Source organism: Janthinobacterium sp. BJB304, assembly GCF_002735765.1.
In the GTDB taxonomy this organism is placed as follows: Bacteria; Pseudomonadota; Gammaproteobacteria; order Burkholderiales; family Burkholderiaceae_D; genus Janthinobacterium.
On record NZ_PDZN01000030.1, the window covers coordinates 1 to 56,127 of the forward strand.

Consider the following 56,127-nt stretch of genomic DNA (forward strand, 5'->3'; position numbering starts at 1 on the left):
TCCCGCCCCGTCCACGCTGCATGCGCTAGAACAAATCCAACTGCCCCGCATTGCCCTTCCTTACCTTTGCACCCAGCGGCGGCACCACCAGCGGCCGGCGGAATTGCGTGCAATCGAGCTGCTTGAAGCGGCCGCCCTTGCCGTGCAGCCCCAGCCGGTGCACGGCCTTTTCAAAGCGCTGGCGGATGAGGTCAGCCCACACACCCTCGCCGCGCATGCGCGCGCCGAACGCGCTGTCGTAATCCTTGCCGCCACGCATTTCGCGCACCCGGTTCATCACGCGCTGGGCACGCTCCGGAAAGTGCGCTTCCAGCCATTGCTGGAACAAGGGGCTCACTTCCCACGGCAGGCGCAGCACCACGTAATGGGCGTGGATGGCGCCCGCGTCGCGCACGGCTTCGAGCAGCTGCTCGATTTCCGGCTCCGTCACGAACGGGATGATGGGCGCGATGCTCACGCCCACGGGAATACCCGCCTCCGTCAGGGTGCGGATGGTGCGCAGGCGCCGCGCCGGGGCGGCCGCGCGCGGCTCCAGGGTGCGCGCGATGGCCGGGTCCAGCGTCGTGACAGTGACGGCCACGGCAGCCAGGCGCCTGGCCGCCATGGGCGCCAGCATGTCGATATCGCGCTCGATCAGCGATGATTTCGTGATCAGCGCCACGGGGTGGTCGCATTCGTGCAGCACTTCCAGCACGCGCCGCGTCAGCTGCCGTTCGCGTTCGCACGGCTGATACGCATCGGTATTGACGCCCAGGGCGATCGGTTCGGGCACATACGACGGCTTGGCCAGTTCGCGCCGCAACAGTTCGGGGGCGTTCACCTTGGCGTAGATGCGGCTTTCGAAATCCAGGCCCGGCGACAGGCCCAGGTAGCTGTGCGTGGGGCGGGCAAAGCAATAAATACAGCCATGTTCACACCCCCGGTACGGGTTCAGAGACACGTTGAAGGGCAAATCGGGCGAAGCGTTGCGCGTGAGAATGGTGCGCGCCTGTTCGTCGCTGACCTGCGTCTTCCATCCCGGCGCCGCCGCCTCCCCAGCTGCCTCGTCCAGGCCGCCCACGCTCCAGCCGTCATCGAAACCGGCGCGCGCATGCGTCTCGTGACGCCCCTGCAAGTTCGAGACGGCCCCGCGCCCCTTTTGCGCTTTCAGCGATTGCGGCGGCAACATGGCTTGCCCGGCGAAGCTGTCATCGTGCTCTGGAATGATTGCTTTCATGAACGGCCCCATCAACTGTATATACGTACAGTATACTATGCCGCTGTGCGGCCAAGATCAAGGGCTACCGTGCTGTCGTTTCAAGCTTTTTCGCCATGCGGCATGACATAACTCAACTGCTGCGCGACAAACCCGTCAAATGCCGTGATCAAGGGAACGAAGCGGGAAGCGTCCTGCTCCAACTGCATCAGGGCATAGCACGTCGCTTCCAGCGTCGATAACTGGTCTGGCGCATGCGCCTTGCGGATCAGATAATGGGAAGCGGGTGTATCGCGCAGCGGCAGGCGCGGCAACTGTTGCAACAGGGGATTCAGATACAGCATCTTGCGGCTCTTGCGCCAGGTGGCGTCCAGCACCACCAGCCGCAATTGGCTCGCAAATCGGGGCGGATCGAGCAAGATGGACGGGTCGAGCGCTGGCGGCGGCGCGATGCCCAGCGAACGGTCGCCTGGCGTATCCGGGTACAGCAGCACATTGTGCTTGTCGGCCAACAATTGGGCAAGGGTGTCGGGGGCAAACTGTTCGCCCGTCAGCAGGCGGCTGTTGGGCAGGCTCAGATGCAGCAAGCGGGCGCTGCCCTTGGCGTTGTGGACTTCCAGCGGATGCTGGAGGATCAGCACGTCCACGGCGTGGGCGACGGGGGCAGTCCAGCGGCAAATGCAGCTGGACGCAGCGCGCAGGCAGACCGGGCAGCGTGCCCGTTTGGCGGGTTCAGCCTGGAAGGAGGATGCGGCGCCAGGGCTGGCGATCGCGCTGGAAATAGAGCGGGAGGTACGGCGGGTGGTCATGGCGGAGCGCGTTCGCGGCTGTCTTCAAGCCGCGATTGTAGCGCCCACGCCATGCCAAGGGAAAGCTGCGCTTAAAACACCTGCGCTTAAAACTCTTCCCAGTCGTCGGCACCGGATGCCACCGGCGTCTTCGGTGTGCGTGCGCGCACAGCGTCCGCTGGCGCCGCCTTGCCCGGCGCAGGCGCGGCCACGGAGGGTGCCGGCGTCCGCGGCGTGGCGTGCCGCATGGCAGGCCGCACCGCAGCTTTGATGGGCTCAGACGCCGTCACGGACGGAGCAGCACTGGCCGATGCATATTGCTGCGTGGCATCGAGCTTGAACACGCCCACCACGTCGGCCAGCTTGGCTGCCTGTTCCTGCATGGATTCGGCCGCCGCCGCCGCTTCTTCCACGAGGGCCGCGTTTTGCTGCGTTACCTGGTCCATCTGGCCGATGGCCCGGTTGACTTGTTCGATGCCGGTGCGCTGCTCATCGCTGGCGTCGGTGATCTGGTTCATGATCTGCGTCACGTGGCTGATGCTTTGCACGATCTCGTCCATGGTGCGGCCCGCCTTGTCCACCAGTTGCGAACCGGCCTCGACCTTTTGCACGGAATCGTCGATCAAGCCCTTGATTTCCTTGGCCGCCGCGCTGGAGCGCTGCGCCAGGTTGCGCACCTCGGAGGCCACGACGGCAAAACCACGGCCCTGCTCGCCGGCGCGGGCCGCTTCGACGGCCGCGTTCAGGGCCAGGATATTCGTCTGGAAGGCGATGGCGTCGATGACGCTGATGATGTCGACGATCTTGCGCGAGGAATCGTTGATCGAGCCCATGGTGCTGACCACTTCCGAGACCACCACGCCGCCCTTGCTGGCGATCTGCGAGGCGTCGATGGCCAGCTGGTTGGCGCTGCGCGCATTGTCGGCGTTGAGTTTCACGGTGGAGGTCAGCTCTTCCATGGACGATGCCGTCTCTTCCAGCGAACTGGCCTGCTCTTCCGTGCGCGACGACAGGTCCAGGTTGCCGGCCGCGATTTCGCTCGACGCCGTGCTGATCGATTCGGTGCCGGCGCGCACCTGGCCCACGATACTGACCAGTTTATCGTTCATGTTTTTCAGCGCGTGCATCAATTGCCCCGTCTCATCGCGGCTTTCCACGACGATATGGCTGGTCAGGTCGCCGGCGGAAACGGCTTGCGCCACCTCGACTGCACGCGTGATGGGACGCGTGATCGAGCGCGTGATCCAGTAGGCGCAGGCAATGCCCAGCAAGATGGCCACCACGCCCAGCGAGATCAGCAGCAGACGGCCGTTTTCGTAGCGCGAACGGATTTGCGCAGCCGTTTCATCGAGCAATTTGGCTTCCAGCAGTTCCAGCTTCTTCAACGATGCCAGGTAGATGTCGCGCTTGGCGGCCATGTCGCCTTCGTACAGGCGCTTGCCCAGTTCCAGGTCGCCCGCATTCTTGGCCTTGAACACATTCTTGCGTACTTCCGTGTAAGCCTTGCGCGTGCTCAGCACCTCCTGGTACAGCGATTGCTCTTCGGCATTCAGCTCGCTTTTGCCGATAGCGTTCTGAATTTCCGTGGCGCGTGCCGACGAGACGGCCATTTCCTGTTCAAACTGCTTCTGGTGTTCGGGATCGCCGACTTTCCAGGCGGCCGCCGTGCGCGCCGCGTTCACCTCGATGACCTTGGTCCATTCACCAATCAGGCGCTCGTTGCGCACCTTGACGTTGACCAGCGCATCGGTTTCCTTGCTGGCGCTTTGCATCTGCACGATGCCCACCACGGTCAGGGTCGTCAACAGGAGCAGGACGGCGGCAAAACCGCCACCGAGACGTACGCCGATTTTGAGGTTTTTCATTGCGTGATTCCTATCTGAAAAAAACAATGCACAGACGCCACGAAACCGACGTGCTGCTACGTATCAATATAGCAGGCATCTGCCGTGCGGCAATCACGGGCGGCGACGCAACGGCAGGCGCGTCACCAGAATGGCAGCACGCCGCAGCGCACCACTTTGGAGCAGATTGTGAGTGAATCAGGATGGTATTGCAAGAAATAACATGCAGAAAAGCAACAACCAGAAGACGGTATGCCGCCACGAACGGGCGGCAGGCAAGCAAGGTCAGTTTTGCTTCACATAGATCAATTTTGATGTATCGAAACCCAAGCCGCCGGCTTTCTCGATCAGGCGCCGCTGCAAGGCAGGATCCATGGTGGGCGTGCGCGACAGCAACCAGAAGTAGGACTTGTCGGGGCCGCTGATCATGGAATAGCTGTAATCATGCTGGTCCAAATCAAACACGATGTAGGAACCATAGAAGGGCCCGAAAAACGACACTTTCAGGTAGCCCACGTCTTTCTTGTCGACGAAATACGCCTTGCCTTCCGCTTCCTTCCACTTCGCGTCCGCATCCTGGTAGCCGCGGTTGAGCACTTTCAGGCCGCCATCCTGGCGCAGGCTGTAGTCGGCCGTCACGTGGCTCAGGCCCCGCTCGAACGAGTGGTCGAGGCGCGCGATCTCATACCATTTGCCCAGATAACGGGTCGTGTCGAAATTGCTGACAGGTACAATATTCTCGGGCCGGCCTACGCAGCCGGCCAGCACGAGCACACATAGCAATAATATTCTTTTCATGTTTTTCTCCATCGGGTTGAATCAGTCAGGGCAGCAGCGCGCGGTCCAGGATGCGGCGGATTGCGCCATTGGCTTGCATGCGCACGATGGCGGCATTGAATTGTTCGATAAAGTCATCGCGATAAGGGTAGGCGGCGGGCCGGCGCTCCGTAAAACCCAGGTGGCCCTGCTGGCTGGCCAGCTGCGCGGTTTCCTGTATCGCCTGCATCGGCGTGCCCGGCGCACCCTCGCGCCGGATGCGCTGCAATTCCCATTGCGCCGACAGGCGGTCGCTGACATAGCAATCGATACGCCCGCGCATCAGCTTGAGCAGATTCGTGCGCGTGCCCTTGGCCGTATCGAACACGATGCTGGCCGCTTGCAGGGCTGCCGTCTGTTGCGCATCGCCCAGCAAAAAACCCGCGTTCACGCCGATGTGCAGGCCGCCGTAATCGGCGGGCCATTGCCGCAGCGCGCGCTTCGCCAGCACGTCCTGGTTGCACAGCACCACCAGCTGCTCCATCAGCAACGGCACGGAATAGCGCACGTACGGTCGCTCGCTGCGCCACGAATACGGCGGATACAGGGCAAACGCCTCGCCAGTCTGCAGCATCAGCACGCCCCTTTTCCACGGCACGGGACGCAGTTGCACCGCATATTGCGGCATCGATTGCACGGCTTCGCGCACGATCTCCGTGTAGATGCCTTTCAGCTGGCCGTTGTCGACGTAGGAGTACGGCGGATAATCGTCGTCGCCATAGATCACCAGCGGCGTCGCCCCCTCCGCCCGCGCACTGGCAGCGAGGAACAGGCATAGCGCGGCAGGCAGGATGAACATTCTGGACATGCCGGAAGATTAGCATGGAAGCGCGCAAACCAATCATCCGTTCGCGCTGTTCGTGCCCAGCATTTCGTCGAGTTGCGCCAGGGTGCTTGAATCCTTCACGACGGCGCGCAGCCACAGGTGCAGCGGCAGCTCGCCCCAGCTGGCAGCCTTGTCGGCCAGGTAGGCGACGGGGCTGTGCGGCTCCGTGCGGCGGAAAAAATCGGCCACCTGACGCAGCTGGGCCAGCGCCTGCTGGCGCTGCACGATGGCGCTCCCGCCTGCGCCTGCGTCAGCGCCCTGGCCAGCGGCCCTCGGCGCGCCGGCAAAGCCCGCATCCGGTGACAGCGGCGCGATGAAATGAATGGCGTTTTCCAGCGCTTCGCGCGCGGCGCGAAAACTCGGACCGTCGACGCCGAAACGCGCGTCGACGCTGCGCTCGAACGCCAGCAGCGACTGCATGCAGTACTGGGCATCGGCCAGCAGGCCGTCGGAAAAGGCGCGCGAGTTCCTTTGCCGCGCCGCCTCCATCTGCGCCAGGGTCACGCCTTCGTCGTGGCGCGCATCGCCCCAGCCCTGCTCCGCTGCGCCCGGCACCAGGCTGGCGGCCGCACGCTGGCGCGCCGCATCGAAATCCTGCAGCGAAAACAGGCCGTCGGCGCCTTCCGTCAGCGGAATCTCGCGCAGCAGCTGCGGCGTGCGCGAGAGCAGCCAGAAGACATTGCCGATGCGCTGTTCCTGGTCGCCCTCTTCCGCCGGCGGATACAGGCCATCCCAATAGCGCTCGCACAGGCCGGCCAGCAGCGCGTAGCCGTCGCCCAAGCCACGGAAGTGGCGCGTCTTCGCGTGCGCTTCGGCCAGCCACACGGCCACGCGCAAATCCTTGCTGTGCGTGGCGATCAGCTGTTCGCAGCGCGTAGCCACGAAAGGCCAGTCGGCTTCCTTCAGCGCCGTCACCCACTCGCCCTGGTCCAGGCTCGGGTCGTCGTGCTGGCGCGCGCGCGCGATGGCGTCGAGCTCCTGGCTGAAGGTGATGTCTTCGCCGCAGGGACTGACGGCGCTGACGGGGTGCAGCAACTGCTCCAGATTGAACATGGTGCCCTCCGCGGGGTGACGTTACTTGCTGACGTTATTTGATGGTGTATTTGAACTGCCCCTGCTTATTTGCAGTGACGCGTATCGATGCGACCGGCTCGCCTGCCGCCATGCGCGCCAGCACCGCTTCGGCGATCGCCGGCAGCAGGCTGCCGTTCAGAATTTGATCGACATTGCGCGCGCCCGAATCGACCTCGGTGCAGCGCGCCAGCACGGCGTCGACCAGGCCCGCGTCATGGCTGAACTGCGCCTGGTGGTTGCGCGCGATGCGCGCGCCTATCCTCGCCAGCTTCAGGGCGATGATTTCGGCCAGCACCGCGTCGTTCAGGGGATAAAACGGCAGCACTTTCAGGCGCCCCAGCAGGGCCGGCTTGAAGTGCGCCACCAGTTGCGGGCGCACCAGTTCTTCCAGCGCGGCCGGCGTGGGCAAGTCTTGCGCGACCCGGTTCAGGCAGGCGGCCATCATGGCGCCGGAACCCAGGTTCGACGTGGCGATGATGATGGTGTTGCGAAAATCGACTTCGCGCCCTTCCGCATCATCGAGCACGCCCTTGTCGAACACCTGGAAGAACAATTCAAGCACGTCGGGGTGGGCTTTTTCCGCCTCGTCGAGCAGCACCACGCTGTAGGGCTGGCGCCGCACGGCTTCCGTCAGCACGCCGCCTTCGCCATAGCCGACATAGCCGGGCGGCGAGCCTTTCAGGCCGGCCACGCTGTGCGCTTCCTGGTACTCGCTCATGTTGATGGTAATGAGCTTGCGCTCGCCGCCGTACAGCAGATCGGCCAGCGCCAGCGCCGTTTCCGTCTTGCCCGTGCCCGACGGCCCCGTGAACAGGAACACGGCTTGCGGCTTGTTCGGGTCGTCCAGGCTGGCGCGCGCCGTGCGCACGCGCTGCGCCACCGCGTCGATGACGTGGTCCTGTCCCAGCACCCGTTCGCGCAGCGCGCCCTCCAGGGTCAGCACCGTGCGGATCTCGTCCTTGAGCATTTTTCCCAGCGGGATGCCGGTCCAGCCGGCGACGATGCCGGCCACCACCTGCGCATCGACTTCCAGCGGCGACAGCGGCGCTTCTCCCTGCAGGGCCGCCAGCTCTTCCTTCAGCGCCAGCAGGCGCGCCGCGCCGATCTCGCCCGGCCGCTCGCCGCGCAGCTGCGCGCGCAAGTCGCCAATCTGCGCCACCAGCGTTTTTTCGCGCTCCCAGCGCTGCGCCAGCGCCGCGATCTGCGCCTGTCCTTCGTCATGCTCGCGCCGCAGCTGCGCCAGGCGCGCGGCGCCGGCCTTGTCGGGCGCTTCGCCATCGGCCGCCTCGCGGCTCAGGGCGGCGATTTCCGCACCGATGCGTTCCTGCCGCCGGTTCGCGTTTTCCAGCTGCGCCGGCGTGGCGCGCTGGCCCAGCGCCACCTTGGCACACGCCGTATCGAGCACGCTGATGGCCTTGTCGGGCAGCTGGCGCCCGCTGATGTAGCGGTGCGACAGGCGCACCGCCTCGACGATGGCGGCGTCGCGCACGCGGATGCCGAAGTGGCGCTCCATCAGCGGCGCCATGGCGCGCAGCATGGCGCAGGCGATGTCTTCGCTCGGCTCTTCCACCTTCACCACCTGGAAGCGCCGCGCCAGCGCCGCATCCTTTTCAAAGTACTTTTTGTACTCGCTCCAGGTGGTGGCGGCGATGGTGCGCAGGGCGCCGCGCGCCAGCGCCGGTTTCAGCAGATTGGCCGCGTCGTTCTGTCCCGCCTGGCCGCCGGCGCCGATCATGGTATGCGCCTCGTCGATGAAGAGGATGATCGGATGCGGGCTTTTCGCCACCTCGTCGATGACATTTTTCAGCCGGCTTTCGAACTCGCCCTTCACGCTGGCGCCGGCCTGCAGCAAGCCCATGTCGAGCGCGTGGATGTGCGCACCCTGCAGCACCTCGGGCACGTCGCCGGCAGCAATGCGCAGTGCCAGGCCTTCCACCACGGCCGTCTTGCCCACGCCCGCCTCGCCCGTGAGTATCGGATTGTTCTGGCGCCGGCGCAGCAGGATGTCGACGGCCTGGCGTATCTCGGCCTCGCGGCCGATCACGGGATCGAGCTTGCCGTCGCGCGCCAGCTGCGTCAGGTCGGTGGTGAACTGGTCCAGCGCCGGGGTTTTGCTGGCCAGGGCGGCAACAGGATCTTCGGACAGATCGGCAAGCTGCGGCACTGCCGCGCTTTCCTCTTCATCAGAACCTGCCGTCAGCTTGTCCGGATGGTGTTTCAACTGCTCCACGCTGAAGCGGGCGAACAGCTTCGAGCCGCGGTACGCGAGCTGCGACAGTTCCGGCTCCGTCAGCAGCGCCAGCAACAGATGGCGGCTGCGGATGGGCCCTGGCCGCGTCGTGTCCAGCGAAGCGATCAGCCAGGCGTGTTCGAACAGCAGCGGCAAGTGACGCGAAAACACGGGCGTGCGCGCGCTGCCCGTCCTGAAGCCGCCGATCTCGCGGCGCAAATCCGCCTCCAGCGCCGTCAGGCTGATTTCGCTGCGCCGCGCGATGGTGACGAAATCGCTGCGCTCCTGCTCCAGCAGCGCCAGGAACAGGTGCTCGACATCGACTTCGTACTGGCCCAGTCCCACGCAGATGGCGGCGGCGCGGGTGGCGGCCGTGCGCGCCGTGTCATTGAGTTTGGCGATCAGGGTTTTCAAATGATTGCTCATGCGGCGGCTCCCTTGCGGTTGATCGAATAGCGCAGCGACGACGGCTGCAGCACGGCGTCGAAATTGACCGCCTCGCCGCCGGCCATCACGGCCAGGGTGCCGCTGATGACGAAGCCGACGCGGTTGATGCTGCCCGCTTCGCGCTCCAGGCGGGCGCGCACATTGCGCAGGCGCGGTTCATGGCGTTCGATGGCCGCCTTCAGCGCGGCGCAGATGCGGGCGCGGTCATCGCTGCTGGACAGGCACATGCCGGCGAAATCGATGAGGCCATAGTTGACGATGGAGGCCGCGCATTCCGGATAGGCGTCGAGCGCGCCGGGCGGCAGGGCCACGCGCGTGTTGAGCAGTTCCTCCAGGTCGCGCGCCACCGCATCCTTCAATTGTTCCAGCGACAGGCGCACCGCCACGCCGCCCGCCGCACCGCCGCCGTCATCCATCAGGCGGTCAAACAGGCCAGGTACATAGCTGTCCATGCGCTCTCCTGAAAAATCGGCGCGGCGCGCGGCGAAGGTGGCCGCCGCGCGCCGCGCACCATGGATCAAGCCACGCGGTTCGCGGCCAGGTCCCAGCCGCCCGAGGTATTGCCGCCGGCGCCGCCCGTCACTTTTTGCTGCGTGTATTTCCACTTCACTTTCGAGAATTTGAAGCCGACGTGTTCACCGAGGATGTCGCCTTCTTCCACGTTCGGCGTCACGGCGCCGATCAATACGTTCTCGATTTCGATCTCAAAATACTTGACGCGCTCCCCCTGGCCGTCGGCGCGCATGAATTCGAAGCGCGCCTTGGGGATGGTCTTGCCGGCCGAGCAGGTCTGCAGCAGCACCGGCGAGGCCAGGTCGGCCAGCTTGGAGATGACGATGTCCTTGTGTTCGCAGCGTTCGGCCGTGTGGCCGCCGCCCGTCGAGGCGGTGGCGGACTTCGGCTGCTCGACGCTCCAGCTGACCGATTTGCATTCGATCCAGTCCTTGTGCTTGTCATCGGTGGACTCGCCCTTGATGCCGTCTATCTGCAGATATACATCGATTGCCATGGTGTGCTCCTCTGGTTGAAAGATGGGTGACTCAGGAATTGGTCGACTTCGGCAACTCCGCGACCAGTCGGAGCGAAACGGATAATTCATCGAGCTGGAAGTGCGGCCGCAGGAACGACACGGCGCGGTACACGCCGGGCCGGCCCGGTACTTCATGTACCTGCACGGACGCCTCGCGCAGCGGGAACTGTGCCTTCTGTTCCTGGCTGGCGTTATCGTCGAGCAGCACGTACTGCATCAGCCAGCGGTTCAGAAAATCTTCCACGCTGGAGGCGGCGGCAAAGCTGCCGATCTTGTCGCGCATCATGGCCTTCATGTAGTGCGCGATGCGCGAGACGGCGAAGATGTACTGCAGCTGCGACGACAGCACCGCGTTGGCGTTGGCCGCGTCGCTGTTGTACTTGCGGCTTTTCTGCGCCGACTGCGCGCCGAAAAACGCCGCATACGCCGTGTTCTTGCAATGCACCAGCGAGATGAAGCCCAGGTCCGACAACTCCTTTTCGCGCCGGTCGGTGATCGCCACTTCGGCCGGGCATTTCAGGGCCACGTCTCCCTCGTCCGTCTTGAAGGTGTGGGTCGGCAGGTCGTCCACCAGGCCGCCGCCCTCCACGCCGCGGATGGCGGCGCACCAGCCGTAGTCGGCAAAGGCGCGCGTCAGCTTGCTGCCAAACGCATACGCGGCGTTACACCACAGGTATTTGTGATGATCGCTGCCGTCGACTTCCTCGACAAAGTTAAAACCGTCGACCGTGGTGCCGTCGACGGGATTGAACGGCAGCCGGCCCAGGAAGCGGGGCAAGGTCAGACCGACGTAGCGCGCGTCCTCGGATTCGCGGAAGGCTTTCCATTTCGCGTACTCGACGGTATCGAACACCTTGGCCAGGTCGCGCGGCTTGCCCAGGTCACCGTAGCTTTCCAGGCCAAACAGTTCCGGCGCAGCCGAGGCGATGAAGGGCGCGTGCGCGGCGGCGGCGACGTGCGACATCTGCTCGACGAAATACATGTCTTCCGGCTGGCGCGAGATGGCGAAGTCGCCCAGCAGCGCGGCAAATGGCGCACCGCCGAAGGTGCCGAATTCCTCTTCATACACCTTCTTGAACATGCTGCTCTGGTCGAACTCCAGCGCGGCCTGGAAATCCTTCACCAGTTCGCGCTTGGTGGCGTTGAACATGCGGATCTGCAGGCGCGTGCCCGTGTCGGAATTGCCGACCAGGTAGCGCAGCCCCGTCCAGCTTTGTTCGAGCTGCTGGAACGGCGCCGCGTGCATGATTTCGCTGAGCTGGGCCGAAATCAGGCGGTCGATCTCCGCCACGCGCGCGTCCAAGGTGGCCGACAGGCTGCTCGACATCAGCACCGTGCCGTCGAGCACCTGGGCCACCAGTTCCGAGATCAGGTCACGCGCGCGCGCATGTTCGGCACCGGACTTGGCGACGCGGCTTTGCTCGACGATCTGGTCGAGCAAGTCGGTCGCGGCCGGCGCGCCGGGCGTGGATACTGCTAGGGCCTCTGCCTGGGTACTCATCTCAATCCTCCTGCGCTGGGAACTGCGGTTTCAGGGTAGCCAGGCTGTCCGTGTTGTTCAGCACTTCCGTCAGCAAGTCTTCCAGCTTGTCGTTGCCGGCCAGCTTGTTGCGCAGGTCGGCCAGCTTGGTGCGCGCCTCGAGCAGCTTGCGCAAGGGATCGACCTGGCGCACCACCGATTCCGGGCGGAAGTCGTCCATCGAGCGGAAGTGCAGATCGACGGCGAACGTGCCGCCCGCCTCGCTGATACGGTTCGGCACGGCGAAACGGGCCACCGGCTCCACGCCGGACAGCACTTCGTCGAAATTGGCGCTATCGATGGAAACGAACTTGCGCTCCTTCAGGCGTTTTTTCTCGCTGTCAGGGTTGCCGCCAAAGTCGCCCAGCACGCCGACCACGAAGGGCAGCTCCTTGTTTTCAATCGCGTCGCCGATCTCGACGTCATAGGTCATTTGCACGCGCGGCGCGCGTACCTGCTTCAGGCGTTTTTGCACGCTGTCGGACTTGGGCATGTCGCTTCCTTTGCAAGGAGATGGTGGGGATGCTCGCTTATTTCAGGCCGCTGAATGGGTCGGCCGCGCTGCCTTGCTGCGCCGCGCCCTTCGCCGCCGGCGTACCGGAACCGGCCGCGCGCTTGCCGGCCGCCGGCGGGCGCCTGGCCGGCGGCACCAGGACGTCTTCGCCTATGCTTGCGCGCAGCAGCTTGGCCAGGTCCTGCGCTTCCGAACGCAACGAACCATTCAGATTGTTTTGCCGCGACAGATCGGCCAGCGCCTTGCCGGAAAGGCGCAAGCCGCTGACGGCGACGATGCTGTTGGCCACCTTGTCGTCCGGGTCGCGCTCCAGCGCTTCAAGCGCATGGCCGATGGCGTCGCCGTACTGGCCGCGGTCGAACTTCATCTGCGCCATTTGCAGCCACGGCGCCTTGTCGGCGGGATAGCTCGCGCCGCCGCGTTGAAGCAGGGTCATGGCACGCTCGTACTGGCCGGCGCGCGCCGCCGCATCGGCGTCGCTCATCACTTGCGCCAGGGTCGGTGCGGCAGGTTTTGGGGACGCCGACTGGTCCGGCGTGGCGCAGGCGGCCAGCAGCAAGGCGCTGGCAAGGCAGACAATACGGAGCGATATCGTGGCTGGCTTCATGGGGGGAGTACTCCTTCACGTGGAGGACGCTACCGCTGGGAAAGATGGGCGGCGTGAAGACTATTATTGATCGGCAATTTTTTACCAAATTGAGATTAATCAGCAAAGAAGGAGTTCCACGCTACAGCCGCGCAGGACGACATGAATCCTGATCTGGCGCAGTAATTGTCTTGATCGCAGACCGATCTTGCGCCAACGCAAGCAGGTCGTCCGTGCATGCGTTTAAATGACTGCAACACTTTTGTTTCCACATTTCATCTTGCAAAGGTCGCCCATGCCACCTGACGCCCTGGTCCGCCCGGCCCGCGCCACCGCGCTACCGCTGCTGGCATTGCTGCAAGCGTTGCTGCTGACCGGCTGCGCGGGCGGCGCCATCAGCACCCTGGCCAACGCGGCGCTGCAAATGGCCGGCGTGGCCAAGCCGCCGCCGGAACTGCCCGACGCGCAGCAGCCGCCGCGCAACGTCAGCATCCGCCTGCACGCGGCGCAGCACCTGAACACCGATGCCGACGGCCGGCCGCTGGCGCTGGTGGCGCGCATCTACAAGCTGCGCCAGAGCGCCGCCTTCGAGCAGGCGCCTTACGACAGCTTCCTCGACGCGCAGCGCGAAAAAGCGGCGCTGGGCGCCGACCTGATGGAAGTCAAAGAGGTGCTGCTGGTGCCGGGCCAGCGCTACGAAGTGCAGGAAAAAGTCAGCAAGGAAGCGTATTTCATCGGCGTCGTGGCCCTGTTCCGCGCGCCTGCGACACAGCGCTGGCGCGCCACCTTTGCCGCCGCCGATGCGGAACGCGGCGGCATCACCGTCGGCCTGCATGCGTGCGCGCTCAGCATCAGCGGCACGTCCACGCTGTCGGCCCCGCGCTGCCAGTAGCACCAACGGACACGCCACACATTCAAGGAGAAACGAGATGGGCATGGCAGCGAAAGTCTTGTGGGGAGAAGGCCTGTTCCTGCGGCCGCAGCATTTCCAGCGCCAGGATCAGTATCACGAAGCGCGCCTGCATCACACGGCCAGCGCGCTGCATCCCTACCTGTGGGGCGTGGCGCACATGGAGTGGGACCTGGCGGCGCTGAAGACGGGCACCCTGCGCCTGCAGGCCCTGTCGGCCATCTTCCGCGACGGCGAAGTGTTCGAGGCGCTGGGCGACGGCGCGCCGGGCAGCGACACCCTGCCCCCGCCGGTAGATCTGGAAGCGCTGCCGCCGGCGGTGCAGGAAGTGACGTATTACGCGGCCCTGCCCATCCTCAACCGCGAAGGCATGAATTACACGGCGCAGGCGCCAAAGGCGGGTACGCCGGCGGCCACGCGCTTTGCGCATGCCATGCGCGCCACGCCCGACCTGTTTACGGAATCCGCCGTGGCCGACGTGGCCTATCTGAAAAAGACCGTGCGCCTGATTCCCGACAGCGAGGCGCGCGGCTCCTACGACTGCCTGCCGTTGATCGCCCTGCGTCGCACGGTATCGGGCGGCTTCGAACCCCTGCCCTCGTTCATGGCGCCCAGCCTGGCGATCGCCGGCGCGCCGCGCCTGCAGGGCGTGCTGGAACACCTGCTCGACGCCTTGCAGGCGAAAGTGAGCGCGCTGCACGGCCACCACCGCGAACCGAGCCGCAACGTGATCGAATTCCGCTCGGGCGACGTGTCCTCGTTCTGGCTGCTGCACACGGTCAGCACGGCCGCCGCCGCGCTGATGCACTATGTGCGCCACCCGGCCCTGCATCCGGAGCGCCTGTACGAGGCGCTGCTGGGCCTGGCGGGCGGCCTGCTCAGCTACTCCAAGCACTACACCCTGGCCAGCCTGCCCGCCTACGACCACGCGCAGCCGGGCGCCTGCTTCGATGCCATCGACGCCATCATCCGCGAACTGCTCGACACCGTCATCTCGTCGAAGTATTTTTCCATCGCCCTGCTGGAAGACAAGCCCTCGTACTACCTGGGCAAGCTCGATTCGGGCAAGATCGACCAGCACACCACCCTGTACCTGGCGATACGCGCCGCCATGCCCGCCATCGAGCTGGTGGACGTGGTGCCCGTGCGCGTCAAGGTGGGCGCGCCCGACGACGTGGAAAAATGCGTGCTCACGGCCATGCCCGGCCTGAAACTGTCGCATGCGCCGCAAGTGCCGGCGGCCATTCCCGTGCGGCCCGACACCTATTATTTTGCGATTGAAAACCGCGGCGCGCTGTACGAACAGATGCTCAAGGCGCAGTCGATTTCCGTCTACGTGCCGGCCGGCATACGCGACCTGCAGCTGGAACTGATCGCGGTGACGGCATGAGCCAGCTCATCGAACGGCGCGCGGCGCCCTCCCTGCTGGGACCACGCGGCGCCGCCCCGGCAGGCGGCAGCCGGCATGCGGGCAGCGCCCTGCTGGACCTGATGCACGAAGGCTTTTACATGCTGTTCATGCTGAAGCACGGTTCGGCGCCCGGCGACGAGCAAAGCTTCATGGACCGCATCACGGCCTTCCTCGACGACTTCGAACGCGAAGCGAAAAAGATCCGCGCCGATGGCGACGATATCGAGGCGGCCAAGTATGCGTTCTGCGCGGCCGTCGATGAAATCATCCTCGCCTCGCCGTTCGCCCTGCGCAAGCAGTGGGAGCGGCGCCCGCTGCAGCTGCTGATCTTCGGCGACCAGCTGGCCGGCGAACACTTCTTCGACCGCCTCGACGCCTTGCGCGGCAAGGGCGCCATGCGCGTGCAGGCGCTGCAGGTGTTCCACATGTGCTTATTGCTGGGATTCCAGGGCAAGTATGCGATCGACGGCGGCGAAAAACTCAGCTACCTGACGGCGCGCCTGGGCGACGAAATCGCCCACATCAAGGGCAAGAGCCGCGGCTTCGCGCCGCGCGCGGAACGCCCCGACCAGGTGGTCAACAAACGCGGCAGCGACGTGCCGCTGTGGGCGCTGTCGAGCTTTTTCGCCCTGCTGGCCATCTGCGCCTACCTCGGTCTGAAAACGCATCTGACGCGCGGCACGCAAACGACCCTGGCCGCGTATGCGGACCTGGTCAAGCTGGCGCCGCGGCCCGCGCACCTGACCATTACCTTACCCTGATCATCGCGCATGTCCCATTACGCGTGCTTCATTGAGCAATGCGGAACTCGATGCGCCGGTTCCTCGCCCGGCCATCGGTCGTGGCGTTGCTGGCCACGGGACGGTCCGGCCCCTGGCCCGACACCAGCACGGTATCGGCCGCGACGCCCTTGCTGGCCAGGTAGGCGCGCACGGCTTCGGCCCGTGCCTGGCTCAGGGCCACGTTGCTGGCGCGCAGGCCCGTGTCGTCCGTATGGCCGATCACCTCCACCTTGCGGCCCCGCAGCCTGAGCATGGCGGCCGCCATCTCGTCGAGGATGGCCTGGCCGGCCGGCGTGATGGTGGCCTTGCCGCTGTCGAATTCAATGATGCGTTTATCGAGCGCCGCATCGAGCAAGCCCTGCTCGGCCTCGGCCGCCTTGACCCGCAAGCCATTGTTGACGGTGTAGGTGGGATTGAGGCTGGTGGCGATGTCGCTGGCGATCTGCTGGCGCTGCGCCTCGTTCGCCACCTCGCCGCGCACGCTGACGTTGTTGCCGGCAATGCTGATCTGCCCCCGCGAAATGAGCTTCAGGTTCGGCGCGATCAGCTTTTGCACGTAAGCGTTCCAGTTGGCCGGCACGGCCACGTTGCCGATGCTGATCTGGTCGACCACGCGCTCGGCGCCATACAGTTCGCGCAGGCGGGCCAGCACGGCCGCCTTGCCCGCCTCGTCGGCCAGGGTGCCCGTGACGAGGATCTGCCCCGGCATCGGCGTCTGCGGCGCTTGCGCCTGCGTCTGGGCGATGCAGGGAACGGCGGCGGCAAGCAGCAGGAAGAAAACGGTTGATTTCATCGCAATCCTTCAGGCAAAGGTATCCGTGAACATGGCGCAGGCCGAGCGCAGCGACAGCTGCTCCTGCTGCAGGCAGGCGGACAACCGGCGCAGCGCCGATGCGTGTCCCAGCTGCTCCTCGACCCAGTCGAGCTGGTCGAAGATGATCAGCCGTTCGCTGCCGGCCTGCGGATCGATCAGCGCGCGCAAGCCATGCGGGTCGGCGCCGCAAAAGCCGATCACCAGCATGGGCGCCTCGTCGAGGTGGGAAAAGAACAGCGCCAGTTCGAAATCGGCCTGGCGCAGGAAAGGCGCAATCAGATGCAGCCAGAAGCTGGCCACCAGCTCGCGCAGCTGCGCATCTTGCGGCAGCGGCAGCACCAGGCTTTTTTCCAGGCGCGGCAAGCCGCTCCGCCGCACCGGCTGCAGCAGCAGGCCCAGGCCCAGCAGCAATTCGCGCACCGTCACCGGGAACGCGGGCGAAGCGAGCATCGTTTGCAGGCCATGCACGGTCTGCGCCTGCAGAAAGGCGGCCAGCCGCGCCGCGTGCTCAGGCGCGGCCGGTTCAATTTCCACCACGTTGCCGGCCAGCGCCAGCAAGGCCGGACCCGGCTCCGGGCTGGCCACGATACCCTGCGACAGCTGCTCCACGCGCTGCCACAGCGGCGCCAGCGCCAGCGGGCTGCAGCCGACAAAGGCTTCGGCGGCGTCGATTTCCAGCGCGCCCATGGCCATGAAGGGGAAGCGCCGCTGCGACTGGTCGTTGCTCGCTTCGAGGCGCCCGGCGATGGCGCGCCGGCTGCGCGTGCCGACGAAGGCGAAGCGCAGCGGCGGCAAGGCGTCGTAATTGAGCTTCCAGCGCGGCTCCACCGTCAGCGCAGTCATGACCTGCGCCAGCCAGTCGTCGAGCAGCTGCACCAGCGCGTGATTGTCGCAAGCCTTGATGAAATCGCCGCGCGCGGGGATCTTGCCGAAGTAACCGAGGCGCACCTGCTGTTGCGCGCGCATCATGGCGACACTCCCGCAGTCGCGGCGATGACCGGCACAGGAGCAGGCGCACCCACGATGGTCTCGGGCAGCTGCATGCCGCGAAAGCCCTGCTCCTGCACCGCCGCAGTCCCGCCCGCACCCGTCGCCGTCGTTTCCGCGCTGCTGGTGATTTTCAGGTCGACCGCCACGGCCACCTCGCCGCGCGCCCAGCGCAGTTCGAACACGCCGCCGTCCTTGCGCTTTTTGCTCGCCGCATCGATCATGCGCTTCAAGCCGAACTGCCCCGGCTCGTTGAACAGTTCCACCGTGCGTCCGTCGAAGGTGACGGCCGTGATGCGCGCCCCCTGCATGCCCGCCGCGCCCTGCGGCCCCGGATGGACCATGTTCGTCCACTGCGCCGGCGTGTTGCGGTAGCGCAGCTGCTGGCCGTCGATCTCCACCGTGTATTCCAGCGTGCCCGGTGCGGGCGACGGCTGGATCTGGAACACGGTTTGCGCCGCCGTCGACGTGGCCGCCACGCCGCCCGCGCCCAGCGGCGCGATCCAGCCGGGGAAGCGCGCCACCACCTGCGGCGACAGGCTGATGCCCATGTCGGCCCAGGTACGCGGCGCCAGCACGTCGCCGCGCCGCACCACCAGGGGGCCCATCGACGTCGTGACGAATTTCGCCACCAGGCCTTCCGGGCCGAAGAACTGCCCGATCTCCAGATTGCTCGCCTCGATGCGCGCCGTGGGCGCGAACGGATACTTGTTGGCCAGCGATTTCTGGAACGGTTCATATACCTGCGCCGCCCAGGTCTTGTTGATATCGAGTTCGGCCGGTGCGACGATGACGGCAAAGGTCTGCATCAGCGGGCGCACGAGGATGGGACGTATCGCCTGCTTTTGCGCGTCGCTCATCCCCGTGAGCAGCTGCTCGTCGACCAGTTTCAGGGCGTCGGCCAGCTCGGAGCCGCTGCCCTCCAAGGTCTGCTGCATGAACTGGCGCGCGCCCGGTCCTGCGTCTCCCTGGTTCTTCAGCAGGTTCAAGCGGCTGCGCAGTTTCGACAGCGCTTCCAGGTAGGCGCGCATCAGCGAGGCATTGTTGTCCCTGGCCGCCACCAGCTTGCCCACGCCGGCAAATTCGCGTCCCACAGGGCCCATCGGTTTGTCCAGGCGCGCCGGATCGAGCTGCGCATTGACGCCGGGATTGGCCGTCAGCTGCGACGGCGCGCGACGCAGCACGGTGTCCTTGAACCACGCGATGATGCCCCGCTCGGCCTTGCGCAATTGGGCATTTTGCAGCGCCGGGTTGTCCCACGAGGTTTCCTCGTAAATCGTCGTCAGCAGTTTGGCGATTGGCGACGACTGCGGGTCGCCCAGGCGGTTCATCGCCTGCACGGCGCCGTCAAAACCCTTCAGGTCGGCGACGGCGACGCCCTGCACGAATTTTTGCCATTCGCGCGCGTAGTCGGCCTTGTACATGGCCACCAGGTTTTTCTCGATCTGCTCCGGGCTGCCTTCCAGGGTCAGGTCGTCGGTGGAAGCGCTTTTCAGCACCCAGTCGGCGCTTTGCAGTTCGCGGTTGGCGGCATCGCGAAACGCGCCTTCGACGAACTTTTCCCAGGCCTGGCGCGTAAAGGCGCCGGAGACGGCATAGCTGCCCGCCAGCAGGGCCTGATCCTGTTCGCCGACGATGCGCGCCACCGTCATGCCGGGAAAGCGCGTCGAGGCGCGCGCCTTGATGTCGGCATACACGCGCTCGCGCGCCGGCATGCCGCGCACCACGCGGCGCAGGTTTTCGCGCGCCTGGTCGACCAGCGCCAGCTTTTGCTCGATGCGCGGCCAGGACGGGTCGCCGATCTGCGCCAGGTAAAACGTCAGCAGCCGTTCGGCGCTGCGTATCATCTGCTCGCGCGGCATGGCGCCCCGGTTGCCCTCCAGCCAGTCGCGCCAGAAGCGCGTCATCTGGTCGTTCAGGTGGCTGCTTTCCGCATGCGTCTTGTCGGCCAGCATCAGATAGGTTTTCAGCGCGTTGTAAGCGTCTTCCACATTCGTCGCGCTGGCCGCCTGGTATTGCACGCTGCGCGGCGCGGCGGGCCCCGCAGCGGGCGATACGGCGCCCGGCGTCTGCGGCGTGCGCGCCGTGGGCTGCAGCTGGTCGGCGCTGGCGTTCATCTCGAACAGCAAGGCTTCCAGCGCGCCCGCCACGGGGGTCAGCATGAGCTGGCGCGCGCCGGCAAAGTATTCCTCGCGCAGCTTGCGCTCCAGTAAATCGCCCTGGTACAGGCCCAGGCGCAAGGACCACGGCCGTTGCGTGCGGTACGCGTCCAGCTGCTCGATGCGGTCCTGCAAGATCTCGAGCGCTTCCAGGCGCGATTGCAAGTCCAGGCGTTTCTCCTGCAGCTTCACGACTTTATTCAGATCGGCTTCGACGTTGGCCACCAGTTGGCGGTTGCCCAGGTAGGACCAGCTCCAGCCGCCCAGGCAGGCGCCCAGCGACACCGTGGCGGCGAAGAACACGGCATATTTGAAGCGCAGCCTGGCGCGGTTGGCATAGGTGGCCACGAGGTGCTTGTCGGCAAAAATCACCTTGCGGAACAACTCCAGCAGGAAATAGCCATGCTGGCGCGCGCCCGATGGCGCCGTGGCCGGGGCCGGCGCGAAGGCCAGGTCGAAGCGGCGCGCCACCTGCTGCGAGGAGGCACTGACGGGCTCGCCCTCCTGCAGCGCGCTGGTGAAGTAAAAACCGCGGAACACGGGCTGGAACTGGAACGGGTTTTCCTCGAACAGGGTGGCGATGAAGGCGCGCAGGGCCGGCTTGATGGCGGCAAATTCCAGCGGAAACGTAAACACGCCCGGAGCCATCGTCTTGCGTTGCCGGTGCGCCATGTTGGCCAGGCTCAGCTCCGTCAAGCCATCGTGCAATTCATCGAAACTCTGATCGAAAAAACTCAGCAGGTCGGCCGTGGGCAGCTTGCGCTGGTAGGGCATGGTGGCGCCCCAGACGCGCTCGCGCTCGCTGCGTTCGGCATCGGCAAAAAACTCCGTGAAGCCGGCGATCAGGTCCGCCTTGGTAAACACGATGTACAGGGGCGCGAACACTTCCAGGCGCTCGATGACGTCCTGCACGCGCTTGCGCAGGCTGCGCGCCAGTTGCATGCCCACGTCGGGGTCGCCCTTCAGTTCGGCGATGCTGACGGCGATGAGGATGCCGTTGATGGGTGCCTTGCGCCGGTATTTTTTCAGCAGGTCGAGAAAGCCGAACCACTCGCCCCGGTGCTCGTCGACGACGGAGTAGCGCCCTGCCGTATCGAGCACGATGCCGTCCGTGGTGAAAAACCAGTCGCAGTTGCGCGTGCCGCCCACGCCTTGCACGATCTTGCCGTCGGCGAAGGGAAACTGCAGGCCCGAATGCAGGATGGCGCTGCTCTTGCCGGCGGCCGGATTGCCGATGATCATGTACCACGGCAATTCGTACAGGGCGGCGGCGCCCGACTTGAGGCCCAGCTTGGATGTCTTGATGGTCTCGATGGCGGCCAGCATGCCCGTGCGCACGGCGTCGAGTTCGCCCTGCTGCGTGTTGCTGGCCGTCGAGGACGAGGCTGCCTGCGCAGCGGCGATCTCGGCCTCGTTGAGGATGGCCTGGCCCAGCGCCTGCGCATTGCGCCGCGCGCGGCGACGGCGCCACAGCCACAGGCCCAGCCACGTGACAAAAGCCAGCAGCAGCAAGGCCAGCGCCCAGATCAGCGCCACTTCCAGCACCTCGGCGCCCAGGTACAGGGACACGGCCAGCGCCACGAAGCCGAAGATGGTCAGATTGCGGCTGTCGGTGAGGAAATGCCAGAGTCGTCGCAGCATGATGAGCCCAGGGTGAGGTCGCAAAACAGGAGGAACGCCGCCGCGCAGCGAGGCGGATTCGGCCCATGCTGACAGCAATGCGGCGCGCCTTTGTTGACATACGACAAGTTCCAGGCGCCAGCGCGCGGCCCGCGCCGGTGTGCCATTGACGCTGCGCAAGTAAGCTTGCAACGGTGAAATTCAGGCCGGTACGCGGCGCTAGAATGGCTGGCGCGGCTTACTTGCCCGGCCCGCGCGGTTGCGGCAATTCCGTGTGGCCAAAATCCATCATGGTCCAGCGCCCGCCCCAGCGCAGGCCTACCGATTCGGCCGTCACGCCATACAAACGGTAGCCGCGCATGGCCCAGGCATTTTTTTCAGAAATGATGAGTTTTCCTTCATGCATGAATGCGCAATCGGCGGCCAGGCCGTACTGGTGATAGCTTTGAAACGCCCTGGCGTTCGTCACGTTCGGCCCGGCCGCCGCCAGCTGGTCCTGGCGCGCGGGACTGCGGTAGCCTTCCAGCAAGACCATGTCATAGCCATGCACCTCCTTCATGATCTTGAAGACCAGCAGCAGGCGCTGCGCGAAATCGTGGACGAGCAATTGCCAGTTGCGGCTGGCGCCGCCCAGCAGCGGGCGCAGCTGCGTGACTTCCGCCGTGGAAAACAGCAGCGGCGGCAAGGTCGGTGGCGGTACCAGCTGTTCGCCCTTCAGCAAGTCGCTGACCTGGTCATTGATGACGTGTTGCTGGTCGGCATAGCCGCGCAGGGCGATGCGGTCGCTGGACAGCCAGGCCAGCAGCGGGGGCACGATGACCAGCACGCTGCCTGCCAGGCTCAGCCAGCGATGCCGCCACAGCAGCCGCCATGCACGCGACATGCCCGAGCCCGTGTGCTGCTGCATGCGCTGCCACTGCGCGCCGCCTCCCCGCTGCAACCCTTGTGCGCGCCGCTGCATGCGCCAGCCCAGGTTGACGAGCGTGTGCAGCACGATGGCGCGGCCGCCGGGAAACAGCAGCAGCCAGCAAGCGAGACAGGCGAGCAGGAAATACATCAGGACCAGGGCGACAAACATGGGGCGCTCCGTGACGGGAATCGGCGGGGCCGGGCAATCCATTGCTCGGCGGTATCGTTAGATCGTAGGCGTCCGCGGCCCGCATGAGCGCGGTTTACATCAAGGTCAGTCGAATTTGATCCATTGCGGAGGTGATATTTTGTCTTTACTGAAAACCGGAGATGGCCAGGCGCGCGGTCCTGACCTGCTGAGCAAGGCCGGCGCGGCGGGCGCGCGCATCGAAGGCAAGGGCATCCTGTCACAGCTCGAGCACGGCGCCGCCGCGCCCGCAGCCATGCCGGCCCCGCGCTGGCGCCCCGGCTGGCGGTACGGCGCCGCCGGCGCACTGTGCCTGGCGGCGCTGATCATGGCCGTGCTTGCCTACGACACGGAGGTGCCGCCCCTGCCGCCGGCGCCCGCCACAGCCATGACCGAGATTCCGCCCGCGCCAGCAGCAACGGCGCTGCCGCACGCGGCACAGGCGGCCACCATCGTCAATACGGCGGCGCCGCCCTTGCCTGCTGCAGTCGCCGCCACAGCAAGCGCGCCGCCCAAGACGCCGCCGCCCGCGCGCCAGGCGGCCGCCCGCCCACAGGGAGCGAAACCGGCCGCCGCATCCAGCGACAGCGATGTCGCCTTGCTCACGGCGATGGTCGCGCATGCGCACCGGCAGGAAGGCACGACGCCGCCCGTGCGCGACGTGGTGCTGCGCAGGCAGGAGCAGGAGCAGGGACAGGGACAGGAACAGGGACAGGAACAGGAACAGGACACGGCGGAACTGTTGCGGCGCTGTCAGCAGCTGGGCCTGATCGAAGGAATGCTGTGCCGTTCGCGCATCTGCTCGGGCCGCTGGGACAGCGATCCCGCCTGCCATTGAACGCCTGGGCGCCGCATGAAACCTCAGGCGCGCTCGGACACTTCGATCAGGTTACGGTCCGGGTCGCGCAGATACACGGAGCGGATGGGCCAATTGGCGCCCGTGCGGGACACTGGTCCTTCCTCGATGGCAATGCCCAGCGCCGCCAGATGGGCGATGAACACGTCCAGCGGCACGGCGGCGATGAAGCACAGGTCCAGCGCGCCGGGCGTGGGCAGGTCCGCCTTGGGCAGGAATTCCTTGCCGGCTTCATGCAGATTGATCTTTTGCGCGCCAAACTTGAAGGCATGGCGGCCGGCGCCGAACGTTTCCAGCTGCATGCCCAGCACGCGCGTATAGAAATCGATGCAGGCCGGTTTGTCGCGGGTGGTCAATACCAGGTGATCGAGGTGGTCTATCATATAGTTTTCGGGTGAGCGGCCGCGTCCATGCGGCCTTGCAAGAAACCTTCCATCAGCGCCAGCAATGCCTGCGGCTGCTCCTGGTGCGGCGTATGCCCGCACTGCTCGACCATGGCGGGCATGGCGTTGAGGGCCTGCGCCACGATCGTGTCGACCTGGGCCGCGCTGCCATACTGGTCCTCGCTGCCCTGCACCACCAGCGCCGGGCATTCGACGGAAGGCAGCAGGTATTCGATGTTCCAGAACTGGAAACCGTAGCTGAGCCAGGTGTCCGACCAGGCCTTGAAGATGGTTTCCGTCTTGTCGCCATGGTATTTCGCCAGCGCCCGCAGCTTGCCCGCGCCAAACGCCGCGTCCGCCACGCGGATACCATCGAGCGTGATGCCTTCGACAAACACGTGCGCCGCCTCGGTAATGATGCCGCGCAAGCGCGGCGGCTGCTGCGCCGCATAGATCAGGGCGATGCTGCCGCCATCGGAGTGGCCGACGAGAAAATGATCCTGCCCCGGCAGCAGTGCCGCCAGCACTTGCGGCAGTTCGCACAGCGCGTAGTCGTGCAAATAATGGAGTTGGCGCCGCGCCGCCAGCGGCGACGACCGCCCATAGCCATGACGGTCATACAGCAAGCCGCGGCACCCCGTCGCCTGGCATAGCTGCGCGGGAAAATCTTTCCACATCGCACAGCAACCGAGTCCTTCATGCAGGAATACCAGGCAGGGCTTGACGGGGTCGCCTTCGATCAGTTCGTAATAGATATCGGTTTCGGCACTCAGGTTCAGTATCGGCATGGGCTAGGCTCGCAACGGGTTCCGTCTCGGCAGGTCGGCTGGGCCTATTGTGCCATTGTCCTGCGCCGCATGCGTGGCGGCCCCGTAAAAATAGCCTGGGGGAAAATATCTTGCCGCCTGCTTGCAAGGTGTTTGCGCCAGCACAATCGCACGCTGCTTTTCCGGCGGCCCAGCGCGCTTTCCGCCCCTGCGTATGCCTAGAATGAATTACTCCAACAGCATGGAGCAGGCGGCTACCTTATCAGCCAGGACGTGACACTGGCCGTCACGGCAGCACAGATAGGGCGTCTTGCCGCACGACGACAGGCGCGGCGTCCAAACTATCGATCAGGAGTACATCATGGAAATGAAAGTAGAACATCGCACCGGCAGCAACCTGGCACTGGATGAAACCGATACGCCGATGGAGCAGGAAGGCCAAAGCGCCCAAGGCGCGGCCGCACAGGACTTGAACCTGAGTCCCGCCGCCTTCACCACCTACTATACGTGGACGGCCAATGGCGTGCATCCTTCGGTCAACTTCGTCAATGCCAATGTGCACGCCAATTCGCGCGTATTTCTCAATATCAGCGAATATGGCGCGAATCCCCAGGACCGTTTCATCGGCGCCGCCCGCATGGCCGTGTATAACATCGCGCCATACAACGGCGGCTTCCGTGCCTGGGTAGAAATCTCCTGGGGCAGCCCGCTCAAGGTGCGCTTCGACGTGTTTGTCGATCCCTGATCCGGGCATCATTGCGCGTACCCCCGCCACCAGCGGGATGGCATCGCGCAGGCCGTTGATACACTGACGGCATGGCAAGCATGGATGAAAACCATGCGCACATGACAAAAGGGCCACGTGTTGCCACGTGGCCCTTTGCTGCTGCTTGTTCTGGCTCCCCGACCTGGACTCGAACCAGGGACCTGCGGATTAACAGTCCGTCGCTCTACCAACTGAGCTATCAGGGAAAGGAGGCCGAATTATATACGTCAAAATTTCCCATGTCCAGTCGTTACTACATGGTTGCTGCATAGCCAGCAAAACAGGCAGCCAGGGAGCATGCCTCGCCAGGCGGCAGGCCCCGTCTGCACGCCGCCAGGCAAGATAGTAGAATAGCCATGCCTTGCCGATACGCAAGGCGCACAACGGCATGCCGGCAGCGGGGCGTCAACCACGCCGCCGCGCGGACATGCGCTTGCAAGGTTCGCCTTGCCCCTGGCTGACTGCTCTTACCCGACATGACAGAATCAAGCGCAACCCTGGTAGACAAGGCCGGCAGCGGCGACAGCTCGGCAGAAATTGCCGAACATATGGCGGCCGCCATCGTGGCGCGCCAATTGCCGCCCGGTACGCGGCTGCGCGAAGAGGCGCTGTGCCGGCTGTATGGCGTCAGCCGCACCAAGATACGCGCCGCCCTGCTGATTCTCTCGAAAGACAAACTCATCCGCATGGTGCCCGACAAGGGCGCCTTCGTCAGCCAGCCCACCGAAGCGGAAGCGCGCGACATCTTTGCCGCGCGGCGCATCATCGAAGCGGCCCTGGCGCGCGAATTCGTCGCGCAGGCCAAACCTGCCGACTACAGGATGCTCGATCGGCACCTGAAAGCGGAACGCCTGGCGCTGGCGCAAGCGACGCCGCTGCGCTCGCAACTGCTGGGCGACTTCCACGTCTTGCTGGCCGATATCGCCGGCAACGCCGTTCTGCGCGACATCGTGCGCGAACTGGTGGGCCGCAGCTCGCTCATCACCATGCTGTACCAGTCGGGTCACGCGGCCGCCTGCTCGTGCGACGAACATGGCCGCTTTCTCGATGCGGCACGCAGCGGCGACGCCGATCTGGCGGCGCGCCTGATGGTCGAGCACCTGGCGCATGTGGAAGCGGCCTTGCGCTTCGACGGCAGCGCCGGCGACGCCAAAAAAGACCTGGTGGCCGCGCTGCTCATGTAAGCGGCGCCAAAAGCAAAAGGCCGCCCTGCTGATGCACGGGCGGCCTTGTCACTGCTTGCAGGCAAACTTGCTATTCGCCCAGGTAGATAAACTTGAACAGGAAGATGGCGGCGATGATGTAGGCCACTACCGATACCTGCTTGCCCTTGCCCGTCAACAGTTTCAATACCGCATAGGTGATGAAACCGAAGGCCACGCCGCTGGCCACCGAATACGTAAACGGCATCATCAGCGCCGTGATGGCGGCCGGGATGCTTTCCGTGCTGTCATCCCAGTCGATATACGTCAGTTCGCGCAGCATCAGGCAGGCCACGTACAGCAGCGCGGGCGCCGTCGCGTACGGCGGCACCGTGTGCGCCAGCGGGGCGAAGAACAGGCTGCCCAGGAACAGCAGCGCGACGGCGACGGCCGTCAAGCCCGTGCGGCCGCCCGCCTGCACGCCGGCAGCGCTTTCGACGAAGGCGGTGGTGCTCGACGTGCCCAGGCAGGCGCCGGCGGCGATCGCCGTGCTGTCGGCCAGCAAGGCCTTGTTCATGCGTTCCATCTTGCCGTCTTTCAACAAACCAGCACGGTTGGCCACGCCCATCAGGGTGCCCGTCGCATCGAACAGTTCAACCAGGAAAAATACCAGCACCACGTTGACGATGCCGATCGACAGCGCGCCCATGATGTCGAGCTTGAACAGGGTCGGTTCGATGGCGGGCGGCGCCGAGACGATGCCGTTGAACTGGTTGCCGCCAAAGAAGAAGCTGGCGACGGTGATGGTGAGGATGCCGATCAGGATGGCGCCCGGCACTTTCAGGCGGTCCAGCGCAACGATGATGAAGAAACCGAGGATGGCCAGGATGGGCGCCGCCTGGTGCAAGTCGCCCAGCGCGATGATGGTGGCGGGGTTCGATACCACCACGCCCGCGCTTTTCAGCGAAATGATGGCCAGGAACAGGCCGATACCGACCGTAATGGCCGTGCGCAGCGCGGGCGGGATGCTGTTGATGATCATCTCGCGTATCTTGAACAGGCTGACCAGAATGAACAGGCAGCCGGAAATGAAGACGGCGCCCAGCGCCACTTCCCAGCTCATGCCCATGCCCTTGACCACCGCATACGAAAAATACGCGTTCAAGCCCATGCCCGGCGCCAGCGCGATCGGGTAGTTCGCGTACAGGCCCATGATCAGGGTGCCGATGGCGGCCGCCAGGCAGGTGGCGACAAACACGGCGTCTTTCGGCATGCCCGCGTCGCCGAGGATGGTCGGATTGACGAAGATGATGTAGGCCATCGTCAGGAACGTGGTCAGGCCGGCCAGCAGCTCCGTGCGCACATTGGTCCCGTTGTCCTTCAGTTTGAAATAGCGTTCCAGGAACTGCATGATTAACCCCTTGTTTTGGTAAAACCGCGCGCCTGGTCTTGGACTATGCGCATCTTTTTTTCTTGCAACAACTACTTACTTGCTTACTTGCTTACTTGATTACTTGCCTGGCGCGCCGGCCGGCTTGAAGGCCCACCAGCGGCTGCCCGCGAAATTCCAGACCAGCCCGATGCCCGTCGCCAGCACCTGCGCCAGCCAGTAATACCAGCCCAGCTGGTGTACCAGCAGCCACATCAGGCCCGTATTGATGCACCAGCCGATGCCCAGCAGGGTGAAATACTTGGACGCCGCCTCGCCATGGCCCTTGTCGCTTTTAAACGTGAAAAAGTAATTCAGGAGGTAGTTGACGACGGAACCGAGGATGTAGCCGATGCCGGACGCGGCGGCGGCGCTGATGCCCGCCCATTCCACGCCACCCCACAGCACGCTGTATTGCACGGCCGTGCCGGAAGCGCCGACGGCGGCGAAACGCAAGAATTGGTGATGCAGGGAATGGGACATTGTCAATTTTCAAATGAACGATAGCAGGGTCGGGCCAGAATAAAAAATGGCTACGATTGCTCGTAACCATTTTTCAGCCTGCATTTTACTGCAAGTTGCGCCCAACGTTCATATTCGCCGCCGATACTCCACGGCTCCGATGCCTATTTCTTGACTTGACGGCGCCGGCGCAGCCACACAAACAGCGCGATCAGCAACAAGATGGCCGCGATGCCGCCCGGCAGCATGAACGGTTGCGCCCGCGCCAGCACGGGTTTTTCGCCGCCGCTGCGCGCCTGCGCCACGTAGGCAGGCGTCACCGACACCTCCGGGTTGCCGTACTGTTTCAGCACGTAATTGGCGATCGAAGCGATCTGCTCATCCGTCAAGGGCTGCACGTACGAGCGCTGGTCGAAGCGGGGCATGAAGGCTTCGTGCTCTTCCCCTTCGATCTTGCGCTCGACGCCAAACAGGATGGCCGAGACCAGGTTGGCCGGCGTATTGCCGCCCGTCGCCGTGTTGTTGAACAGGGCCGGATAACTTTGCCCCGTGCTGCCGGCGCCGCTGGCCGAATGGCAGCTGGCGCAATAGCCGGAAAACAGCACGGCGCCGCTATTCAAGGAATGGCGCTCGGTGGCGCCGGCCATGCCGCGCAATGCCGCTTCCTCGCTGGCGGCGCTGCCATGGCTGAAGGCAGCCTTGGTCTGCCCCGGTGCGCGCACAGGCGGCACCGTGCGCAGCCAGGCGACGATGGCGGCCACGTCGTCGTCGCGCAAAAATTGCAGGCTGTTCTGGATGGCTTCGGCCATGCCGCCCGCCGCCTGCCCCTTGCCTTCCACGTGGCCCGTCTTCAGGTAGGCCGTGAGCTCCGCATCCGTCCACGCGCCGATGCCGCTGACCTTGTCGGACGTGATGTTCGGCGCATGCCAGGAGCCGAGCGCGGCACCCGCCAGGGTCTGGCTGCCGATTTCCGCCATCAGCGCGTTGCGCGGCGTATGGCAGGCGCTGCAGTGCGCCAGCCCTTCGGCCAGGTAGGCGCCGCGGTTGATCTGCGCGCTCTTTGCCGGATCGGGCACGAAGCGTTTATTGTCGAGGAACAAGGTGTTCCAGCCCAGCATGGACAGGCGCACATTGAACGGGAATGGCAGGGCCGTCTGGCGCGCCGGCTCGTCGACGGGTTTGACTGCCTGCATGAAGTAGTAATACAGGTCGCCCACGTCCGCATCCGTCAGCTGCGCATAGCTGGTGTAGGGCATGGCCGGATACAGATGACTGCCATCGGCGCGCACGCCTGCGCGCAGGGCGCGTGCAAAGTCGGCCTCCGTGTAATGGCCGATTCCGCCTTTTTTCGATGGCGTGATATTCGTGGCATAAATCGTGCCCAGCGGCGAATCGATGGCGTAGCCGCCCGCATACGGCTTGCCGCCCGCTGCCGTATGGCAGGCCATGCAATCGGCCGCGATGGCCAGGTAGCGGCCCCGCTCCAGCCGTGCATCGGGCTTGGCGGCTGTGCTTGCGGCCGGCGCGGCCGGACGGTCCGGCGTCAGGGTGACGGGCGGCGCCGGCGGCACAGGTGGTAAAGCACGCGCGGCCAGCGGCAAGCCGGCCGCCAGGGTCAGGCCCAGCAAGAAACGGCGCATCATGCAGCCTCCCTTGCCAGGGTGCGGGCGATGTCGTCGGCCGCGCGCAAGCCGAGCGCGGCCATGCTGAGGGTCGTGTTGACGACGCTGGCCGACGGCATGGCGCCGCCGCCCGGCAGCCACAGGTTGGCGTGGTCGTGGGCGCGGCAATTGCCGTCGACAACCGAATCGGCGCGATTGCTGCCCATGATGACGCCGCCCATGATGTGGTTATTCGCGTTCAGGCTGTCGGTGATATGGAATTCCACGGCGCCGAACAGCTTGCCGATGTGTTCGAGCTGCGCATGCGCGGCCTTCGCGCCATTGCGCACGTAATCGCCCACGTCATAGTAGATGTCGGGACAGGCCAGGCCCAGCGGGTCGTTGCGCGTCTTGCTCAAGGTCAAACGGTTGTGCGCTTCGGGCAGCGGTTCCAGGCTGATCGACAGGTCGACGCCGAACGCGGCGCGGCGGCGGATCTCGTCGTCGAGATCCTTCCCCACCAGGCCCAGCTTCAACGACTGCTGCGTAGCAGGTCCCACCCTGGTGATATTGTTCAGGATCATCTTGTTGGCCGAATACTGCGCGCGGAAGGCGCCGTCGCGCGGGCCCACCAGACAGCTGCTCTGCGCGGGGCCACGGCCCGTCCAGATCGGTTCATTGGCCAGGAAGGTACAGTGGAAACCCGAGTGGTCCATCATGTTGCGGCCGACTTGATCCGAACTGTTGGCGATGCCGTTCGGATTGTTCTGGTTCGCCGCCAGAAGCAGCAAACGGGGCGTTTCGATGCCGTTGCAGGCGATGACGAAGGCCTTGCCCGTCGCCATGTGCGACTGTTTCTTGGCGTCATACCAGTGCACGGCGGTGACGCGATTGTTCTGGTCCGTGTCGATGCGGTAGACGACGGCCTCGGCCAGCACGCCCGCGCCTTTCAGCTCGGCCCGCTCGACGTGGTGGATGCCGTTGTACATGGCGCCGATGGGGCAGATCGGCTGGCAATTGTTATTGCCGCAGCACGTGGGACGGCCCTGCCACGGACGCGTCGAGCGCCCTTGCGGAATCGGCACGGAACGGTAGCCGTGCGGGTTGACCACTTCGGCGAAGCGCTTGTCGCCATAGCCCCAGGGCACCATGTCCATCGGGTACGGCGCGCTGCGCTCGCTGGGCGACTGCAAGGCGGGATCGTTGGGGCCGGCCACGCCCATTTCCTGCTCGGCGCGGCAATAGTAGGGTTCCAGTTCCTCATAGGAAATGGCCCAGTCGCGCCCGACGCCGTAATCGCTCTTCATGCGCATGTCCGACGGCAAATGGCGCCAGCACGACGCGGCCCAATGCCAGGTCGTGCCGCCCACCGTGCGCAGATAGCCCTGCTGGAAACTGCTGCCGCTGGGACCGGACAATTCCACATAGTTATTCTTCGGGAAATACAGGGGCGCGGGCGCATTGTCCGCCTGCGGATACAGGCCCTGGAAGTCGGAACCGACGCGGTTCTCGAACGGCATGTTGCGCCAGTTTTCCACGGCTTGTCCCCGCTCGATGCGCAGGCCCGCTTCCAGCATGATCACGGAATGGCCTTGCGCGGCCAGCTGGTCGGCCATCATGGCGCCGACGACACCCGTGCCGACGATGACGACATCGGCGACGACGTCGCCATTACTCTTGAATTGGGGGGATTTCATTTTGCTTGCTTGCCTTTCGGTTCGGGAGTGCCGGTGGTGGCCGGGGCCGGTACGGGTTTGGGCGCCACGGGCGCGGAGACGCGCACGGCCGGCGGCGCCTTCAGCCACCACAGAGGGCCGTAATTGCAATAGGTCGGCACGACCTGGCCATCGGCCACCGTGCGGTACATCAAGGCTTCCGCATACGCGACGACGATGGACTTCGTGCCCTGCTCAGGATGGCCGGCGACGGTGCCCGTGTACCAGGCGGCAACGATGGCCAGCGCCAGCTCACGCAAAGCCGCATCGGCGGCGCTGGCGGCGGCCAGCAGCGCCTTGGCTTCCTGGCCCGTGACGAGCAGCGCGCCCAGTTGCGGCAAGCGCTCGGCGAAGCCGGGCACGTTCGTGCGCATGGCTTGCTCGATGCGCGCCGCCGTCGCGGCGGACAGATCGCGGTGGCCCGTGATGGTTTGCGACAAGGTGTAGAACAGCATCGTGGCGGGCGCCAGGCCGGGCGCCGGAGCGCTGGCTGGCGCCGGCATGGCGGCCGAGAGCGGATTGCTCCAGAAACCGGCCTGCGCCAGCAAGGCGGCCAGGCCGATCAGGGCGTGGCGGCGGCTGATGCGGGGAAGGGATGAAACGGATGTTGCAGATGGTTCGCTGCCTGGATAGTTCATGAGACTCCCGCAAGACTTGTTGTTTTATTGACTTCGATGATTGCGCCACATTGCATTTGCGCATAAATGGAACCGGTTCCACATTATCCTACAGAAGTAAATTGTCTGCCAATGTAGTATTACTATTGAGAATTTGCCCTGCGCGATGCCGGCATGGATGCCGGCTGTCTGCCCAGCAAGAACATGTGCTGGCCAGGGTCGGGATGGCGGCATCGCACGAGGGTGGCGCCCGGCGATATCGATGGCCATACGAGCCTCGTGCCGGTCAGGCTGTACCACGATTTATGGGGCCGCCTGGGCATCGCCCCCACGCCGGCACAGCTGCAGGCGCTGCGCACGGGGCAATGGTCACGGCGCCGCGGCATTTTCCTCGCGCCACTTGCGCACCATCTCGCTGCTGATTTCGCGTTCGTAGCAAATGGGGGCATAACCGCCCTTCCTGCTCCATGCGCTGCGTCCTCCGCAAGCGCTGCCATTCTTGGCGGCATGGTAGGGACAGGGGCAGCGCCCGGGATAGGCGGCAATCGACTCGGCGATGATCTGCTGCTTGACCTTCGCTTCGGATAAGGGCTGGCGTCCCTGGCCGCCGGCAAGGGGCGCATAGACGATGCCGGCGGCCAGCATCAGCACCAGGGCGCAGATATTCTTCATGGGAAGGCTTGTGTTCCTCGAGAGGCGGCAAATATGCCCTGCAAGTATGACAGATGCTTTTCGACACATCTGCGTGCAATGTCACAATGCAAAAAGCCCAACCGGTGAAGGCTGGGCTTTTCGATACTGCTGATGTTCTGGCTCCCCGACCTGGACTCGAACCAGGGACCTGCGGATTAACAGTCCGTCGCTCTACCAACTGAGCTATCAGGGAAAAGAGGCCGCATTCTATAGCGCAAATTTTCAGTTGTCCAGATTTACGCGAAAAAATTTATGCGCGGCGCCTCTCAGCCCGGATTTTCCTGCGGATGATAGTCGAACACGAGTACGCGGCCCAGCCATGGCTTAAGCAGCTCGACAAAAGCCTGGTGCGCGGCATGGGTCAGATACGCATCGCGCGCGCCCGTATCGGCAAAACTCAAGCTGAAGCAATCGGTAAAGCCGTCATCGAGACCTTCCGGGCTGACGTTCGGCCCCCATTCGAATTGCAGCACGCCGGGGATGCGATGTTTAAGCTGGGAAAATTCATAGACCAGCTCGGCATGCTTGGCCGGTGTGATGTCCTCAAGAAAATCACAGAGGACGATATGGCGCAACGGGATAGAACAGGTCATGGTGTCAACTCTCCTATGGGGTTGCATTCAGGATAGCGCAAAACGGGAAAAGACACAGGCCGCAGCCCGCCATGGCGCCACTGCGGACGCGCCGCAGATATTTTTATATGCAACATGTTATTCGGATAATATCTTACATGGCCACCCCATACCTGCCAGCAACCATCCATAACAGCCCATGACAAAAAACAGCATAATGGCCGTGTTATTCATCGCCTTGATTCCATTTTATGCATGTAAAGCACAACCCGTTCCGCTTGCCATCGACGCGCTGCTGACTCCCGACATTGGCGGGATAAAGCAGTTTGTGGAAATCAAAACAGATGACTCCAACAAGCCTGCTCTTCTCTTTTTATCGGGCGGGCCGGGAAGTTCGATGATGAAGAATGCGGATGCGTTTACTACCATCCTGAAAAAGAGATTTACGCTTGTGCAATGGGACCAGCGCGATGCAGGAAAAACCCTGAAACTGAATCCTTCGCCAAGCCAGCCTTCCGTCGCACAGATGGAGCAGGACACGTACCAGGTCATCACGTTTCTACAAAAAGAGCTCAAGCAGGAAAAAATATACTTGCTGGGCAGTTCCTGGGGCAACGTCCTGGGCTTTTATATCGTCAAGCATCATCCGGAACTGCTGCATGCCTATTTCGCGTCCAATCCTGTCGTGAGCCAGCTGGAAAGCGAGAAAGAATTGCTGAAAACCTTGAAAGCCCATTTCAAGGACAATGCCGTCGCCAGCCAGGAACTGGACAGCGTCAGTTTCCCGTTTGCAAGTGACGAAAGCATGTTTTATTTAAGGAAATGGCTTTTTTACAAGGATGGCAAGGAATTTGCCACAAGCGAGGGCTTCAAGACGGGCTTTCTTCAATGGTCGAAAACCTGGTCGCCAGTCTGGAACGAGGTCATGAACATCGATCTGCCCAGGACCTTGAAGAGCGTTGACTGCCCCGTGTATTTCTTCGTCGGCAAAAACGATATCCAGACCTCGACCAGGATCACGCAAGCGTATTTTGAAACATTGAAGGCGCCAAAGAAGGGGCTGTTTTTCTTTGACCATTCCGGGCATCAAATTCACCAGGATGAACCGGTGCAGTTCCAGGAAGCCATCATCAAGACATTGGATGCGGCGCCGAAGTCCTGATACGACGCCCCGTCACGGGAAGCCACTCCCGGAAGCCGACAGGCTGGCCTGGCCGCCGGCAATGCTGGCGGCGGCCTTGCGGATCAGCGTCGCCACCGCATGGGCTTGCGAAATGTAAATGGCATGGCTGCCGGCGACTTCGACCACCTTCGAGCCCGCGCGTTCGGACATCTTGCGTTGCATCGCCGGCGCAATCATCTTGTCCTCAGTCGCGACCAGGTACCAGCTGGGCTTGCTCCTCCACGCTGGCGCGCTGACCACGCCGGTCAGCGCGGCCACTCCCCAGGGCACTTGCGATACCGCCATGAAGCGGGCCTTGTCCCTGGGCACATCGGCCGCGAAGGCGGCCGCAAACTTTTTCTGGTCGAGCAACAGGAAGCCATCGTGCGGCGGCAAGATCGGCGGCACCGGTGCGCCAGGCGGGGCATTCTTCAGCAAGGAATCGACGGACTCGCCTTGATCCGGCACAAACGCCGCGATGTAGAGCAATGCCTTGACCTTGGGATCGTTCCCCGCTTGCGTGACCACGGCACCGCCATACGAATGACCAACGAGGACCACGGGACCCGGCGACGCGGCGATGACCCGTCCGGTCGCGGCCACATCGTCCGCCAGCGATAGCGTTGGGTTTTGCACAATGGCAACGTGACAACCCTCGTCACGCAGCGCCCGGTAAACGGCTTCCCAACCCGACCCGTCGACAAAACCGCCATGCACGAGCACGATCGTTGCCGACCCAACACTTGTGACCTCATCCATTTCAGCCCCTCCAGGAAGTTGAAGGCGATGACAGGCCTGCCGGCGCCTTGTCGCCTCCAGCATAGCGCCGGGTGCCTGGCGGCTTATGCGCGGGATCAAGAGTCATGACACGGATGCCTCATGCAGGCTCTGAAACGCAAAAAGCCCAACCGGTGAAGGCTGGGCTTTTCGATACTGCTGATGTTCTGGCTCCCCGACCTGGACTCGAACCAGGGACCTGCGGATTAACAGTCCGTCGCTCTACCAACTGAGCTATCAGGGAAAAGAGGCCGTATTATATAGGGCAAGCAAGCACATGTCCAGATTCCCCCAGGGAAATTTCTATCCCGGACAGCAGTTGCCCGCCGACAGCGCAAAAACAAAAAAGGCCACGTTTTTCAACGTGGCCTTCCGAATTCTGGCTCCCCGACCTGGACTCGAACCAGGGACCTGCGGATTAACAGTCCGTCGCTCTACCAACTGAGCTATCAGGGAAAAGAGGCAATATTATATGTCGCTTGTTCCATATTTGCAAGACGGATACTGCATCTTCACAAACACGGCCATCGCCGACTTTCTACTGCCATCCGCGCCGCACTTGCATGCAGCGCCGAAGAAGCAAGATCTTAAAGCACTTTGGCGATCGCGTCAATAACGATGTCGATGTTGCGCGAATTCAATGCTGCCACGCAGATACGGCCCGTGTCGACGGCGTAGATCGATTGCTCGCGCAGGGAAGCCACTTGTTCCTTGCTCAGGCCCGAGTACGAGAACATGCCGATTTGCTGGCGCACGAATTCGAAGTCGTGGCCTGGCGCCTTGGCTTTCAGCTTTTCCACGAAGGCATTGCGCATTTCGCGGATGCGCACGCGCATGCCGGCCAGTTCCTCTTCCCACAGCTGGCGCAGTTCCGGCGTGGCCAGGACGGTGGCGACCACCTTGCCGCCGTGGACTGGCGGGTTCGAGTAGTTGGTGCGCACGACGCGCTTCAGTTGCGACAGCAGACGGGCCGCCTCATCGGCGCTGGCGGCGACGACGCTCAGGGCGCCCACGCGCTCGCCGTACAGCGAGAACGATTTCGAGAACGAGTTCGACACCAGCAGCGGGCCGCCCGCGTCGGCAAAGCGGCGCACCACGGCGCCGTCTTCGGCGATGCCGTTGGCGAAGCCCTGATAAGCCATGTCCAGGAACGGCACCAGGCCGCGCGACGTGACGACGGCGATGATCTGGTCCCACTGGGCCACGCTCAGGTCGGCGCCGGTCGGGTTGTGGCAGCAGGCGTGCAGCACGACGATGGAACCGGCCGGCATGGCGTTCAGGCTGGCCAGCATGCCGTCGAAGTTCACGCCATGGGTGACGGCATCGTAGTACGTGTAGTTATTCACAACGAAACCGGCGTTCTCGAACAGCGCGCGGTGGTTTTCCCAGCTCGGGTCGCTGATGTAGACCTGGGCACCCGGCGCGAAGCGCTGCAGGAAGTCGGCACCGATCTTCAGTGCGCCCGTGCCGCCGATGGCTTGCACGGTGATGGCGCGGCGCTCTTGAATTACGGCGCTATCGGCGCCAAATACGAGTTCTTGCACCGCCTTGTCGTAGGCAGCGAGGCCTTCGATCGGCAGATAGGTGCGTGGGGCGGCCTGTTCGATCAGGATGGCTTCCGCCTTGCGTACGCAAGCTAACAGAGGCACCTTGCCGTTGTCGTCATAATAGACGCCAACGCCCAGATTGATTTTGGCGGGATTCTGGTCCGCGTTAAATGCTTCGGTGATGCCCAGGATCGGGTCGCGTGGGGCCATCTCGATGGCGCTAAACAGACTGGCAGAAACAGTTGGGTTCGTCATGATAAGATTGGATTCGATTGGAAGCAGGTTCACAGCGGAGTTGTAGACAGCGCCCCGAAATACAACGCCAGGGCCGCCAGCAGAGCACTATTCTAACAAAGGTCTGATTCACATGCCCGAATTATCTACCGCCAGCGAGGCGGAAAGCGCAATTATCTCTTTCCCGGACTCCCCCTTCAAGCTGCACCAGCCCTTCCCTCCGGCCGGCGATCAGCCCACGGCAATCGACCAGCTGTCAGAGGGGATTGCCGACGGACTGGCCTTCCAGACCCTGCTGGGCGTGACCGGTTCGGGCAAGACCTACACCATGGCCAACGTCATCGCGCGCACGGGCCGGCCCGCCATCGTCTTCGCGCCGAACAAGACCTTGGCGGCGCAGCTGTACAGCGAGTTCCGCGACTTTTTCCCGCAGAACGCCGTCGAATACTTCGTCAGCTACTACGATTACTACCAGCCCGAAGCCTACGTGCCGCAGCGCGACCTGTTCATCGAAAAGGACTCGTCGATCAACGAGCATATCGAGCAGATGCGTTTGTCGTGCACCAAATCGCTGATGGAGCGGCGCGACGTCATCATCGTCGCCACCGTCTCGGCCATCTACGGTATCGGTAATCCGAACGAATACCACCAGATGATATTGACCCTGCGCGTCAAGGACAGGGTCGCCCAGCGCGACGTCATCGCGCGCCTGATCCAGATGCAGTACACGCGCAACGAGGTCGATTTCGGCCGCGGCACCTTCCGCGTGCGCGGCGATACCATCGACATCTTCCCCGCCGAGCATGCGGAGCTGGCCGTGCGCCTGGAAATGTTCGACGACGAGATCGAATCGATCCAGCTGTTCGACCCGCTGACGGGCCGCGTACGGCAAAAGATCCCCCGCTTCACCGTGTACCCGGGCTCGCACTACGTCACGCCCCGCTCCACCGTGCTGCGCGCCGTCGAGACCATCAAGGACGAGCTGCGCGAGCGCCTCGAGTTCTTCCGCAAGGAAAATAAACTGATCGAGGAGCAGCGGCTGGAACAGCGCACGCGCTTCGACCTGGAAATGATGGCGGAGATCGGTTTCACCAAGGGCATCGAGAACTACTCGCGCCATCTGAGTGGCGCGCTGCCCGGCGAACCGCCGCCGACCCTGGTCGACTACCTGCCGGCCGACGCATTGATGTTCCTCGACGAGTCGCACGTGCTGACGGGCCAGCTGAGCGCCATGTATAACGGCGACCGCTCGCGCAAGACCAACCTGGTCGACTATGGTTTCCGCCTGCCGTCCGCGCTCGACAACCGGCCCTTGAAATTCGAGGAATTCGAACAGAAGATGCGCCAGACCGTGTTCGTCTCGGCCACGCCGGCCGAATACGAAAAGACCCACTCGGACCAGGTGGTCGAACAGGTCGTGCGCCCGACCGGCCTGGTCGACCCGCAGATCATCGTGCGTCCGGCCAGCAGCCAGGTGGACGACCTGATGTCGGAAATCGTCGAGCGCATCAAGAAGGACGAGCGCGTGCTGGTGACCACCCTCACCAAGCGCATGTCCGAGCAATTGACGGAATACCTGGGCGACCATGGCATCAAGGTGCGCTACCTGCACAGCGATATCGAAACGGTGGAGCGCGTGGAAATCCTGCGCGACCTGCGTCTGGGCACCTTCGACGTGCTGGTGGGGATCAACCTGCTGCGCGAGGGCCTGGACTTGCCGGAAGTATCGCTGGTCGCCATCCTCGACGCGGACAAGGAAGGCTTTTTGCGCTCCGAACGCAGCCTGATCCAGACCATCGGCCGCGCCGCGCGTAACCTGAACGGCACGGCGATTTTGTACGGCGACCGCATCACGGACTCCATGCGCCGCGCCATCGACGAGACGGAACGCCGCCGCGCCAAGCAGATCGCCTTCAATACGGCCAACAACATCATCCCGATCGGTGTGAAGAAATCGATCCGCGAAATGATCGACGGCGTCTACAGCCCGCAGGAAGCGCGCGAGACCCTGCAGGTGGCGCAGGAAGCGGCGAAATTCGAAGCGATGAGCGAGAAACAGGTCAGCAAGGAAATCAAGCGCCTGGAAAAACTGATGGTCGACCACGCCAAGAACCTGGAGTTCGAAAAGGCGGCGCAAGTGCGCGACCAGCTGCACATCCTCAAGCAGCAGCTGTTCGGCGCGCCCGGCACCGACAATGTGGCGTCGATACTGGGCAAATAAGCCCCACGCGCTGGCATGGCGCAGGTCGGATTAGATGGCTGACAGGCCAGCGCAATCCGACATCAGCACTTAAACCAACGCCAGCAATATTGTCGGATTACGCGGCGTGCCGCCGCTAATCCGACCTACGCGGCTTCATGCTTTCGCATCCTCGATATACGCACGGATGATGCTGGCGAAATCCGCATCGGCCGTCAAGCCCAGCGACTCGGCCCGTGCCGTGTCCCAGGCGCCGGGCCAGCTCTTGACGATGCGCTCGACGGCCGGATCGGGCGCATAGCTGATGCGGGCAACGACGTCCGCGCCGGCGACTTGTTCCAGCGCGGCGATCATCTCGCCCACGCTCACGCTCAAACCCGGCAAGTTCACCGTGCGGCTGGCGCCAAAGGCCTCGCCCGCCAGTTCGTGGCCGGCGATCAGCGAGGCGATGGCGCCGCGCGGCGACAGCAGCCACAATCGCAAATCGGTGGACACAGGGCAGACGGCCGCCTCGCCATTCAACGGTTCGCGGATGATGCCGCTGGCGAAAGACGACGCCGCCTTATTCGGCTTACCGGGACGCACGCTGATGGTGGGCAGGCGCAGCACGCGGCCATCGACAAAGCCGCGGCGGCTGTAGTCATTGAGCAGCAATTCGCCGATGGCTTTTTGCGCGCCGTACGACGATTGCGGGTTCAGCGCGGTGGTGTCCTGCACCACGTCCGGCAGCTTGCCGCCGTAGACGGCCACGGAGCTGGTGAAGACCACTTTCGGCTTGTGCCCCAGTTCGCGGCAGATATCGAGCAGCAAACGCGAGGCATCGAGGTTGATGCGCATGCCCAGCTCGAAATCGGCTTCCGCCTGGCCGCTGACGATGGCGGCCAGGTGGAAGATCGACGCGGTCTGCGCATCGATGGTGGCGCGCATCAAGGCGCCGTCGGCGATGTCGCCCGTGACCACTTTGACGCGCGCATCGTGGAAGTCATGCGCGGCCACCACGTCGACCAAAACCAGCTCGCTGATCGCTTGCAGCTGGCCGTGGCTGTCCGTCAAGCGGCCTTGCGCCAGCAACTGGCGCGCCAGGCGCTGTCCCAGGAAACCGGCGCCGCCGGTAATCAGTACTTTCATCTTCATGCTCCTTGTTTGTTGTTGTATGCAGCGAGCCAGCCCAGGCCATCCTCGGTGCGCCCGCGCGGACGGTATTCGCAGCCGATCCAGCCCTCGTAGTCGAGCTCGTCGAGCAGCCTGAATAAATACGGGTAATTGACTTCGCCATCGTCCGGTTCATTGCGGGCCGGGACGCTGGCGATCTGCACGTGGCCGATGCCGTCGAAGTTGTTTTGGAACGTCATGGCGATATCGCCCTCGACGATCTGCGTGTGATAAAAATCCATCTGCACCTTGACGTTGGGCGCGCCCGACTCCAGGCGCAGCGCATGGCCCTGCGCCTGCGTGACGAGGAAATAGCCGGGCATGTCGCGCCCGTTGATCGGTTCGATCAGGAGCTCGATGCCATGCTCGCCCACGGCTTTCGCCGCGTACCGCAGGTTGGCCAGGTAGGTGGCGCGGTGCAGGGCGAGGTCGGCGCCCACGGGCAGCAGGCCCGCCATCATGTGCACGCGCGGCGTGCCCAGCGCCAGCGCATATGCGATGCCCTGTGCCACGCCAGCGCGAAATTCCGCTTCGCGGCCCGGCAGCGAGGCGATGCCCCGCTCACCGGCCGCCCAGTCGCCCGGCGGCAGGTTGAACAGCACGTTCTGCAGCTTGTTTTCGCGCAGCCAGCCGGCCACTTCCTGCGGCGCGTGATCGTAGGGGAACAAAAATTCGACGCCCGTGAAACCCGCTTGCGCGGCGGCGGCAAAGCGCTGCGGGAAAGGCACTTCATTGAACATCATGGTCAGGTTGGCGGCAAAACGGGGCATGCGTGTCTCCTTGAATTCTATAGTTCGAGTTTGAATGTCTGCTTCAGATCCGCGATCTGCGCCGCGTCGAGCGGACGCGTGGGCACGTCGCGCAGCAGCAAAAACAGCTTGGCCGTCTCTTCCAGTTCCTCGGCCGCATACACGGCCGCTTCCAGGCTCGTGCCCGACACGACGGGACCGTGATTGGCCAGCAGCACGGCCGAGTGCTTGCGCGCCATGGCGCCGATCGCGCCCGCCAGCGCCGGGTCGCCCGGACGGTGATACGGCACCAGCGGCAAGCGCCCCACCTTCATCACAAAGTATGGCGTGAGCGGCGGGATGCAGTCGTCATGGTTCAAGCCGCACATGCACGACACGGCGGCCGAATGCGTCGAGTGCAGGTGCACGATGGCGCCCGCGCTGCTCCGCTCTGCGTACATGGTGCGGTGCAGGAACGCCTCCTTGGACGGCGGCGCTCCGCTGATCAGCTTGCCATCCCAATCGAGCTTGGACAGCTGCGCGGGATCGAGCCGGCCCAGGCTGGCGTTCGTCGGCGTGAGCAGCCAGCCGTCGGACAGGCGCACGCTCAGGTTGCCGCTGCTGCCCGCCGTCAAGCCCCGTTCGAACAGCGACTTGCCGAAGTCGACGATCAGCTCGCGCTGGCGCGATTCCGTGGTGCTCATGCCAGCACCTGCCAGGCTTTGCTGAAGAAATCCACGGTGCCGAAATTGCCGGACTTGAGGGCCAGCGCCAACGGTGCCCTGCCTTCGTCGCCCGGCGCGGGCAAGGCTTGCGTCCACGGCACGCCGGGGTCGATCTCGGGGCCGATGCGCAAGCCCGCGACGCCCAGCGCCTTCACCACGGCGCCCGAGGTTTCGCCGCCGGCGACGATCAACTGGCCCACGCCGAGGCGCACCAGGCCCTGCGCGATGGCGGCCAGGGTTTCCTCGACCAGGGCGCCGGCACGCTCCACGCCCAGCTGCGCCTGCACGGCGCGCACGGCGTCCGGCGTGGCCGTGGCATAGATCAAAATGGGGCCTTGCGCCAGGTGCTGATTCGCCCAGGCCAGCGCCTGCTCCACCACGGCGTCCACCACCTCGCCGCCCGCGGCCAGTTGCAAAGGGTCGACGTGGAAGGACGGCGCCAGTTCGCGCAGGTGCGCCACCTGCTGCTGCGTGGCCACGGAACAGCTGCCCGAGATCACGGCGCGCAATCCGGACGCCGGCGGCAAGCGCCCTGCCTGTCCGGCATGCGATGGCGACAACTGGCCCCGCTGGCGGAAATTCTGCGGCAATCCCAGCGCGATGCCGGAGCCGCCCGTGATCAGTTTCAAGTCGGCGCAAGCGGCACCGATGGCTTCCAGGTCGCGGTTCGACACGGCATCGACGACGGCGAAATGGCAGCCCTGGCCGCGCAAGTCCGTGAAGCGCTGGGCGATGGCGGCCGCGCCCTTCTCCACCACACTGTAATCGGCCAGGCCCACCTTGGCCTGCACCTGCTGCTGCAGCACGCGCACCAGGTTCGAATCCGTCATCGGCGTCAGGGGATGATCGCGCATGCCAGATTCGGCCAGCGGCACGTCGCCGACGAACAGGTTACCCTTGTAGATGGTGCGGCCATTCGCGGGAAACGCGGGGCAGGCGATCGTGAAGTCCGTGTCCAGCGCCCGCATCAGTGCTTCCGCCACGGGGCCGATATTGCCGCGCGGCGTGGAGTCGAACGTGGAGCAGTACTTGAAGTAGAACTGGCGGCATCCGGCTTGCTGCAGCCAGGCCAGCGCGGCCAGCGATTCGGCCACCGCCTCTTCCGGCGCATTCGTGCGCGACTTGAGGGCGATGACGACGGCGTCGACGTCAGTCGGCGGCGGACCTTGCGGCACGCCGATCAGCTGCACCGTGCGCATGCCGGCCTTGACCAGCATGCCGGCCAGGTCGGTGCCGCCCGTGAAATCGTCGGCGATACATCCCAGTAATACAGTCATCATGATTCCTTTTTGATTCAGTTACGCTTTCGTCGGCAGATCGATACCGGGAAAAGTTTTAATCACGGCCGCATCGTCCTCGCCGCCAAAGCCAGCGGCCGACGCCTGCATGAACATCTGGTGCGCCGTGGCCGACAGGGGCAGTGGAAAGACGCTCTTTTTCGCGTAATCGAGCACGATGCCGAGGTCTTTCACGAAAATATTCACGCTTGATAACGGCGTATAGTCGCCCTTCAAAATGTGCGGCACCCGGTTCTGGAACATCCAGGAACTGCCGGCGCTGTTTGAAATGACTTCGTACAAGGCATCGGCGTCGCAGCCGGCGCGCAAGCCCAGCGCCATCGCTTCGGCGGCGGCGGCGATGTGCACGCCGGCCAGCAGCTGGTTGATCATCTTGACTTTCGAGCCCTGCCCCGGCTGCTCGCCCAGGCGGTACAGCTTTGCACAGATGGCGTCGAAAATACCGGCGCAAGCGTCGAACGCATCGGGCGCGCCGGCCGCCATCACCGACATCTCGCCGGCTTGCGCCTTGGCCGCGCCGCCGGAAATGGGCGCGTCGATGAAGCGCAGTCCCATGGCCGCCAGGCGCGCACCGAGCGCTTCGGCAAATTCGGGCGCCACGGTGGCGCAGGCGATGACGACGCTGCCCGGCGCCAGGGCGCTGGCCGCGCCGTGTTCGCCAAACAGCACGGCTTCCGTCTGCTGCGCATTGACGACGACGATCAGCAAGGCTTGCACCTGCGCCGCCAGCGCGGCCGGCGATTGCGCCGCATGGGCGCCCTTGTCGACCAGCGTTTGCACGGTTTCCGGGCGCACGTCGCAGGCATGCACGTCGAAGCCCGCGCGCAGCAACGATTGCGCAATGCCCATGCCCATGGCGCCCAGGCCGATCACGCCCACTTTTTTCATTTCCACGTTCATCTGCTACTCCAGTCTTATTTGTTCACCAGCTTGGCCGGCACGCGCATGATGATGAATGCGCCGATCACCAGGATGCCGGCCAGCAGGTAGATGGCGATGTCGGTCGATTGCGTCAGGTCCTTGATCGAACCGATCATGTACGGCGCCGCGAAGCCGGCCAGGTTGCCCACCGAATTGATGGCGGCGATGCCCGCGGCGGCCGAGACGCCGCCGAGGAAAGCCGTCGGCAGGCTCCAGAACATCGGCGAGGCGGCCAGGATGCCGCCGGCGGCGATCGTCAGGAAGAAGATGGCCCAGCCCGTGTTGTGGGCGCCGGCCAGCGCGCTGCAGACGATGGCGGCGGCGCCGACCACCAGCGGGATCGCCATGTGCCAGCGGCGTTCGCGGTATTTGTCCGAGCTGCGGCCCAGCAGGATCATCGACGCCACGGCCACGGAGTACGGAATCGCCGTGAACAGGCCGATATTGAGCACGCCCGTCACGCCGGCCGCCTTGATCAGACTGGGCAGCCAGAAGGTCAGCGAATACTGGCCCATCACGCAGCAGAAATAAATCAGGGCCATGACCCAGATGCGCGGGTCGGCGAACATGGCGCGGATCGACGGGTGCGATACCTTGCCCTGCGCTTCCGTGGCAATGCGCTGCTCGAGGATGACTTTTTCGTCTTCCGTCAGCCACTTCGCGGCGCGGATGCTGTTATCGAGGTACAGCAGCACGGCCACGCCCATCAGCGCGGCGGGTATCGCTTCGAGCACGAACATCCACTGCCAGCCCGCATAGCCGTGCCAGCCGGCGAAGGTTTCCATGATCCAGCCCGACAGGGGGCCGCCGATCAGGCCCGCCACGGGGATGGCGGCCATGAAGGTGCACACCATGCGCGCGCGGCGCTCGGACGGATACCAGTAGGTCAAATAGAGAATGATGCCGGGGAAGAAGCCCGCCTCGGCGATGCCGAGCAGGAAGCGCATCACGTAAAACTGGGTCGGCGTGGTGACGAACATGAAGGCGCCCGAGATGATGGCCCAGGTGATCATGATGCGGGCGATCCACACGCGCGCGCCGATCTTGTGCAGCATCACGTTGCTGGGCACTTCGAACAGGAAGTAGCCGAGGAAGAACACGCCGGCGCCCAGGCCGTACACGGTTTCGGAAAACTGCAGGTCGGCCAGCATTTGCAGCTTGGCGAAGCCCACGTTGACACGGTCGAGGTAAGCGACGATGTAGCACAGCATGAGGAAGGGGATGATGCGCCAGGTCACCTTGCGATAGACGGCGTCGTCGATGGTTTTCTGGCTGGCGGCGGCGCCGGCCGGCTGCCCGGGCAATGCTTGTGATACGTCCATGCTTGTCTCCTGATCGCTGGGGGATCGACCGTGCCGGGTTTTTATGGTCCACCGGAGGTGGCTGGCAACTTGTCTAAAATTTGTATGGATGTATATTATGTGTGTGTTTTGTGTGTGTCAAGCTGTATATTCCATATAATGGCAAGCAGGCAAGCCCGCATAAAAACCGCTAGCACAAGGATGCACCCGATGGACCGCACGTTCCGCTTTACCCTTCCCCCGCCGGAGCCCGCCGCGGGCAGTTTCACCACCGGCACGCTGGGTGCGCGGGTGGCGGCACGGCTGCGCCAGCAAATCCACAACGACGGCCTGGCCGGCGGCACGCGTCTGCCGTCCGAGCAAGCGATGGCAACGCACTTCGGCGTCAGCCGCACGGTGCTGCGCGAAGCCATCGCCCTGCTGCAGGCGGACGGCATCGTCGCCACGCGCAAGGGCAGCGGCACGTTCGTTTGCGCGCAGGATGGCGCGAAGACGGGCGAACGGGGCGACGAGCTGACGGAGCAGTCCGTGCAGTCGCTGCTGAATCTGATCGAGGTGCGCCAGGGACTGGAAGCGGAAATCGCCGCGCTGGCGGCCGTGCGGCGCACGCCGGGCCAGCTGGCCGACATCGAACACGCGCTGCGCCGCATCGAGGAAGCCGTGGCGGCCGGCGTCGACGGCGTGGAAGAAGACGTGCGCCTGCACCTGTGCATCGCCGAGGCGACGGGCAACCCCTACTGGCCGAAATTCGTCGCCATGTTCGCCGACCCGATCCGCTCGGCCGTGAAGGTCACGCGCGCGAATGAAGCGCGGCGCACGGACTTTTCCATCGAAGTGCGGCGCGAACATGAAAAGATCGTGCAGGCGATCGCCGACGGCGACCCGCAGCGGGCGCGCCAGGCGGCCATGGAGCACATGCAGCACGCGGCCGAGCGCGTGCGCCTGGCCGACCGCGAATTCTGGCGCGGCGACGGCGGCGCGCTGGCGCGCACGCTGGGGCGCGATCCCATCATGCAAAAATAAGGTCCGGGTCCTCGATTCTCCTGCGCCGCACTGCAGCGCTCATGCCCGCCGCCCCTGCTTTCCTATGCTCGCGCTCATCATCTCGAACAGAGTGCGAGACGCGGGCGGCATCGCGTGCTGATGCCGGCTGATCAAGCCCAGCGTGCGCTTGACGGCAGGATTGACGAGCGGCACGCCGACCACCGCGCCTTGCCGCTCCGGCAGAATCGACAGGCCCGGCACCGCCGCCACGCCCAGGCCCGACTCCACCAGCGCCAGGATGCCTGACACGTGGTTGATCTCGCACGAGATCCACGGATGCTTTTCCACGCCGGCCAGCGCCGCGTCGAGCACGCTGCGGTTGCCGCTCGACTTGGCCACCGAGATATAGCGTTCGTCGACTGTATCCTTCCAGCTCAGCTTCTTGCGCTTGGCCAGCCGGTGATCGGCACGCATGGCCAGCACATAGGTCTCGACGTAGATGGGCTGGAAATGGATCTCCGGATTTTCCGCGCCCGTAAAGCTGATGCCGAAGTCCGCCTCGCCGGACAGCACGAGGTTGAGCACGTCCTGCGCGCTTTCGTCATGCACGCGCACGCGGATTTTCGGAAACTGCGCGCTGAAGCGCTTGAGCACGTCCGGCAGGAAATGCCACACGGCCGAGGGCACGCAGGCGAACGTCACCGTCCCGGTGCGGTGCGCGGCCAGGTCGGCCACGCCCAGCACGGCATCTTCCAGGCCGTTGAGCGCATCGCGCACGTTCACCAGGAACACCTGCCCGACGTTGGTCAGCTGCACGCGCCGTGTGGTGCGCTCGAACAGCTTGACCCCCAGCGCATCCTCGAGTTTTTCGATGCGGCGGCTGAGCGCCGGCTGCGACAGGAACAGGTCGGCCGCGGCCTGGCGAAAGCTGTTGCGCTCCGCCACGGCCACGAAGGCCTGCAAATCATGAAGCTCGTAATTGATGCGCTGCATGCATTAATCCTCGGAAAAATTGCAATTATCAAATTATGCCATTTCAACGATGATGGGGGCTGAATGCTGAGCCTCGCCAAGAAGGCCTGAACTGAAAAAGGAGACATGATGCGACACCATTCCACGTTCGCGCTTTTACCGGCGGCCGGCGGCGCGACGCTGCCGGCGTCACGGAAACACACCTCAACAACCGCCACGGCACTGGCTTGACACCCGGCCTCATGAAAAAATTTTAACATCAGGAGAACCATCATGCCTCGGCATACTCTGCTGCAAACCTCGCGCCCGCTGCTCGCGGCGCTGGTGCTGCTGGCCGCCGGCGCGGCGCATGCCGCCGACATCCGCGTGGTCAGCTCGGGCGGCTTCGCCCAGGCCTACAAAAACCTGGCGCCCGCCTACGAGCGCGCCAGCGGCGACCAGTTGCTGTCCGAATGGGGTCCGTCGATGGGCACCACCAGGAATGCGATCCCGGCGCGCCTGGCGCGCGGCGAGCCGATCGACGTCGTCATCATGGTGGGCGACGCGCTCGACAAACTGATGCAGGAAGGCCGCCTGGTCCCCGGCAGCAAGGTGGTCCTGGCCAATTCGCCGATCGCCTGCGCCGTGCGCCACGGCGCGGCAAAGCCCGACATCAGCACCACCGAGGGCTTGCGCAGCGCTTTCCTGCAGGCGCACAAGGTGGCCTATTCGGACAGCGCCAGCGGCGAATACATCGAGAAGCAGCTGATGAAGACACTGCACATCGCGGAGCAGATGCAGGGCAAGGCCGCGAAAATTCCCGCCACCCCCGTCGGCGAAATCATCGCGCATGGCGAGGCCGATTTCGGCTGCCAGCAGCGCAGCGAGCTGCTGCCGGTCCAAGGCATCGACATTGTCGGCCTGCTGCCGCCGGAAGTGCAGTTGATGACGCAATTTTCGGCGGCGCTGGTCCCGGGCGGCAAAGAACCGGAAGCCGGCCGCGCCTTGCTGCGCTTCCTCGCCGCCCCGGCCAACGCCGGCGCGATCGAAGCGACCGGGCTGCAGCCGGCATCGGTACCAGCAACAGCAACGCACTAGTCGACGTCACTCATCTTTCCTCAATAGGTAAACCATGGCCATTCCATCGACCGCCGCACCCCTCGCCGAGCCGACAGCGCCGCGCGCACAGGCACGCCCTCCTTCGCGCATCGCCACCGTCATCCGGGTGACGAGCGGGAACTTCATCGAAATGTACGATTTTTTCCTGTTCGGCTTTTATGCGACGTATATTGCCAAGGCCTTCTTCCCCGCCACCAGCGAATACGCGGCCCTGATGATGACCTTCGCCACCTTCGGTGCGGGGTTTTTCATGCGGCCGCTGGGTGCCATCATCCTCGGCAGCTATATCGACCGCATCGGCCGGCGCAAGGGACTGGTGCTGACCCTGGCCATCATGGCTTCCGGCACGGCGCTGATCGCCTTCGTGCCCGGCTATGCCACCATCGGCTTGCTGGCGCCGTTCCTCGTGCTGATCGGGCGCTTGCTGCAAGGTTTCTCCGCCGGCGTGGAGCTGGGCGGCGTGTCGGTCTACCTGTCCGAGATGGCGACACCCGGCAACAAGGGCTATTACGTCAGCTGGCAATCGGCCAGCCAGCAGGTCGCCATCATCTTTTCCGCGGCGCTCGGCTACTATCTCAACGCAACCTTGAGCAAGGAATTCATCGCGGACTGGGGCTGGCGCATCCCGTTCTTCATCGGCTGCTCCATCATCCCGGTGGTGTTCTACATCCGCCGTTCGCTGCAGGAGACCGAGGCCTATCTGACGCGCAAATCGCATCCGACGTTCCGGCAAATGCTCAAAACCATCAGCCTCAACTGGCCGCTGGTCGTCAGCGGCGCGATGCTGATCGTGCTGACGACGGTGGCGTTCTATCTGATCACCGTCTACACGCCGACCTTCGGCAAGAGCGTGCTCAAACTGAGCACCGAGGACAGCCTGCTCGTCACCTTGTGCATCGGCCTGTCGAACTTCCTCTGGCTGCCCGTCATGGGCGCGCTGTCGGACCGCATCGGGCGCTGGCCCATCATGGCCGCGTGCGCGGCGCTGACGATGCTGACCGCGTATCCGTCCCTGTCCTGGCTGGTCGCCCATCCCAGTTTCAACCACATGCTGATGGTCGAGCTGTGGCTGTCCTTCCTGTACGGCAGCTACAACGGCGCCACCATCGTCGCGCTGACGGAAATCATCCCGGCCAGCGTGCGGACCACGGGCTTTTCGCTGGCCTACAGCCTGGCCACCGCGCTGTTCGGCGGCCTGACGCCGCTGGTGTCGACCCTGCTGATCGAAAGCACCGGCGACAAGGCGGCGCCAGGCTACTGGATGGCGGGCGCCGGCGCCATCAGCCTGCTGGCGACGTGGCTGATCTATCGCGGCATCGTCAAGGAGCGCCATCCAGTTCCGGCCTGAACCAGTACGGCCTGGCCAGACGGCGCATTACGGCCAGGCTGGCCGGCGCATGTGGAACAGGCTGTCCGGCCCGATCTCGAAATAATCGGCCGGGCCGCCGCCGCGCAATATCGGCGCGGCGGCGGCCGTGTCGTACACGCCGTCGACCAGCAGATGGCGCGCGATGTGCACGCCCACCACTTCCCCCAGCACCAGCCAGCTGCCGACACCGTCGCCATTGACGCCTTGCAGTTCGATGATCTGCGTACGCCGGCATTCGAAGGAGACGGGGCTTTCGGCCACGCGCGGCACGTGCACGATGCGCGAGGCGGCCGGCGTCAGGCCGGCCAGCGCGAATTCGTCGACTTCGGGCGGCGCAGGCGCGCAACTGGCGTTCATTGCCTCGGCCAGCGGACGGGTCGCCAGGTTCCACACGAATTCGCCCGTCTGTTCGATATTGCGCAAGGTATCCTTGCGGCCGATGCTGGAAAAACCGATCAGCGGCGGATGGTAATTGAAGGCGTTGAAAAAGCTGTACGGCGCCAGATTGAGCACGCCCGCGCTGCTGCGCGAGGCGATCCAGCCGATCGGACGCGGCCCCACGATGGCGTTAAAGGGATCGTGCGGCAGGCCATGGCCCTGCGCAGGTTCATAAAAATGGATGGGGTCAAGCACGCGCGTTCCTGAAGTCAAAGGAAATCAACGGCGCCCGGGATGGAACGCCTGGAACGACAGCTTACTGGAATTTCCGCCACCGCGTTGCCAGCCCGCCGACGCGCCGGGTGCGCTCGCGCACGCAGCGCGACAATTGTATGGCGCACGGCCCTTGGCCTCGCTTATGATGGGGCAACTCAACCCTTATCATTGCGCTATCGCCCATGCCTACCCTCACGCTGCACCAGAAAGTGTTCCTGCTCCTCTTGAGCATCGTCACCATCGGCTTCGGCTGGATACTGGCGCCGTATGCGGGCGCCATCTTCTGGGGCGTCATCCTGGCGATCCTGTTCGCGCCCGTGTACCGCTGGCTGCTGGCCAAAACCAGGGGCCGCGCCGGCCTCGCGTCGCTGCTGACCTTGCTGTTGATCATCGTCATCGTGATCCTGCCGCTGTCGCTCATTTCCGTATCGCTCGTGAACCAGGCGGCCAGCGTCGTGGAAATGGTGCGTTCGGGCGAAATCACGGTCGCCATGTTTTTCAATAAAATCATGGCCGTGCTGCCGCAATGGCTGATCAACCTGCTCGACCGCTTCAACCTGACCAGCCTGGCCAGCCTGCAGGACAAGCTGGCCGAGGGCGCCACGCAGGTAAGTCAGGTGGTGGCCGTCAAAGCCATCAATGTGGGCCTGTACACCTTCGAATTTCTCACCAGCCTGTGCATCATGCTGTACCTGCTGTTTTTCCTCATGCGCGATGGCTCGACCCTGTCGGCACGCATCAAGAACGCCGTGCCGCTGAGCCGCAAGTACAAGCAGCGCCTGTTCACCAATTTCACCACGGTGATCCGCGCCACGGTGAAGGGCAACATTCTCGTGGCGATCGCCCAGGGCGCCCTCGGCGGCCTGGCGTTCTGGTTCCTCGACGTGCCGGCGCCCCTGCTGTGGGCCGTGCTGATGGCCTTCCTGTCGCTGCTGCCGGCCGTCGGCGCCGCCCTCGTCTGGGCGCCCGTGGCCGCCTATTTCCTGGCCACGGGCGCCATCTGGCAAGGCGCCGGCCTGGCCGCCTTCGGCGTCTTCGTCATCGGCCTGGTCGACAACGTGCTGCGCCCTATCCTGGTGGGCAAGGACACGAAGATGCCCGACTACGTGGTGCTGCTGTCGACCGTTGGCGGCATGGCCCTGTTTGGTCTGAACGGCTTTGTCATCGGCCCCGTGGTGGCGGCCCTGTTCATCGCCTCGTGGGACCTGTTCGTCTCGGCCAGCGAATTCCAGGCTGAGGATTAAGGCCAGGCACCAGGCGGCCGGCATCGCATCGCCATCCCATTCTGCAGAAATAATCGTCCAGAATCCGGCGCTGCCGGCGGCGCCACTTGCGCTTCCCGCAACAGGCCGGAACAGCCTGGCGGCAGAGTGTCCCCCAGTGCCGGCCAGCCCCGGCGACTATCCACATGAGACTACATTTCATATCGACTATCATGTTGCAATGGTGCGAATTTAGCAACAAGTTCAAAAATATAGTTTTTGACGCAGTGGGCGCCGCGGCGTAGTGTCGGCCCTCCCGACAACCACGTAATGAGGAGCTTCCCATGGCAAATCCACTGTGCTTGATGATGCCGGTACTGCCCGGCACCAATCCGATTTCCATCGCCGCAGCGTTGCAGGAATACCAGGCGAAGATCAATGCCGCCCTCACCGATATTGGTACCGTGCACTTTGCCCGCTTCACCCTGCTTGACCGCTCCCAGGCCAATCTGCTGCCCAACATTAACTCGGCGGGCGCTTCCAACACCCTCGTCATCGGCGTCATCACCGAGTACGACGGCAGTTTCAACGGCTACATCGAGGATTTCGTGGCCCAGTTGGGCGAGGTATTCGACGCGCTGCTGCAGTTTGTCGTGGGCGGCAAGGCGCTGATGCCCGTTGCCAACCACGTGGCTGCTTTTGAAGCCTTCATCACCGCCAACGACGCTGCGCAGCACGTGCCCAATAACGGCCTGTATAGCGCCTATCCGCAGACCGTCCAGCAAATCCTCGCTTCAGTCTGAACTCGACACCACGCCGGGGCTGCGCAAGCGGCCCCACCACCCTGCCAGTCACACCCCCAGCCCCCGGAGAGACAGCATGGCCGATCCCACCATCGATTACGACGACGTGCAAGGCACGATCCTGCGCGGCTACCGCGTCAACCTGGCGCGCCATTTCATCCTCAGCATCACGGATGCGGGGCAGGCGCGGCGCACCATCGCGGCCCTGCTCGACGGCAGCGACGGACTGCCGTCGATAACCACAGCGCGCCATATCCATCCCAAGCCGCCCTGCTTCCTGAACCTCAGCTTTACCGCTCCCGGCCTGTCCGCGCTGGGCGTTGCTGCGGCCGACCTGGCCACCTTTGACCAGGCATTCCGACGGGGCGCGGCCGACCCGGCCAGCGTCGCTGCCGTGGGCGACGTGGGCGACAGCGCCCCCGAACACTGGCTCGGCAACCTGGGGCCGGCCACCCGGCATGGCCAGGTGCATGCGCTGCTGAGCCTATGGGTCAGCGAATCGGAGGACGTGCTGCAGGAGACCACGGCCACACTGCGCAGCGCCTTTGCCGCTGGCTGGCGTGAACTGTATGCACACGACGGCATGGCCCTGCCAGGCAACCGCGTGCATTTCGGCTACCGCGACAGCATCGCCCAGCCGGACGTCGATGGCGCCCCGCAGCGCAAGCACGAACACGACCCCGACCCGCTCAACAGCGTCAAGACGGGGGAATTCCTGCTTGGCTACCTGAATGAAAATGGCGGCACCTACCAGGTGCAGCCGCCGCAACTGTCCACCAATGGCAGCTATGCCGCCTTCCGCATCCTGGAGCAGGACGTGCCCCTGTTCGACAGCATCCTGAGCCAGGGCGCGGCCAGTTCCGGGCTCAGCACCGAGATGCTGGCCGCCAAGATGTGCGGGCGCTGGCGCAACGGCAATCCACTGGTGCTCAGACCGGACGAGGCCGGCCCCGTGCTGCCGGACGACAGCCTGAACCGCTTTCACTATGTCGATGGCGCACAGCCGGAACTGGATGACACGCTGGGCCTGAAATGCCCGGTCGGCGCGCATATCCGGCGCAACAATCCGCGCGACGAAGGCGTCGTGGGCACCTCCGCCCGCCACCACCGCATCGTCCGGCGCGCCATGCCCTACGGCAGCGAATATGATCCGGCCGCACCCATCGCGCAGCAGCGCGGCCTGGTCGGCTATTTCATCAATGCCAGCCTGCGCAATCAATTCGAATTCCTGATGGCGCAATGGAACGACGACGATGCCTTCGTCAAATCGGCAGTCGGTCCGGCCGGTTCCGAGGCGGGCAATGCCACGTTCAACATCAGCGGCCAGGACGTGTTTTTGGGAATCAACGACCCGGCCGTCAGCTCCTTCACCCTGCCCGGCGTGAGCCCCAAGGGCAGCGGCAATACAAAACTGCAGCATTTCTCGCGCAGTGTCATCACGCGGGGCGGCGTGTATTGCTTTTTCCCCAGCATCACGGGATTGCGCTACCTGGCGAGCCTCGGTTAGACGGCGGGCGAGCCAGGAATACAAGCGGGAACGGCCGGTGCACGAACGGCCCGGACCGCTTGCATTGATCCTGTGATTGCACTATCGTTGCTGCACGTGCGTGTTGCCAACCTTGCACAGGAGATCCCACCGTGTCGCTGATCCTCTACGGCCATCCCTTTTCCTCGTACACGCAAAAGGTGCTCATCGCCCTGTACGAAAACGCCATACCGTTCGATTTCCGCTGCCTGGCGCCGGACATGCCGCAGCACCTGCAGCAGTGGCTGGAACGCTGGCCGCTGCGCAAGTTTCCGCTGCTGGTGGATGGGGAGCGCAACGTCGCCGAGACCAGCATCATCATCGAATACCTGCAACTGGCCCATCCCGGCCCGCTGCGCCTGCTGCCGGACGACGCCATGCAGGCGCTGGACGTGCGCTTTCTCGACCGCTATTTCGACCTGCACGTCATGACGCCCGTGCAGCATGCCGTCGGCGCCGCCCTGACGGGCGCCCCGGCGAAGACCGAGGAAGGCCGCGTGTTTGCCGGCAACAAGCTGGATCTCGCCTACGCCTGGCTGGAAACCCGCCTGGCCGGCAAGACGTGGGCGACGGGCGAAGACTTTACCCTGGCCGACTGCGCCGCCGCTCCGTCGCTGTTCTATGCGGACTGGACGCAGCCGATTCCCGCCACGCTGCCCCTGCTGCGCGCCTATCGCGCCCGCTTGCTGGCCCGTCCATCGTTCGCCCGCGCGGTGGAAGAGGCACGTCCGTACCGTCACCTCTTCCCCCTGGGCGCGCCGCAGCGCGATTGACCCTATTCAGGCAAACACGGGGCGGAAAAAACTGCGCTCGTAGCTGACGATGCAGCGCGTCTCCTCGGCATAGCGAAAGGCGGCCTGGCATTCGGCGTCCTGCATCGAATCGCTGCGGTACTGCTCGTACAAGGCCAGGCTGGGGAACGAGAACATGGCCAGGGCCACATTGCTGGCGCCTTCCGATGGCAAAAAGTAGCCGTGATGCTGGCCACCGAAGCGTTCGACCAGCGGTATCCACAGCTTGCCGTAGGCTTCGAATTCCCGCAATTTATACGGGTCGATGATGTAGCGCAAATAACAGGTGATCATGCGGTTTCCTTGTGTATGTTCAACTCCATCAGCATGCCAGATTCCCAGGAGCCGATGGCGGACAATGGCGAGCCGGGCAAAAAGTCCAGCGCGCAGGGATACGTCAATTCTTCCTGCGCCAGGACGTTTAACCCGGGCCAGCCATACAACAGCAGCTTGCCCTTGCCGATGCGTCCCAGCGCGCTGCCGTCGGGCAGCCAGCGCAGGGCGTCGCCCGTGCCGCCGCCCGCCTCCACCGGCACCGTGGCCAGCCGGCGGCCATCGGCCAGCGCATACACCGACAGGAACTCCTCGCCGCCCGCGTGATGCAGCACGGCCAGGGACGCTCCGTCGGGCGATGGCGCGCACGACTTCAGTCCTGGCAGCGACAGCACCTTGCGCCCGCCGCCCGCCTGCAGGGGCCAGTCCCATACGCTGCAGTAGTCGGGCGGCTGCACCTGCCCCTCGTCCACCGATTTGACGCCGTGCAGGACCAGCAAACGCCGCCCGCCATCGATGGCGTGCATGGCGCGCAGCATCTCGCCCGGAAGCTCCTGCGTGAAGAGCAGCTCGCCCGTTTGCGCGTCGCGCAGCCGCAGGCTGCCATCCCAGCCCCCATCGGCAATATACTGCCCGCACGGCGACCACGCCGGGCCGCAACCTTCGCCATCCTTCCTGTTCTGGAAATTGAGCAGCAGTTGTCCCGCCTGGGCATCCACCACGGCCAGCTGGCCCGTCGTGCTCTTGATGGCCAGCCGGC

52 protein-coding genes and 4 tRNA genes (1 of these 56 only partly in view) are annotated in these 56,127 nt (G+C 64.4%); 15 read left to right on the forward strand and 41 right to left on the reverse strand.

Annotated elements, in window-relative coordinates; all coding sequences use genetic code 11:
- Window positions 1-25: 25 nt before the first annotated feature.
- The 12 genes from CSQ95_RS26210 to CSQ95_RS26265 form a co-directional block, all read right to left on the reverse strand.
- Window positions 26-1,216 carry a PA0069 family radical SAM protein gene (locus tag CSQ95_RS26210; RefSeq protein WP_373633087.1) on the reverse strand — a complete coding sequence of 397 codons (1,191 nt, stop codon included), beginning with the start codon at window positions 1,214-1,216 and terminating at the stop codon, window positions 26-28.
- 80 nt (window positions 1,217-1,296) lie between these two features.
- Window positions 1,297-2,004 (reverse strand): tRNA-uridine aminocarboxypropyltransferase, encoded by a 708-nt coding sequence (locus tag CSQ95_RS26215; RefSeq protein WP_099411611.1) that lies wholly within the window; start codon window positions 2,002-2,004, stop codon window positions 1,297-1,299.
- 86 nt (window positions 2,005-2,090) lie between these two features.
- Window positions 2,091-3,848 carry a methyl-accepting chemotaxis protein gene (locus tag CSQ95_RS26220; protein ID WP_099411612.1) on the reverse strand — a complete coding sequence of 586 codons (1,758 nt, stop codon included), beginning with the start codon at window positions 3,846-3,848 and terminating at the stop codon, window positions 2,091-2,093.
- 264 nt (window positions 3,849-4,112) lie between these two features.
- A complete protein-coding gene (locus CSQ95_RS26225; RefSeq protein WP_099411652.1) occupies window positions 4,113-4,625 on the reverse strand; it encodes a lipocalin family protein in 513 nt (170 codons plus the stop codon).
- Between the two features lie 25 nt (window positions 4,626-4,650).
- Window positions 4,651-5,451, reverse strand: coding sequence for an ABC transporter substrate-binding protein (locus tag CSQ95_RS26230; protein ID WP_070288787.1), 801 nt, complete (start codon window positions 5,449-5,451; stop codon window positions 4,651-4,653).
- A gap of 33 nt (window positions 5,452-5,484) precedes the next feature.
- The gene (gene tssA / locus CSQ95_RS26235; RefSeq protein WP_099411613.1) at window positions 5,485-6,522 is read right to left on the reverse strand and encodes a type VI secretion system protein TssA; all 1,038 of its coding nucleotides are present in this window, start codon (window positions 6,520-6,522) and stop codon (window positions 5,485-5,487) included.
- Window positions 6,523-6,556: 34 nt separating this feature from the next.
- A complete protein-coding gene (tssH, locus tag CSQ95_RS26240; RefSeq protein ID WP_099411614.1) occupies window positions 6,557-9,199 on the reverse strand; it encodes a type VI secretion system ATPase TssH in 2,643 nt (880 codons plus the stop codon).
- Window positions 9,196-9,672 carry a type VI secretion system baseplate subunit TssE gene (gene tssE / locus CSQ95_RS26245; RefSeq protein WP_070224151.1) on the reverse strand — a complete coding sequence of 159 codons (477 nt, stop codon included), beginning with the start codon at window positions 9,670-9,672 and terminating at the stop codon, window positions 9,196-9,198. The genes tssH and tssE overlap by 4 nt, the downstream gene beginning before the upstream one ends.
- Window positions 9,673-9,737: 65 nt before the next feature.
- Window positions 9,738-10,229 (reverse strand): type VI secretion system tube protein Hcp, encoded by a 492-nt coding sequence (locus CSQ95_RS26250; protein ID WP_034750126.1) that lies wholly within the window; start codon window positions 10,227-10,229, stop codon window positions 9,738-9,740.
- A gap of 31 nt (window positions 10,230-10,260) precedes the next feature.
- On the reverse strand, window positions 10,261-11,751 hold the full coding sequence (tssC, locus tag CSQ95_RS26255; protein WP_070224152.1) for a type VI secretion system contractile sheath large subunit: 1,491 nt from the start codon (window positions 11,749-11,751) through the stop codon (window positions 10,261-10,263).
- A 1-nt stretch (window position 11,752) separates the two neighbouring features.
- Window positions 11,753-12,262 carry a type VI secretion system contractile sheath small subunit gene (gene tssB, locus CSQ95_RS26260; protein ID WP_099411615.1) on the reverse strand — a complete coding sequence of 170 codons (510 nt, stop codon included), beginning with the start codon at window positions 12,260-12,262 and terminating at the stop codon, window positions 11,753-11,755.
- A gap of 37 nt (window positions 12,263-12,299) precedes the next feature.
- Window positions 12,300-12,890 carry a tetratricopeptide repeat protein gene (locus tag CSQ95_RS26265; RefSeq protein ID WP_099411616.1) on the reverse strand — a complete coding sequence of 197 codons (591 nt, stop codon included), beginning with the start codon at window positions 12,888-12,890 and terminating at the stop codon, window positions 12,300-12,302.
- A gap of 274 nt (window positions 12,891-13,164) precedes the next feature.
- Between CSQ95_RS26265 and tssJ the strand changes: the two genes are divergently transcribed.
- The 3 genes from tssJ to icmH are packed head-to-tail and all read left to right on the forward strand — an operon-like array spanning window position 13,165 to window position 15,951.
- Window positions 13,165-13,761, forward strand: a complete 597-nt coding sequence (gene tssJ, locus CSQ95_RS26270; RefSeq protein ID WP_099411617.1) for a type VI secretion system lipoprotein TssJ — start codon at window positions 13,165-13,167, stop codon at window positions 13,759-13,761.
- Between the two features lie 37 nt (window positions 13,762-13,798).
- Window positions 13,799-15,169 (forward strand): type VI secretion system baseplate subunit TssK, encoded by a 1,371-nt coding sequence (tssK, locus tag CSQ95_RS26275; protein WP_099411618.1) that lies wholly within the window; start codon window positions 13,799-13,801, stop codon window positions 15,167-15,169.
- Window positions 15,166-15,951, forward strand: coding sequence for a type IVB secretion system protein IcmH/DotU (gene icmH / locus CSQ95_RS26280; RefSeq protein WP_070311259.1), 786 nt, complete (start codon window positions 15,166-15,168; stop codon window positions 15,949-15,951). The genes tssK and icmH overlap by 4 nt, the downstream gene beginning before the upstream one ends.
- Before the next feature lie 28 nt (window positions 15,952-15,979).
- On the opposite strand, the gene CSQ95_RS26285 is transcribed toward icmH, so the two are convergent.
- The 4 genes from CSQ95_RS26285 to CSQ95_RS26300 form a co-directional block, all read right to left on the reverse strand.
- Window positions 15,980-16,765, reverse strand: coding sequence for an OmpA family protein (locus CSQ95_RS26285; RefSeq protein WP_099411619.1), 786 nt, complete (start codon window positions 16,763-16,765; stop codon window positions 15,980-15,982).
- A gap of 9 nt (window positions 16,766-16,774) precedes the next feature.
- The gene (tagF, locus tag CSQ95_RS26290; RefSeq protein WP_099411620.1) at window positions 16,775-17,755 is read right to left on the reverse strand and encodes a type VI secretion system-associated protein TagF; all 981 of its coding nucleotides are present in this window, start codon (window positions 17,753-17,755) and stop codon (window positions 16,775-16,777) included.
- Window positions 17,752-21,573 carry a type VI secretion system membrane subunit TssM gene (tssM, locus tag CSQ95_RS26295; protein ID WP_099411621.1) on the reverse strand — a complete coding sequence of 1,274 codons (3,822 nt, stop codon included), beginning with the start codon at window positions 21,571-21,573 and terminating at the stop codon, window positions 17,752-17,754. Before tssM ends, tagF begins: the two co-directional genes overlap by 4 nt.
- A 217-nt stretch (window positions 21,574-21,790) precedes the next feature.
- Window positions 21,791-22,630, reverse strand: coding sequence for a M15 family metallopeptidase (locus tag CSQ95_RS26300; RefSeq protein ID WP_099411622.1), 840 nt, complete (start codon window positions 22,628-22,630; stop codon window positions 21,791-21,793).
- Window positions 22,631-22,769: 139 nt separating this feature from the next.
- Here CSQ95_RS26300 and CSQ95_RS26305 point away from each other — a divergent pair, with 139 nt between their 5' ends.
- Window positions 22,770-23,486: a hypothetical protein gene (locus CSQ95_RS26305; RefSeq protein WP_257218230.1), complete on the forward strand. Its 717-nt coding sequence runs from the start codon at window positions 22,770-22,772 to the stop codon at window positions 23,484-23,486.
- 23 nt (window positions 23,487-23,509) lie between these two features.
- Here CSQ95_RS26305 and CSQ95_RS26310 read toward each other — a convergent pair whose 3' ends face one another.
- Both CSQ95_RS26310 and CSQ95_RS26315 read right to left on the reverse strand, forming a co-directional pair.
- Window positions 23,510-23,887, reverse strand: a complete 378-nt coding sequence (locus CSQ95_RS26310; protein WP_099411623.1) for a VOC family protein — start codon at window positions 23,885-23,887, stop codon at window positions 23,510-23,512.
- Window positions 23,884-24,675, reverse strand: a complete 792-nt coding sequence (locus CSQ95_RS26315) for an alpha/beta fold hydrolase (RefSeq protein WP_099411624.1) — start codon at window positions 24,673-24,675, stop codon at window positions 23,884-23,886. The genes CSQ95_RS26310 and CSQ95_RS26315 overlap by 4 nt, the downstream gene beginning before the upstream one ends.
- Before the next feature lie 340 nt (window positions 24,676-25,015).
- Between CSQ95_RS26315 and CSQ95_RS26320 the strand changes: the two genes are divergently transcribed.
- Complete coding sequence (locus CSQ95_RS26320; protein WP_257218231.1) at window positions 25,016-25,399, forward strand: hypothetical protein; 384 nt, start codon at window positions 25,016-25,018, stop codon at window positions 25,397-25,399.
- Window positions 25,400-25,550: 151 nt separating this feature from the next.
- Here the strand turns inward: CSQ95_RS26320 and CSQ95_RS26325 are convergent.
- Window positions 25,551-25,626, reverse strand: a tRNA-Asn gene (locus CSQ95_RS26325).
- Between the two features lie 270 nt (window positions 25,627-25,896).
- Between CSQ95_RS26325 and CSQ95_RS26330 the strand changes: the two genes are divergently transcribed.
- Complete coding sequence (locus CSQ95_RS26330; RefSeq protein ID WP_099411626.1) at window positions 25,897-26,604, forward strand: GntR family transcriptional regulator; 708 nt, start codon at window positions 25,897-25,899, stop codon at window positions 26,602-26,604.
- A 70-nt stretch (window positions 26,605-26,674) separates the two neighbouring features.
- On the opposite strand, the gene CSQ95_RS26335 is transcribed toward CSQ95_RS26330, so the two are convergent.
- The 8 genes from CSQ95_RS26335 to CSQ95_RS26370 all read right to left on the reverse strand — a co-directional run bounded on the left by CSQ95_RS26335 (window position 26,675) and on the right by CSQ95_RS26370 (window position 33,672).
- Window positions 26,675-27,973: an NCS2 family permease gene (locus tag CSQ95_RS26335; protein ID WP_070311893.1), complete on the reverse strand. Its 1,299-nt coding sequence runs from the start codon at window positions 27,971-27,973 to the stop codon at window positions 26,675-26,677.
- 99 nt (window positions 27,974-28,072) lie between these two features.
- A complete protein-coding gene (locus tag CSQ95_RS26340) occupies window positions 28,073-28,474 on the reverse strand; it encodes a GtrA family protein (RefSeq protein ID WP_070224166.1) in 402 nt (133 codons plus the stop codon).
- A gap of 143 nt (window positions 28,475-28,617) precedes the next feature.
- Window positions 28,618-30,096, reverse strand: coding sequence for a cytochrome c (locus tag CSQ95_RS26345; protein ID WP_257218232.1), 1,479 nt, complete (start codon window positions 30,094-30,096; stop codon window positions 28,618-28,620).
- Window positions 30,093-31,751 (reverse strand): GMC family oxidoreductase, encoded by a 1,659-nt coding sequence (locus CSQ95_RS26350; RefSeq protein WP_099411627.1) that lies wholly within the window; start codon window positions 31,749-31,751, stop codon window positions 30,093-30,095. The genes CSQ95_RS26345 and CSQ95_RS26350 overlap by 4 nt, the downstream gene beginning before the upstream one ends.
- Window positions 31,748-32,407, reverse strand: coding sequence for a sugar dehydrogenase complex small subunit (locus CSQ95_RS26355; RefSeq protein WP_099411628.1), 660 nt, complete (start codon window positions 32,405-32,407; stop codon window positions 31,748-31,750). The genes CSQ95_RS26350 and CSQ95_RS26355 overlap by 4 nt, the downstream gene beginning before the upstream one ends.
- Window positions 32,408-32,755: 348 nt before the next feature.
- A complete protein-coding gene (locus CSQ95_RS26360) occupies window positions 32,756-33,058 on the reverse strand; it encodes a hypothetical protein (protein WP_205602266.1) in 303 nt (100 codons plus the stop codon).
- A 138-nt stretch (window positions 33,059-33,196) separates the two neighbouring features.
- Window positions 33,197-33,272 (reverse strand) — tRNA-Asn (locus CSQ95_RS26365).
- Between the two features lie 73 nt (window positions 33,273-33,345).
- Window positions 33,346-33,672, reverse strand: a complete 327-nt coding sequence (locus CSQ95_RS26370) for a Dabb family protein (protein ID WP_070224169.1) — start codon at window positions 33,670-33,672, stop codon at window positions 33,346-33,348.
- Window positions 33,673-33,874: 202 nt separating this feature from the next.
- Here CSQ95_RS26370 and CSQ95_RS26375 point away from each other — a divergent pair, with 202 nt between their 5' ends.
- Complete coding sequence (locus tag CSQ95_RS26375; RefSeq protein ID WP_257218233.1) at window positions 33,875-34,813, forward strand: alpha/beta fold hydrolase; 939 nt, start codon at window positions 33,875-33,877, stop codon at window positions 34,811-34,813.
- 12 nt (window positions 34,814-34,825) lie between these two features.
- On the opposite strand, the gene CSQ95_RS26380 is transcribed toward CSQ95_RS26375, so the two are convergent.
- The 4 genes from CSQ95_RS26380 to CSQ95_RS26395 form a co-directional block, all read right to left on the reverse strand.
- Window positions 34,826-35,572, reverse strand: a complete 747-nt coding sequence (locus tag CSQ95_RS26380; RefSeq protein WP_099411630.1) for an alpha/beta hydrolase — start codon at window positions 35,570-35,572, stop codon at window positions 34,826-34,828.
- A 186-nt stretch (window positions 35,573-35,758) separates the two neighbouring features.
- A tRNA-Asn gene (locus CSQ95_RS26385) sits at window positions 35,759-35,834 on the reverse strand.
- 136 nt (window positions 35,835-35,970) lie between these two features.
- Window positions 35,971-36,046: transfer RNA gene (locus CSQ95_RS26390), tRNA-Asn, on the reverse strand.
- Between the two features lie 131 nt (window positions 36,047-36,177).
- A complete protein-coding gene (locus CSQ95_RS26395) occupies window positions 36,178-37,392 on the reverse strand; it encodes an amino acid aminotransferase (RefSeq protein ID WP_175444695.1) in 1,215 nt (404 codons plus the stop codon).
- 112 nt (window positions 37,393-37,504) lie between these two features.
- Here CSQ95_RS26395 and uvrB point away from each other — a divergent pair, with 112 nt between their 5' ends.
- Window positions 37,505-39,592 carry an excinuclease ABC subunit UvrB gene (gene uvrB / locus CSQ95_RS26400; protein ID WP_099411631.1) on the forward strand — a complete coding sequence of 696 codons (2,088 nt, stop codon included), beginning with the start codon at window positions 37,505-37,507 and terminating at the stop codon, window positions 39,590-39,592.
- Between the two features lie 135 nt (window positions 39,593-39,727).
- Here the strand turns inward: uvrB and denD are convergent, their stop codons facing one another.
- The 6 genes from denD to CSQ95_RS26430 are packed head-to-tail and all read right to left on the reverse strand — an operon-like array spanning window position 39,728 to window position 45,717.
- A complete protein-coding gene (denD, locus tag CSQ95_RS26405; RefSeq protein ID WP_099411632.1) occupies window positions 39,728-40,699 on the reverse strand; it encodes a D-erythronate dehydrogenase in 972 nt (323 codons plus the stop codon).
- Window positions 40,700-40,701: 2 nt separating this feature from the next.
- Window positions 40,702-41,493 (reverse strand): 2-oxo-tetronate isomerase, encoded by a 792-nt coding sequence (gene otnI, locus CSQ95_RS26410; RefSeq protein ID WP_099411633.1) that lies wholly within the window; start codon window positions 41,491-41,493, stop codon window positions 40,702-40,704.
- Between the two features lie 17 nt (window positions 41,494-41,510).
- A complete protein-coding gene (gene otnC, locus CSQ95_RS26415; RefSeq protein ID WP_099411634.1) occupies window positions 41,511-42,155 on the reverse strand; it encodes a 3-oxo-tetronate 4-phosphate decarboxylase in 645 nt (214 codons plus the stop codon).
- On the reverse strand, window positions 42,152-43,453 hold the full coding sequence (gene otnK, locus CSQ95_RS26420) for a 3-oxo-tetronate kinase (RefSeq protein WP_218963655.1): 1,302 nt from the start codon (window positions 43,451-43,453) through the stop codon (window positions 42,152-42,154). Before otnK ends, otnC begins: the two co-directional genes overlap by 4 nt.
- Before the next feature lie 21 nt (window positions 43,454-43,474).
- The gene (gene ltnD, locus CSQ95_RS26425; RefSeq protein WP_099411636.1) at window positions 43,475-44,374 is read right to left on the reverse strand and encodes an L-threonate dehydrogenase; all 900 of its coding nucleotides are present in this window, start codon (window positions 44,372-44,374) and stop codon (window positions 43,475-43,477) included.
- A gap of 14 nt (window positions 44,375-44,388) precedes the next feature.
- Window positions 44,389-45,717 (reverse strand): MFS transporter, encoded by a 1,329-nt coding sequence (locus CSQ95_RS26430; protein WP_099411637.1) that lies wholly within the window; start codon window positions 45,715-45,717, stop codon window positions 44,389-44,391.
- Between the two features lie 189 nt (window positions 45,718-45,906).
- Between CSQ95_RS26430 and CSQ95_RS26435 the strand changes: the two genes are divergently transcribed.
- On the forward strand, window positions 45,907-46,719 hold the full coding sequence (locus tag CSQ95_RS26435) for a FadR/GntR family transcriptional regulator (protein ID WP_070310460.1): 813 nt from the start codon (window positions 45,907-45,909) through the stop codon (window positions 46,717-46,719).
- Between the two features lie 39 nt (window positions 46,720-46,758).
- Here the strand turns inward: CSQ95_RS26435 and CSQ95_RS26440 are convergent, their stop codons facing one another.
- Window positions 46,759-47,673, reverse strand: coding sequence for a LysR family transcriptional regulator (locus CSQ95_RS26440; protein WP_099411638.1), 915 nt, complete (start codon window positions 47,671-47,673; stop codon window positions 46,759-46,761).
- Window positions 47,674-47,925: 252 nt separating this feature from the next.
- Here CSQ95_RS26440 and CSQ95_RS26445 point away from each other — a divergent pair, with 252 nt between their 5' ends.
- Window positions 47,926-48,729: a substrate-binding domain-containing protein gene (locus CSQ95_RS26445; RefSeq protein WP_099411639.1), complete on the forward strand. Its 804-nt coding sequence runs from the start codon at window positions 47,926-47,928 to the stop codon at window positions 48,727-48,729.
- A 34-nt stretch (window positions 48,730-48,763) separates the two neighbouring features.
- On the forward strand, window positions 48,764-50,098 hold the full coding sequence (locus CSQ95_RS26450; protein WP_099411640.1) for an MFS transporter: 1,335 nt from the start codon (window positions 48,764-48,766) through the stop codon (window positions 50,096-50,098).
- Window positions 50,099-50,125: 27 nt separating this feature from the next.
- Here CSQ95_RS26450 and CSQ95_RS26455 read toward each other — a convergent pair whose 3' ends face one another.
- A complete protein-coding gene (locus CSQ95_RS26455) occupies window positions 50,126-50,752 on the reverse strand; it encodes a flavin reductase family protein (protein WP_099411641.1) in 627 nt (208 codons plus the stop codon).
- Window positions 50,753-50,955: 203 nt separating this feature from the next.
- Here CSQ95_RS26455 and CSQ95_RS26460 point away from each other — a divergent pair, with 203 nt between their 5' ends.
- The 4 genes from CSQ95_RS26460 to CSQ95_RS26475 all read left to right on the forward strand — a co-directional run bounded on the left by CSQ95_RS26460 (window position 50,956) and on the right by CSQ95_RS26475 (window position 55,076).
- Window positions 50,956-52,017, forward strand: a complete 1,062-nt coding sequence (locus CSQ95_RS26460; protein ID WP_099411642.1) for an AI-2E family transporter — start codon at window positions 50,956-50,958, stop codon at window positions 52,015-52,017.
- Window positions 52,018-52,319: 302 nt separating this feature from the next.
- The gene (locus tag CSQ95_RS26465) at window positions 52,320-52,778 is read left to right on the forward strand and encodes a hypothetical protein (RefSeq protein WP_099411643.1); all 459 of its coding nucleotides are present in this window, start codon (window positions 52,320-52,322) and stop codon (window positions 52,776-52,778) included.
- A gap of 76 nt (window positions 52,779-52,854) precedes the next feature.
- Entirely contained in the window at window positions 52,855-54,285 is a 1,431-nt protein-coding gene (locus CSQ95_RS26470) for a hypothetical protein (protein ID WP_099411644.1), read from the forward strand.
- A gap of 131 nt (window positions 54,286-54,416) precedes the next feature.
- Window positions 54,417-55,076 carry a glutathione S-transferase family protein gene (locus CSQ95_RS26475; RefSeq protein ID WP_099411645.1) on the forward strand — a complete coding sequence of 220 codons (660 nt, stop codon included), beginning with the start codon at window positions 54,417-54,419 and terminating at the stop codon, window positions 55,074-55,076.
- 6 nt (window positions 55,077-55,082) lie between these two features.
- Here CSQ95_RS26475 and CSQ95_RS26480 read toward each other — a convergent pair whose 3' ends face one another.
- Complete coding sequence (locus CSQ95_RS26480; RefSeq protein ID WP_034752016.1) at window positions 55,083-55,388, reverse strand: NIPSNAP family protein; 306 nt, start codon at window positions 55,386-55,388, stop codon at window positions 55,083-55,085.
- Window positions 55,385-56,127 carry the 3' portion of a WD40 repeat domain-containing protein gene (locus CSQ95_RS26485; protein WP_099411646.1) on the reverse strand. The gene runs 184 nt beyond the window's last position, so only the last 743 of its 927 coding nucleotides appear in the window; its start codon lies off the right edge, out of view — the gene reads right to left on this strand; the stop codon is at window positions 55,385-55,387. The genes CSQ95_RS26480 and CSQ95_RS26485 overlap by 4 nt, the downstream gene beginning before the upstream one ends.

Bases quoted from the DNA above. Each gene is read 5' to 3' on its own strand.
- CSQ95_RS26360 (WP_205602266.1), bottom strand. From the start codon at position 33,058: ATGAAGAATATCTGCGCCCTGGTGCTGATGCTGGCCGCCGGCATCGTC.
- CSQ95_RS26285 (WP_099411619.1), bottom strand. From the start codon at position 16,765: ATGAAATCAACCGTTTTCTTCCTGCTGCTTGCCGCCGCCGTTCCCTGC.
- icmH (WP_070311259.1), top strand. From the start codon at position 15,166: ATGAGCCAGCTCATCGAACGGCGCGCGGCGCCCTCCCTGCTGGGACCA.
- CSQ95_RS26330 (WP_099411626.1), top strand. From the start codon at position 25,897: ATGACAGAATCAAGCGCAACCCTGGTAGACAAGGCCGGCAGCGGCGAC.
- otnI (WP_099411633.1), bottom strand. From the start codon at position 41,493: ATGCCCCGTTTTGCCGCCAACCTGACCATGATGTTCAATGAAGTGCCT.
- tssA (WP_099411613.1), bottom strand. From the start codon at position 6,522: ATGTTCAATCTGGAGCAGTTGCTGCACCCCGTCAGCGCCGTCAGTCCC.
- CSQ95_RS26380 (WP_099411630.1), bottom strand. From the start codon at position 35,572: ATGGATGAGGTCACAAGTGTTGGGTCGGCAACGATCGTGCTCGTGCAT.
- tssM (WP_099411621.1), bottom strand. From the start codon at position 21,573: ATGCTGCGACGACTCTGGCATTTCCTCACCGACAGCCGCAATCTGACC.
- CSQ95_RS26450 (WP_099411640.1), top strand. From the start codon at position 48,764: ATGGCCATTCCATCGACCGCCGCACCCCTCGCCGAGCCGACAGCGCCG.
- CSQ95_RS26250 (WP_034750126.1), bottom strand. From the start codon at position 10,229: ATGGCAATCGATGTATATCTGCAGATAGACGGCATCAAGGGCGAGTCC.
- CSQ95_RS26225 (WP_099411652.1), bottom strand. From the start codon at position 4,625: ATGAAAAGAATATTATTGCTATGTGTGCTCGTGCTGGCCGGCTGCGTA.
- CSQ95_RS26465 (WP_099411643.1), top strand. From the start codon at position 52,320: ATGGCAAATCCACTGTGCTTGATGATGCCGGTACTGCCCGGCACCAAT.
- CSQ95_RS26345 (WP_257218232.1), bottom strand. From the start codon at position 30,096: ATGATGCGCCGTTTCTTGCTGGGCCTGACCCTGGCGGCCGGCTTGCCG.
- tagF (WP_099411620.1), bottom strand. From the start codon at position 17,755: ATGATGCGCGCGCAACAGCAGGTGCGCCTCGGTTACTTCGGCAAGATC.
- CSQ95_RS26440 (WP_099411638.1), bottom strand. From the start codon at position 47,673: ATGCAGCGCATCAATTACGAGCTTCATGATTTGCAGGCCTTCGTGGCC.
- CSQ95_RS26220 (WP_099411612.1), bottom strand. From the start codon at position 3,848: ATGAAAAACCTCAAAATCGGCGTACGTCTCGGTGGCGGTTTTGCCGCC.
- CSQ95_RS26230 (WP_070288787.1), bottom strand. From the start codon at position 5,451: ATGTCCAGAATGTTCATCCTGCCTGCCGCGCTATGCCTGTTCCTCGCT.
- CSQ95_RS26315 (WP_099411624.1), bottom strand. From the start codon at position 24,675: ATGCCGATACTGAACCTGAGTGCCGAAACCGATATCTATTACGAACTG.
- tssJ (WP_099411617.1), top strand. From the start codon at position 13,165: ATGCCACCTGACGCCCTGGTCCGCCCGGCCCGCGCCACCGCGCTACCG.
- uvrB (WP_099411631.1), top strand. From the start codon at position 37,505: ATGCCCGAATTATCTACCGCCAGCGAGGCGGAAAGCGCAATTATCTCT.
- CSQ95_RS26355 (WP_099411628.1), bottom strand. From the start codon at position 32,407: ATGAACTATCCAGGCAGCGAACCATCTGCAACATCCGTTTCATCCCTT.
- denD (WP_099411632.1), bottom strand. From the start codon at position 40,699: ATGAAAGTACTGATTACCGGCGGCGCCGGTTTCCTGGGACAGCGCCTG.
- tssE (WP_070224151.1), bottom strand. From the start codon at position 9,672: ATGGACAGCTATGTACCTGGCCTGTTTGACCGCCTGATGGATGACGGC.
- CSQ95_RS26395 (WP_175444695.1), bottom strand. From the start codon at position 37,392: ATGACGAACCCAACTGTTTCTGCCAGTCTGTTTAGCGCCATCGAGATG.
- CSQ95_RS26335 (WP_070311893.1), bottom strand. From the start codon at position 27,973: ATGCAGTTCCTGGAACGCTATTTCAAACTGAAGGACAACGGGACCAAT.
- CSQ95_RS26480 (WP_034752016.1), bottom strand. From the start codon at position 55,388: ATGATCACCTGTTATTTGCGCTACATCATCGACCCGTATAAATTGCGG.
- CSQ95_RS26470 (WP_099411644.1), top strand. From the start codon at position 52,855: ATGGCCGATCCCACCATCGATTACGACGACGTGCAAGGCACGATCCTG.
- tssB (WP_099411615.1), bottom strand. From the start codon at position 12,262: ATGCCCAAGTCCGACAGCGTGCAAAAACGCCTGAAGCAGGTACGCGCG.
- CSQ95_RS26430 (WP_099411637.1), bottom strand. From the start codon at position 45,717: ATGGACGTATCACAAGCATTGCCCGGGCAGCCGGCCGGCGCCGCCGCC.
- CSQ95_RS26445 (WP_099411639.1), top strand. From the start codon at position 47,926: ATGCCTCGGCATACTCTGCTGCAAACCTCGCGCCCGCTGCTCGCGGCG.
- CSQ95_RS26300 (WP_099411622.1), bottom strand. From the start codon at position 22,630: ATGTTTGTCGCCCTGGTCCTGATGTATTTCCTGCTCGCCTGTCTCGCT.
- tssC (WP_070224152.1), bottom strand. From the start codon at position 11,751: ATGAGTACCCAGGCAGAGGCCCTAGCAGTATCCACGCCCGGCGCGCCG.
- CSQ95_RS26435 (WP_070310460.1), top strand. From the start codon at position 45,907: ATGGACCGCACGTTCCGCTTTACCCTTCCCCCGCCGGAGCCCGCCGCG.
- CSQ95_RS26310 (WP_099411623.1), bottom strand. From the start codon at position 23,887: ATGATAGACCACCTCGATCACCTGGTATTGACCACCCGCGACAAACCG.
- tssK (WP_099411618.1), top strand. From the start codon at position 13,799: ATGGGCATGGCAGCGAAAGTCTTGTGGGGAGAAGGCCTGTTCCTGCGG.
- CSQ95_RS26340 (WP_070224166.1), bottom strand. From the start codon at position 28,474: ATGTCCCATTCCCTGCATCACCAATTCTTGCGTTTCGCCGCCGTCGGC.
- CSQ95_RS26215 (WP_099411611.1), bottom strand. From the start codon at position 2,004: ATGACCACCCGCCGTACCTCCCGCTCTATTTCCAGCGCGATCGCCAGC.
- CSQ95_RS26320 (WP_257218231.1), top strand. From the start codon at position 25,016: ATGGAAATGAAAGTAGAACATCGCACCGGCAGCAACCTGGCACTGGAT.
- otnC (WP_099411634.1), bottom strand. From the start codon at position 42,155: ATGAGCACCACGGAATCGCGCCAGCGCGAGCTGATCGTCGACTTCGGC.
- ltnD (WP_099411636.1), bottom strand. From the start codon at position 44,374: ATGAACGTGGAAATGAAAAAAGTGGGCGTGATCGGCCTGGGCGCCATG.
- otnK (WP_218963655.1), bottom strand. From the start codon at position 43,453: ATGACTGTATTACTGGGATGTATCGCCGACGATTTCACGGGCGGCACC.
- CSQ95_RS26210 (WP_373633087.1), bottom strand. From the start codon at position 1,216: ATGAAAGCAATCATTCCAGAGCACGATGACAGCTTCGCCGGGCAAGCC.
- CSQ95_RS26265 (WP_099411616.1), bottom strand. From the start codon at position 12,890: ATGAAGCCAGCCACGATATCGCTCCGTATTGTCTGCCTTGCCAGCGCC.
- CSQ95_RS26370 (WP_070224169.1), bottom strand. From the start codon at position 33,672: ATGACCTGTTCTATCCCGTTGCGCCATATCGTCCTCTGTGATTTTCTT.
- CSQ95_RS26460 (WP_099411642.1), top strand. From the start codon at position 50,956: ATGCCTACCCTCACGCTGCACCAGAAAGTGTTCCTGCTCCTCTTGAGC.
- CSQ95_RS26350 (WP_099411627.1), bottom strand. From the start codon at position 31,751: ATGAAATCCCCCCAATTCAAGAGTAATGGCGACGTCGTCGCCGATGTC.
- tssH (WP_099411614.1), bottom strand. From the start codon at position 9,199: ATGAGCAATCATTTGAAAACCCTGATCGCCAAACTCAATGACACGGCG.